At 71.4% G+C, this 57671-nt stretch carries 48 protein-coding genes and 1 tRNA gene (1 of these 49 running past the window's edge); 28 read left to right on the plus strand and 21 right to left on the minus strand.

Annotated features, from left to right (window positions below):
- The first annotated feature begins 154 nt into the window (after positions 1 to 154).
- From ACIA6T_RS02000 to glpK, 6 genes are all read left to right on the plus strand, one after another.
- Positions 155 to 448: a hypothetical protein gene (locus ACIA6T_RS02000; RefSeq protein ID WP_384715898.1), complete on the plus strand. Its 294-nt coding sequence runs from the start codon at positions 155 to 157 to the stop codon at positions 446 to 448.
- A gap of 458 nt (positions 449 to 906) precedes the next feature.
- Complete coding sequence (locus tag ACIA6T_RS02005; protein WP_399444603.1) at positions 907 to 1386, plus strand: hypothetical protein; 480 nt, start codon at positions 907 to 909, stop codon at positions 1384 to 1386.
- Positions 1387 to 1565: 179 nt separating this feature from the next.
- Positions 1566 to 2084 (plus strand): SMI1/KNR4 family protein, encoded by a 519-nt coding sequence (locus tag ACIA6T_RS02010; RefSeq protein ID WP_399444604.1) that lies wholly within the window; start codon positions 1566 to 1568, stop codon positions 2082 to 2084.
- 107 nt (positions 2085 to 2191) lie between these two features.
- Positions 2192 to 2644, plus strand: coding sequence for a hypothetical protein (locus ACIA6T_RS02015; RefSeq protein WP_399444605.1), 453 nt, complete (start codon positions 2192 to 2194; stop codon positions 2642 to 2644).
- 189 nt (positions 2645 to 2833) lie between these two features.
- On the plus strand, positions 2834 to 3676 hold the full coding sequence (locus tag ACIA6T_RS02020) for an MIP/aquaporin family protein (RefSeq protein ID WP_399444606.1): 843 nt from the start codon (positions 2834 to 2836) through the stop codon (positions 3674 to 3676).
- Between the two features lie 50 nt (positions 3677 to 3726).
- Complete coding sequence (glpK, locus tag ACIA6T_RS02025) at positions 3727 to 5250, plus strand: glycerol kinase GlpK (protein WP_399444607.1); 1524 nt, start codon at positions 3727 to 3729, stop codon at positions 5248 to 5250.
- A gap of 64 nt (positions 5251 to 5314) precedes the next feature.
- Here glpK and ACIA6T_RS02030 read toward each other — a convergent pair whose 3' ends face one another.
- Positions 5315 to 5506 (minus strand): hypothetical protein, encoded by a 192-nt coding sequence (locus tag ACIA6T_RS02030; protein WP_399444608.1) that lies wholly within the window; start codon positions 5504 to 5506, stop codon positions 5315 to 5317.
- Positions 5507 to 5688: 182 nt separating this feature from the next.
- Here ACIA6T_RS02030 and ACIA6T_RS02035 point away from each other — a divergent pair, with 182 nt between their 5' ends.
- Positions 5689 to 6822, plus strand: coding sequence for a glutathione-independent formaldehyde dehydrogenase (locus ACIA6T_RS02035; protein ID WP_399444609.1), 1134 nt, complete (start codon positions 5689 to 5691; stop codon positions 6820 to 6822).
- A 285-nt stretch (positions 6823 to 7107) separates the two neighbouring features.
- Here ACIA6T_RS02035 and ACIA6T_RS02040 read toward each other — a convergent pair whose 3' ends face one another.
- Complete coding sequence (locus tag ACIA6T_RS02040) at positions 7108 to 7830, minus strand: uracil-DNA glycosylase (RefSeq protein ID WP_399444610.1); 723 nt, start codon at positions 7828 to 7830, stop codon at positions 7108 to 7110.
- A 74-nt stretch (positions 7831 to 7904) separates the two neighbouring features.
- Here ACIA6T_RS02040 and ACIA6T_RS02045 point away from each other — a divergent pair, with 74 nt between their 5' ends.
- A complete protein-coding gene (locus tag ACIA6T_RS02045; RefSeq protein WP_399444612.1) occupies positions 7905 to 8510 on the plus strand; it encodes an RNA-binding S4 domain-containing protein in 606 nt (201 codons plus the stop codon).
- Positions 8511 to 8653: 143 nt separating this feature from the next.
- On the opposite strand, the gene ACIA6T_RS02050 is transcribed toward ACIA6T_RS02045, so the two are convergent.
- Positions 8654 to 9340, minus strand: a complete 687-nt coding sequence (locus ACIA6T_RS02050; RefSeq protein WP_399444613.1) for a class I SAM-dependent methyltransferase — start codon at positions 9338 to 9340, stop codon at positions 8654 to 8656.
- Positions 9341 to 9487: 147 nt separating this feature from the next.
- On the opposite strand from ACIA6T_RS02050, the gene ACIA6T_RS02055 reads away from it, so the two are divergent.
- Entirely contained in the window at positions 9488 to 9751 is a 264-nt protein-coding gene (locus tag ACIA6T_RS02055; RefSeq protein ID WP_399444614.1) for a DUF6343 family protein, read from the plus strand.
- 9 nt (positions 9752 to 9760) lie between these two features.
- Here ACIA6T_RS02055 and ACIA6T_RS02060 read toward each other — a convergent pair whose 3' ends face one another.
- From ACIA6T_RS02060 to rpsA, 4 genes are all read right to left on the minus strand, one after another.
- Positions 9761 to 10141, minus strand: a complete 381-nt coding sequence (locus ACIA6T_RS02060; RefSeq protein ID WP_399444615.1) for a tetratricopeptide repeat protein — start codon at positions 10139 to 10141, stop codon at positions 9761 to 9763.
- A 50-nt stretch (positions 10142 to 10191) separates the two neighbouring features.
- Complete coding sequence (gene coaE / locus ACIA6T_RS02065; RefSeq protein WP_399444616.1) at positions 10192 to 10803, minus strand: dephospho-CoA kinase; 612 nt, start codon at positions 10801 to 10803, stop codon at positions 10192 to 10194.
- Between the two features lie 18 nt (positions 10804 to 10821).
- Positions 10822 to 11760, minus strand: coding sequence for a PAC2 family protein (locus ACIA6T_RS02070; RefSeq protein ID WP_385057454.1), 939 nt, complete (start codon positions 11758 to 11760; stop codon positions 10822 to 10824).
- 377 nt (positions 11761 to 12137) lie between these two features.
- Entirely contained in the window at positions 12138 to 13631 is a 1494-nt protein-coding gene (gene rpsA, locus ACIA6T_RS02075; protein ID WP_073936493.1) for a 30S ribosomal protein S1, read from the minus strand.
- A 219-nt stretch (positions 13632 to 13850) separates the two neighbouring features.
- Here rpsA and ACIA6T_RS02080 point away from each other — a divergent pair, with 219 nt between their 5' ends.
- On the plus strand, positions 13851 to 14813 hold the full coding sequence (locus tag ACIA6T_RS02080) for a class I SAM-dependent methyltransferase (protein ID WP_399444617.1): 963 nt from the start codon (positions 13851 to 13853) through the stop codon (positions 14811 to 14813).
- A gap of 4 nt (positions 14814 to 14817) precedes the next feature.
- On the plus strand, positions 14818 to 17550 hold the full coding sequence (locus ACIA6T_RS02085) for an ATP-dependent RNA helicase (RefSeq protein ID WP_399444618.1): 2733 nt from the start codon (positions 14818 to 14820) through the stop codon (positions 17548 to 17550).
- Positions 17551 to 17569: 19 nt separating this feature from the next.
- Here ACIA6T_RS02085 and ACIA6T_RS02090 read toward each other — a convergent pair whose 3' ends face one another.
- Positions 17570 to 19339: a lytic murein transglycosylase gene (locus ACIA6T_RS02090; RefSeq protein ID WP_399444619.1), complete on the minus strand. Its 1770-nt coding sequence runs from the start codon at positions 19337 to 19339 to the stop codon at positions 17570 to 17572.
- A 286-nt stretch (positions 19340 to 19625) separates the two neighbouring features.
- Here ACIA6T_RS02090 and ACIA6T_RS02095 point away from each other — a divergent pair, with 286 nt between their 5' ends.
- Positions 19626 to 20480 carry a DUF4184 family protein gene (locus tag ACIA6T_RS02095; protein WP_399444620.1) on the plus strand — a complete coding sequence of 285 codons (855 nt, stop codon included), beginning with the start codon at positions 19626 to 19628 and terminating at the stop codon, positions 20478 to 20480.
- On the opposite strand, the gene ACIA6T_RS02100 is transcribed toward ACIA6T_RS02095, so the two are convergent.
- Complete coding sequence (locus ACIA6T_RS02100) at positions 20404 to 20832, minus strand: hypothetical protein (protein ID WP_399444621.1); 429 nt, start codon at positions 20830 to 20832, stop codon at positions 20404 to 20406. The two genes, ACIA6T_RS02095 and ACIA6T_RS02100, sit on opposite strands and share 77 nt — an antisense overlap.
- 380 nt (positions 20833 to 21212) lie before the next feature.
- Complete coding sequence (gene polA / locus ACIA6T_RS02105) at positions 21213 to 23939, minus strand: DNA polymerase I (RefSeq protein WP_399444623.1); 2727 nt, start codon at positions 23937 to 23939, stop codon at positions 21213 to 21215.
- Between the two features lie 286 nt (positions 23940 to 24225).
- Between polA and ACIA6T_RS02110 the strand changes: the two genes are divergently transcribed.
- From ACIA6T_RS02110 to ACIA6T_RS02150, 9 genes are all read left to right on the plus strand, one after another.
- Positions 24226 to 26505, plus strand: a complete 2280-nt coding sequence (locus tag ACIA6T_RS02110) for an FdhF/YdeP family oxidoreductase (RefSeq protein ID WP_399444624.1) — start codon at positions 24226 to 24228, stop codon at positions 26503 to 26505.
- Positions 26506 to 26556: 51 nt separating this feature from the next.
- Positions 26557 to 27039 carry a PaaI family thioesterase gene (locus ACIA6T_RS02115; RefSeq protein WP_399444625.1) on the plus strand — a complete coding sequence of 161 codons (483 nt, stop codon included), beginning with the start codon at positions 26557 to 26559 and terminating at the stop codon, positions 27037 to 27039.
- Positions 27040 to 27115: 76 nt separating this feature from the next.
- Positions 27116 to 27538, plus strand: a complete 423-nt coding sequence (locus tag ACIA6T_RS02120; protein ID WP_399444626.1) for a hypothetical protein — start codon at positions 27116 to 27118, stop codon at positions 27536 to 27538.
- Positions 27535 to 28137, plus strand: a complete 603-nt coding sequence (locus ACIA6T_RS02125; RefSeq protein ID WP_399444628.1) for a Tat pathway signal sequence domain protein — start codon at positions 27535 to 27537, stop codon at positions 28135 to 28137. The genes ACIA6T_RS02120 and ACIA6T_RS02125 overlap by 4 nt, the downstream gene beginning before the upstream one ends.
- 288 nt (positions 28138 to 28425) lie before the next feature.
- Positions 28426 to 29661: a branched-chain amino acid ABC transporter substrate-binding protein gene (locus ACIA6T_RS02130; RefSeq protein ID WP_399444629.1), complete on the plus strand. Its 1236-nt coding sequence runs from the start codon at positions 28426 to 28428 to the stop codon at positions 29659 to 29661.
- A 110-nt stretch (positions 29662 to 29771) separates the two neighbouring features.
- Complete coding sequence (locus tag ACIA6T_RS02135) at positions 29772 to 30704, plus strand: branched-chain amino acid ABC transporter permease (protein WP_399444630.1); 933 nt, start codon at positions 29772 to 29774, stop codon at positions 30702 to 30704.
- A 5-nt stretch (positions 30705 to 30709) separates the two neighbouring features.
- Positions 30710 to 32533, plus strand: a complete 1824-nt coding sequence (locus ACIA6T_RS02140; protein ID WP_399444631.1) for a branched-chain amino acid ABC transporter permease — start codon at positions 30710 to 30712, stop codon at positions 32531 to 32533.
- 5 nt (positions 32534 to 32538) lie between these two features.
- Positions 32539 to 33468 (plus strand): ABC transporter ATP-binding protein, encoded by a 930-nt coding sequence (locus ACIA6T_RS02145; RefSeq protein ID WP_399444632.1) that lies wholly within the window; start codon positions 32539 to 32541, stop codon positions 33466 to 33468.
- Positions 33465 to 34181, plus strand: a complete 717-nt coding sequence (locus ACIA6T_RS02150; protein WP_399444633.1) for an ABC transporter ATP-binding protein — start codon at positions 33465 to 33467, stop codon at positions 34179 to 34181. Before ACIA6T_RS02145 ends, ACIA6T_RS02150 begins: the two co-directional genes overlap by 4 nt.
- 70 nt (positions 34182 to 34251) lie before the next feature.
- Here the strand turns inward: ACIA6T_RS02150 and ACIA6T_RS02155 are convergent, their stop codons facing one another.
- Complete coding sequence (locus ACIA6T_RS02155) at positions 34252 to 34908, minus strand: ANTAR domain-containing response regulator (RefSeq protein WP_399444634.1); 657 nt, start codon at positions 34906 to 34908, stop codon at positions 34252 to 34254.
- A 105-nt stretch (positions 34909 to 35013) separates the two neighbouring features.
- Between ACIA6T_RS02155 and ACIA6T_RS02160 the strand changes: the two genes are divergently transcribed.
- A tRNA-Leu gene (locus ACIA6T_RS02160) sits at positions 35014 to 35086 on the plus strand.
- 103 nt (positions 35087 to 35189) lie between these two features.
- Here ACIA6T_RS02160 and pyk read toward each other — a convergent pair.
- Together pyk and ACIA6T_RS02170 are read right to left on the minus strand one after the other, a co-directional pair.
- The gene (pyk, locus tag ACIA6T_RS02165) at positions 35190 to 36626 is read right to left on the minus strand and encodes a pyruvate kinase (RefSeq protein WP_399444635.1); all 1437 of its coding nucleotides are present in this window, start codon (positions 36624 to 36626) and stop codon (positions 35190 to 35192) included.
- A 163-nt stretch (positions 36627 to 36789) separates the two neighbouring features.
- Positions 36790 to 37482, minus strand: a complete 693-nt coding sequence (locus ACIA6T_RS02170; RefSeq protein ID WP_399444636.1) for an SIMPL domain-containing protein — start codon at positions 37480 to 37482, stop codon at positions 36790 to 36792.
- A 153-nt stretch (positions 37483 to 37635) separates the two neighbouring features.
- On the opposite strand from ACIA6T_RS02170, the gene ACIA6T_RS02175 reads away from it, so the two are divergent.
- Positions 37636 to 39450, plus strand: a complete 1815-nt coding sequence (locus ACIA6T_RS02175) for a bifunctional metallophosphatase/5'-nucleotidase (RefSeq protein WP_399444637.1) — start codon at positions 37636 to 37638, stop codon at positions 39448 to 39450.
- A 26-nt stretch (positions 39451 to 39476) separates the two neighbouring features.
- Here ACIA6T_RS02175 and ACIA6T_RS02180 read toward each other — a convergent pair whose 3' ends face one another.
- From ACIA6T_RS02180 to ACIA6T_RS02195, 4 genes are all read right to left on the minus strand, one after another.
- The gene (locus ACIA6T_RS02180; protein WP_399444638.1) at positions 39477 to 40868 is read right to left on the minus strand and encodes a lysine N(6)-hydroxylase/L-ornithine N(5)-oxygenase family protein; all 1392 of its coding nucleotides are present in this window, start codon (positions 40866 to 40868) and stop codon (positions 39477 to 39479) included.
- Positions 40869 to 41015: 147 nt separating this feature from the next.
- Entirely contained in the window at positions 41016 to 43634 is a 2619-nt protein-coding gene (gene pepN, locus ACIA6T_RS02185; protein WP_399444639.1) for an aminopeptidase N, read from the minus strand.
- 48 nt (positions 43635 to 43682) lie between these two features.
- Positions 43683 to 44225, minus strand: a complete 543-nt coding sequence (locus tag ACIA6T_RS02190; RefSeq protein WP_399444640.1) for a two-component system response regulator — start codon at positions 44223 to 44225, stop codon at positions 43683 to 43685.
- Between the two features lie 111 nt (positions 44226 to 44336).
- Entirely contained in the window at positions 44337 to 44714 is a 378-nt protein-coding gene (locus ACIA6T_RS02195) for a chorismate mutase (protein ID WP_399444641.1), read from the minus strand.
- Positions 44715 to 44795: 81 nt separating this feature from the next.
- On the opposite strand from ACIA6T_RS02195, the gene ACIA6T_RS02200 reads away from it, so the two are divergent.
- Complete coding sequence (locus tag ACIA6T_RS02200; protein ID WP_399444642.1) at positions 44796 to 45695, plus strand: hypothetical protein; 900 nt, start codon at positions 44796 to 44798, stop codon at positions 45693 to 45695.
- Between the two features lie 86 nt (positions 45696 to 45781).
- Here the strand turns inward: ACIA6T_RS02200 and ACIA6T_RS02205 are convergent, their stop codons facing one another.
- The gene (locus ACIA6T_RS02205; RefSeq protein ID WP_399444643.1) at positions 45782 to 46507 is read right to left on the minus strand and encodes a vWA domain-containing protein; all 726 of its coding nucleotides are present in this window, start codon (positions 46505 to 46507) and stop codon (positions 45782 to 45784) included.
- 145 nt (positions 46508 to 46652) lie between these two features.
- On the opposite strand from ACIA6T_RS02205, the gene ACIA6T_RS02210 reads away from it, so the two are divergent.
- The gene (locus tag ACIA6T_RS02210) at positions 46653 to 47579 is read left to right on the plus strand and encodes a rhomboid family intramembrane serine protease (protein WP_399444644.1); all 927 of its coding nucleotides are present in this window, start codon (positions 46653 to 46655) and stop codon (positions 47577 to 47579) included.
- Positions 47576 to 48493: a chitosanase gene (locus ACIA6T_RS02215; protein WP_399444645.1), complete on the plus strand. Its 918-nt coding sequence runs from the start codon at positions 47576 to 47578 to the stop codon at positions 48491 to 48493. Before ACIA6T_RS02210 ends, ACIA6T_RS02215 begins: the two co-directional genes overlap by 4 nt.
- A 121-nt stretch (positions 48494 to 48614) precedes the next feature.
- Here the strand turns inward: ACIA6T_RS02215 and ACIA6T_RS02220 are convergent, their stop codons facing one another.
- From ACIA6T_RS02220 to ACIA6T_RS02230, 3 genes are all read right to left on the minus strand, one after another.
- A complete protein-coding gene (locus tag ACIA6T_RS02220) occupies positions 48615 to 50078 on the minus strand; it encodes a glutamate synthase subunit beta (RefSeq protein ID WP_385056869.1) in 1464 nt (487 codons plus the stop codon).
- On the minus strand, positions 50071 to 54672 hold the full coding sequence (gene gltB, locus ACIA6T_RS02225; protein WP_399444811.1) for a glutamate synthase large subunit: 4602 nt from the start codon (positions 54670 to 54672) through the stop codon (positions 50071 to 50073). The genes ACIA6T_RS02220 and gltB overlap by 8 nt, the downstream gene beginning before the upstream one ends.
- A 372-nt stretch (positions 54673 to 55044) precedes the next feature.
- Positions 55045 to 55776: a VIT1/CCC1 transporter family protein gene (locus ACIA6T_RS02230; protein WP_399444646.1), complete on the minus strand. Its 732-nt coding sequence runs from the start codon at positions 55774 to 55776 to the stop codon at positions 55045 to 55047.
- 671 nt (positions 55777 to 56447) lie between these two features.
- Here ACIA6T_RS02230 and ACIA6T_RS02235 point away from each other — a divergent pair.
- On the plus strand, positions 56448 to 57461 hold the full coding sequence (locus ACIA6T_RS02235; protein WP_399444647.1) for an ADP-ribosylglycohydrolase family protein: 1014 nt from the start codon (positions 56448 to 56450) through the stop codon (positions 57459 to 57461).
- Positions 57458 to 57671: the 5' end (the start) of an ADP-ribosylglycohydrolase family protein gene (locus tag ACIA6T_RS02240; protein WP_399444648.1), read on the plus strand. Its footprint extends 1196 nt past the window's final position; 214 of the gene's 1410 nt are visible here — the first part of the coding sequence; the start codon lies at positions 57458 to 57460; the stop codon falls past the right edge of the window. Before ACIA6T_RS02235 ends, ACIA6T_RS02240 begins: the two co-directional genes overlap by 4 nt.

The raw sequence follows: 57671 nt of genomic DNA on the forward strand, positions 1-57671 counted from the left end.
GCCCCCCGCCGAGCCCCTCCTATATATTAACCACCGCGCCCCTGGGCGCGGCCCCCCCCCCCGCGGCCCCCGCGCGCCCCCCCCCCCCCCCCCCCCCCCCCCCCCCCCCCCCCCCCCCCCCCCGCGTCAGTAACTCCTGCAGGATGGAACGCACGTGATAGCTGAGAACCAGAAGCCGGGCCTGTGGCTGCGAGGTCTGCTGACCGCCGGACTGTACGCCGTCGCGGTCGGCATGCTGGCCCTGAGCCTGCCCGCCGTGGGCGTCGAGAACACGCCGACGTCGGACCCCGACACAGCGGCCGGCGCCTTCTTCTGCCTCGTCCTGTCCACACTGTTCCTCGCCGCCACGGCCGGGGTGTCGTTCAGATGGAAGTCCGCACGACTGCTGTGCCTCGTCCATCTGGCCCTCGTCGTGATCGTCTGGACCCAGGTCCCGAGCCCGTTCTGAGACCAGGAGGGGCATGGACGTGGCAACGCTCCCGGAGATACGAAGCCTCCTGGGAGAGCCTCGGTTCAACTGGTCGGATCCCGCACCATGGATCGCACCGGAGCAGGAACCCGGCAGGGGAGGGACGTGGCGTCGCGCTCCCGCGATCGCGCGCCCGGGGGCCCGTTCTCCGAACGCCCCTCGGAGGTGACGGCCTCGCTGCCGGAACTGCCGGTGTCCGTCGGCTCGCCGGTGCCGGCCGTGTACGACAAGGCGGTACCGGACACCCCCGGTCGGCACGGTCCGTGCCCTGCGGCACTGGCTGGTCCGACGGTTCCCTCTGGTACGAGGTACGTTCATGCGTGACGTGACACGGGCCATCGGACAGGCGGGCAGCACCACGGTGGGTAGCGATGTGTACCGGTAGGAAAGAAGGACGGCTGCGGATCCGCCGGGCTTCCCGCCTCGCGGCAGCGGCCGTGGCCGTGCTCGCACTGGCGGGATGCGGTCATCGGACCGGGTCGGCGGACACCGCCGGGGCCCCGGAATCCCGGTCCGGGGAGATCGGTGAGCCCGGCATCCGGCAGGACGAGGACCTGGTGCGGAAGTACTTCCCCGAGCTGGGGGACTTCGATTCCGTGGAGTGGGCAGGGGAGACCCTCGGCAAGGGCAGGTCATCGGTACCGGGTCCCTCGGACTTCCGGGTGTCCGGGGTCGTCCGGCTCGCGGACGCCGATGTGGCGAGGCTGAGCAAGGACCACGCCTGGCGGAACGAGCCCGGTACACCGGTGGTGCTCGGCACCGTCCGTCCACGTCTACCGGCAGGCGTCCAGTGGCAGACGAGTGAGGACTTCGTGACCGCCGTGACGCAAGGGCGCTACTCCGCCACGTTCTACGCCGACTTCGAGCGGAAGTTGATCGTCTTCGACGCGGTCAGCCCGGAGAAGAACGCGGTGTAGAGCCGCAGGGGCCCTTCGGCCATGGACCGAGTCGGAGGAAGAGCTCGGCATGCGATTACCCGCGGACTTCCGTGAGGTCACCGAGGGGCGGCTCCAGCGGTCCCCCTCGGGGCGGAGGGGGACCGCTCCCGTTTCCGACCGGACCGGCTTCGAAAGGTTGTTGTATGTGGGTGCGGCGTGTGATCGAGCTGACCGGCTGGGAGCCGCTGGGGATCTCCGTCGACTGGGCGGCGGTGGAGGAGGAGCTGCGGGTTCCGCTTCCGGCGGACTACAAAGAGCTCTTCGAGGCCTTCGGTGGCGGGACGTTCTCCGATTCCGTCTCCTTCCTCGCGCGTGACGGGGGTGTCGCCTTCGACTTCCTCACGCTGTGGCGACTGTCCCTTTCGGACGAGCAAGAGGGAAAGTACGGCGATGTCTCCGCCGTGGACCCGTACCCGATCTACGCCCCGGGAGGCAGGGGTCTGATCGAATGGGGCGCCACGGAATGGGCCGACCAGTACTGCTGGCTGATCGACGCCCAACGCCCCGGCGAGTGTCCCGTCCTCGCGCGAGCCGACGGCGGCGAGTGGCGTCGGTACGACATGTCTACGTCGGAATTCCTCTACCGAGTCCTCGCGGACACCGATTTCCGGCCTTTCGGAATCGCACAGTACGAGCTCGGCACGACGTTCGAGCCCGGCCCCGGGGACAACGCCTGACAGCGGGATGAGACCGGGGCCGGAGGCGGCGTCCGACAGCGGGGCGGACCGTGTCGGATGTGCGCCATACGGTTGACCGGGGCGATCACCGGGACGAAGGAGTCGTCGTGAGGCCCACTCTGGCCGCCGCCCAGGTGCGCGGCGGTCTGACGCAGTACCTCACGACGACGTACGCACTGACCGACGGGGAGACCCGGCTCGCCCTCGAACGGTTCCTCGGGCATCCGGAGACGGGGATCTTCCGCGGGCCGTACCTGCGGATCAGGACGCCGTTCCACAAGGCCGGTGACGGGTGGCAGCGGGAGCTGGAGTGGCGGCCGGGCTTCCCGCCGTACCGGCACCAGGCCAAGGCGTGGGAGCGGCTGAGCACGCTGCACGGGCCCGCCCGGCCCACGGTGATCACCACCGGGACCGGGTCCGGGAAGACCGAGTCGTTACTGGTGCCGGTCCTCGACCACTGCCGGCGGGAGAAGGCGCGCGGGACCCGTTCCCGTGACGCCCTGGCCATCTCCTGGCACGGCACCCCGAGCCGGTTCCTGGAGCCGCTGCTCGACGGCTGACGCCCGGCGCGTTGCTCCATTGGAAGGAAACTCCCTGCTCAGGGCGCCCTCTCACGGCGATACGCATACGCTGCCGGAAAGGGAGGGGAAGGCCTGTGCCATTCCTGCCGAGGAGAGTCGATGGCTGAACGCATCAAGGTGGAAAGCAGCCCACGCCGTCGAGGTTATCGAGAAGGTCTCGGCGGCGAAATGCTCGCCGAATTCCTGGGGACGTTCGTCCTGCTCCTGCTGGGCGCCGGATCGGTGGCCGTCGCCGTCGCCGGTCTGCCCGGATCGGGACGGCAATTCGTGGAATTCGGGCCGGCCAACTGGCTCATCATCTCGTGGGGCTGGGGCCTCGCCGTGGTGTTCGGTGTCTACGTGGCCGGCGGTGTCAGCGGTGCCCACATCAACCCCGCGGTGACGCTGGCCTTCGCCGTGCGCGGGGACTTCCCCTGGCGGAAGGTCCTGCCGTACTGGCTGGCGCAGGTGGTGGGCGCCTTCGCCGCCGCCGCGCTCGTCTACGCGTGCTACCGGTGGGCCATCGACGCGGCCGACGCCAAGGCCGGAGTCCCGCGGGACGAGTCGCTGGCGACCTACTCCATCTTCGCGACGTTCCCCGCCGAGTACTTCGGGAACTCCTGGTGGGGCCCACTGCTCGACCAGATCGTGGGAACGGCGATTCTGCTGCTGCTCATCTGCGCCGTCATCGACACCCGCAACACGGCTCCGATGGCGAATCTCCACCCGTTCATCATCGGTCTGGTGGTCGTCGCGATCGGCCTGACATTCGGCACCAACGCCGGGTACGCGATCAATCCCGCGCGTGATTTCGGACCCCGGCTGTTCACCTTCTTCGCGGGCTGGGGCGACATCGCCCTGCCCGGCACATTCGGATGGTTCAGCGGCTACTGGTGGATCCCCATCGTCGGCCCGCTGATCGGCGGGATCGTCGGTGTCGGCGTGTACGACCTGCTCATCAAACCCGTGATCACCGCCAGGGCGAGGGCGCTCGAGGAGCAGGAGCAAGGACCGGCCACCGAGGAACCGTAGGCCCCGGACCCCGCCGTCAGGACCACGTCGTCAACCAGGAGGTGTCAGCGATGCCCGAATTCGTCGGCGCGGTGGACCAGGGGACCACCAGCACCCGCTTCATGATCTTCGATCACGCGGGGAACGAGGTGGCCAGGCACCAGCTCGAACACCAGCAGATCCTGCCCCGGTCCGGCTGGGTCGAGCACGACCCGGTGGAGATCTGGGAACGCACCAACACGGTGATCCAGAACGCCCTGCGCGACGGCGGCCTGACCGCCGCCGACCTGCGGGCCGTCGGCATCACCAACCAGCGCGAGACGACGGTGGTCTGGGACCCGCGCACCGGCCGCCCGTACTACAACGCCATCGTCTGGCAGGACACCCGCACCGACCGCATCGCCGCCGCTCTCGAGCGTGACGGCCACGGCGACACCATCCGCCACAAGGCCGGTCTGCCGCCGGCCACCTACTTCTCCGGCGGCAAGATCAAGTGGCTGCTGGAGAACGTGGACGGACTGCGCGAGGCCGCCGAGGCGGGCCACGCCCTGTTCGGCAACACCGACGCCTGGGTCCTGTGGAACCTCACCGGCGGGCCCAACGGCGGTGTGCACGCCACGGACGTGACCAACGCCAGCCGCACCATGCTGATGAACCTCGAGACCCTGGACTGGGACGAGGAGCTGCTGGACCTCTTCGGCGTCCCGCGCCCGATGCTGCCGGACATCCACTCCTCGTCCGACCCCGAGGCGTTCGGCCAGGCCCGCACCTCCCGGCCGCTGGGCGCCGCCGTCCCGATCACCGGTGTGCTCGGCGACCAGCACGCGGCGACCGTGGGCCAGGTCTGCTTCTCCCCCGGCGAGGCCAAGAACACCTACGGCACCGGCAACTTCCTCGTACTCAACACGGGTACGGAGCTGGTGCGTTCGCACAGCGGGCTGCTGACGACGGTGGCGTACCGGTTCGCGGGGAGCCCCGCGGTCTACGCCCTGGAGGGCTCCATCGCCGTCACCGGCGCGGCCGTGCAGTGGCTGCGCGACCAGTTGAAGATCATCGGGAGCGCCCCGGACAGCGAGCAGCTGGCGCGTTCGGTGGAGGACAACGGCGGGATGTACTTCGTTCCGGCGTTCTCCGGTCTCTTCGCCCCCTACTGGCGCTCCGACGCACGCGGCGCCATGGTGGGGCTGGCCCGGTACAACACCGGCGGTCACATCGCGCGGGCCACACTGGAGGCCATCTGCTACCAGAGCCGCGACGTGGTCGAGGCCATGGAGCAGGACTCCGGTGTGCGCCTGGACGTGCTCAAGGTCGACGGCGGCGTCACCGCGAACGACCTGTGCATGCAGATCCAGGCCGATGTGCTGGGCGTGCCGGTCAGCCGTCCCGTGGTGGCCGAGACCACCGCGCTGGGCGCCGCCTACGCCGCCGGGCTCGCCGTGGGCTTCTGGCGCGACACCGACGAGCTGCGCACCCACTGGCAGGAGTCGAAGCGCTGGACCCCGCAGTGGAGCGAGGAACGGCGCCAGGAGGGCTACCGGGACTGGAAGCGGGCGGTGGAGCGGACCCTGGACTGGGTCAAGGTCAGCGACGACTGACACCGGCCGGGTGCCGTACCGGCCGGTGGGTGCCGTACCGGCCGGTGGGTGCCGGGCGCCGCGGTCAGCGGTCGGCGATGTCCTCGCGGAGGCCGTCGGAGAACTCCCACCACGACAGCGGAAGCCAGTCGCCGTTCACGAACCCGTCGACAGTGGCCCCACGACCACGGACCGTCACCGTCGTGCCCGGGGGGTAGGTGGTGCCGGACAGCCCGGGCACCGCGATGAGCAGGGTCCCCAGCCGCTGCGCTGCCATGGTGGCCTCTTTCCGTTCTCGGTTACGGCATGCGTCGTCCGCGGATCGTCGGACGATATACGTCCGGATATTACCGGCTTGCCCCATCGGCCAGACCGGAGAACCATGAGAAATCGGTCACCCGAAACCATCGGGAGAGGAGCGCCACCGGACCCGTACGCCATCGAGTGGAGGCCACAGCCATGAAAGCCGTCGTGTACAAGGGACCGTTCGAGGTCGCCGTCGAAGAAGTCGACAACCCTGCCATCCAGCATCCGAACGACGTGATCGTCAAGGTCACCTCGACCGCGATCTGCGGTTCCGACCTGCACATGTACGAGGGTCGTACCAACGCCGAGCCCGGCATCACCTTCGGTCACGAGAACATGGGCATCATCACGGAGGTCGGCCCGGGGGTCACCTCTCTCAAGGAGGGCGACCGTGTGGTCATGCCCTTCAACGTCGCCTGCGGATTCTGCCGGAACTGCGCCGAGGGATTCACCGGATACTGTCTGACCGTCAATCCCGGTTTCCCCGGCGGTGCTTACGGCTATGTCGCGATGGGACCGTGGAAGGGCGGCCAGGCGGAATACCTGCGCGTTCCCTACGCCGACTTCAACTGCCTGAAACTGCCGCCGGGAAAGGAGCACGAGAACGACTTCGTGCTGCTCGCCGACATCTTCCCCACCGGCTACCACGGCTGCGAACTCGCCCAGGTCCGCCCCGGCGAGAGCGTCACCGTGTACGGCGCCGGACCGGTCGGTCTCATGGCCGCCTACTCGGCACTGTTGCGCGGCGCGAAGAAGGTCTTCGTCGTGGACCGGGTCCCCGAGCGGCTGCAGAAGGCCGAGGAGATCGGCGCGGTCCCGATCAACTTCGCCGAGGGCGACCCGGTGGAGCAGATCCACGAGCAGACCGAGGGCATGGGCACCGACAAGGGCGTCGACGCGGTCGGCTACCAGGCCACGGCGGGCGGCACGGACCGCGAGGAACCGGCGACCGTCCTGAACTCGCTCATCCGCACGGTGCGCGCCACCGGAATGCTCGGCATTCCCGGGCTCTACGTCCCGTCCGACCCCGGAGCCCCGGACGAGCAGTCCAAGCAGGGCATGCTCCTCGTCGCGGTCGGCAAGCTCTTCGAGAAGGGCCTGCGGCTGGGCACGGGGCAGTGCAACGTGAAGCGCTACAACCGGCAACTGCGCGACATGATCATCGAGGGCAGGGCGAAGCCCAGCTTCGTCGTCTCCCACGAGCTGCCCCTGGACCAGGCGCCGTCGGCCTATGACAAGTTCGACAAGCGCATCGAGGGCTACACGAAGGTGGTGCTGCGCCCGTAGCCCGGCGCCTCGTCGGGAGCAACGCGGGGGCGGTCCGGGCGGCGGGCCGGAACGCGGTCGGCGTGCCGGTGCCGGAGGGCGAGGAGGAGCTGGACCGGCTCCGCCTCGCCCCGAGTGGCGCGGGCGCGGGATCGGCGACCGGTTCGTCGCCCTGGCCGAGGAGCGCGGGGCCGGGCGTACCGGTCCGTCGCCGCCACCAGCGCGTCGTCGCCGGCCGTGGTCGTACGGGTTCGGTCTCCGGGTACCGGCTCGTCGGAGCACCGTACCGGCGTCGGCCGGAACCGCTCATCCCCTTCCCGGCGTACCCAGTCCCGCCGCCCCGGCCGCCGTGCGCAGCACGTCCCGGAGCATCTCGGGGGTGAGGCGGCCGGTGAAGGTGTTGCGCTGGCTGACGTGGAAACAGCCGAAGAGGCCGAGACCGGGCCCGTCGGGGGCGTCCAGGGTGACGCGGGCACCGTGCGCGAAGGCGGGCCGGGGCCGGGGCACGGTCCAGCCGGCCTCGGCGAACGCGGGCAGCGCGGCCTGCCAGCCGAAGGCCCCCAGCACGAGCGCGGCCCGTACCGTCGGCCGCAGCAGGCGCAGCTCCCGCACCAGCCAGGGCCGGCAGGTGTCCCGCTCCTCGGGGGTGGGCTTGTTGGCCGGCGGGGCGCAGTGCACGGGCGAGGTGACGCGCACGCCGTACAGCTCCAGGCCGTCCCCGGCGTGGGTGGAGCCCGGCTGCGAGGCGAGCCCCACGTCGTACAACGCCTGGTACAGCACGTCCCCGGAACGGTCCCCGGTGAACATCCGCCCGGTGCGGTTGCCGCCGTGGGCGGCGGGTGCCAGACCGACGATCAGCAGCCGGGCGTCCGCCGGCCCGAATCCGGGCACCGGCCTCCCCCAGTACGTCCAGTCCGCGAACGCGGCCCGCTTGGTCCGGGCGACCTCCTCCCGCCAGTCGACCAGCCGGGGGCAGGCACGGCAGCCGGCGATGCGCTGGTCGAGCCGGTCGAGGCCATGGGGGTCCATGGCTCCACCGTAGGTGTTCGGGGCGGGCGAAAACCCCGCACCACCGGCCGGGACCAAGGGTTAAGGTCGGGACCATGGCTTCTGAGAGTGCCGAGGACCCCAAGGTCGCCGCCGCCGTGGCCGCCGCCGAGGCGGCCGGCCCGCCGAGTGGCGAGTCCGTACGGATCGACAGCTGGATCTGGTCGGTACGGCTGGTCAAGACGCGGTCCCTCGGCGCCGCCGCCTGCAAGGGCGGGCACGTCCGGGTGAACGGCGAGCGCGTGAAGCCCTCCCACTCCCTCCGTGTCGGTGACGAGGTGCGGCTGCGGGCCGAGACCCGGGAGCGGGTCGTCGTCGTCAAGCGGCTGATCCGCAAGCGGGTCGGCGCCCCGGTGGCCGTCCAGTGCTACATCGACAACTCCCCGCCGCCCCCGCCCCGCGAGGCCGTCGCCCCCGCCGGCATCCGCGACCGCGGCACCGGCCGCCCCACCAAGCGCGACCGCCGAGAGATGGAACGGCTGCGCGGCCTGGGCGGCCCCACCCCGTTCGGTGGACACGCGGGACCGGGCGGGCCGGGCAGCGGCGGTGACCCGGGCGCCGCGCCCGGCGGAACCGGCAGGCGCGGTCGACCCATCGGACACGAGACGACCGGTGGGCGCAAGGCCCGCGGCAAGGGGACCGGGGGTACGGCCCGCCCGTGAACGCGGGGCCGGGCGGGCCGGGCAGCGGCGGTGACCCGGGCGCCGCTGCCCGGCGGAACCGGCAGGCGCGGTCGACCCGCCGGACGCGAGACGGCCGGTGGGCGCAAGGCCCGCGGCAAGGGGCCGTGAACCGGGGCGCGTGATCAGGTGTCGGACATCGGCACCGCCCTCACCCACATCCTGTCCTCCGTCAGGTAGCGGTCCACCTTCAGGCCCGTCTCCGCCAGTGCCTCCTCGAACTGCTCCCTCGTCAGGGGGCGGGCGCGGAACGTCTGGGTCCAGGTCGCGTCCGGGAACACGTACTCCGCGTGGACCGAGTCGACGCCGTCGCCCACCGGCTCCGCCGACACGATCCGCACGGTGAAGCCGGCCGGGTCGGCCCGCTCGCGCGGCACATCGGTGTGGTAGTCCTCGCCCTCCCGCTGGATCAGCACGCAGCCGCCCTTCGCCAGATGCCGCACGCAGGTGCGCAGCAGGCCCCGCCGCACCTCCACGTCCCCCGCGTGCACCAGGAACGACGCGAGCAGCACCACGTCGAACGTCTCACCGAGGTCGAGCCGCTCTATGGGTCCGCATATCGTCCGCGCCCCGCGCACCCGCTCCAGCATCTCCGCGGACTCGTCCACCGCCGTGACCTCGAAGCCGCGCTCCAGCAGCGCGTGGGTCATCCGCCCGACGCCGCTGCCCAGCTCCAGGATCCGCGCCCCCGCCGGCACCGCGGCGGCGATGACGTCCGGCTCGTCCCCGACAGGCAGCCGCGCGTACAGCTCCACCGCACAGCCGTCCGGGGTGATCGCCCCGGGGCCCGTCCCCTCATAGCCCTCACGCATTCTCAGTTCCATGCCCGTGAAACGGCCGGCGTCCGCACACCCGTTCCCCTTCCTCGCCGGTTCACCCGGCCGAGTGACACGTGGTCCTGGAGACGGTTCGGGGAACCCGGAACACACGGAAGCGGCGCGGACGGGGTGGTGATCGGGATGCGTACGGGCAGTGAGCCGGCGACCGCGCGCAGTGCTCTGCGGATGCGGTTCTGGCTGAGCGTGTGGGGCGTGGTCTGGACGGTGTCCGGGACCGTGGCGTTCGCGCTCGCGGGGCATCCGGGCTGGGCCCTCGTCTGCGGGCTGCTGTGGCTGGTCGTCACGGTCGACCTGGTCGTCGTCCTGCGGCACATCCGCCAGGGCCCGCATTACCAGCCGGGGCGCGATGTGCCCCCGTACCAGCCGCCGAGGAGCCGCCCGTAGCGCCGGCCGTCACTCGTCGAAGCGGGCCGCCTCCAGGTACTCCGGGTTCGGGTCCAGCGCGGCCGCCAGCCGGAAGTGTCGCTTGGCCGGGTGCGGGCGGCCCTGCCGCTGGTAGGTGCGGGCGAGCGCGAAGTGGGCGAAGGCGTTGTCCGGCTCGCGCTCCAGCACGAGGGAGAACTCCAGCTCGGCGGGGCGCAGCTGGGCCGCCGCGAAGAAGGCACGGGCACGCAGCAGCCGCGCGGCGGTGTTCTCCGGGTGGACGTCTATGACACCGTCGAGCAGCTTCACCGCGCCCCTCGGGTCCCGGGAGGCGAGCAGGTGCTCGGCGGCACGGAAGTCGATGACATGCGTTTCCGGCGTACGTCCGGTCGAACCGCTGGTCTCGGGCACGGCGGAGTCCTTCCCTCGCTGAACGGGTTCAACGCCCCGCCCGGCACCCGCTATTCCGGGTGGGAGGTCCGCGCCCGGTGGACGAGGTCGGCCCACACCTCCTTGACGCGCCGGTGCAGCTCGTCGAGGGGGACGTCGTTGTCGATGACGATGTCGGCGATCTCCCGGCGCTGCTCGCGGGTCGCCTGGGCGGCCATCCGCGCGCGTGCGTCCTCCGCCGTCATGCCGCGCCGGCCGACGAGCCGGTCGAGCTGGGTCTCCGGGCTCGCGTCGACGACGATCACGAGGTCGTAGAGGGGGGCCAGGCCGTTCTCCGCGAGGAGGGGGACGTCGTGGATCACGACGGCGTCCTCGGCGGCGGCCTCCTCCAGCTCGCGGGAACGGGCGCCCACCAGGGGGTGGACGATCGAGTTGAGGACGGCCAGCCTCTCCGGGTCGGCGAAGACGATGGAACCCAGCCTGGGCCGGTCGAGCCTGCCGTCCTCGGTGAGGACCTCCGCGCCGAAGGCGTCCACGACCGCCGCGAGACCGGGCGTCCCCGGTTCGACGACCTCACGCGCGATCCGGTCCGCGTCGATCAGCACGGCCCCGCACTCGACGAGCAGCCGCGACACCTCACTCTTGCCGGCACCGATCCCGCCGGTCAGGCCCACTTTCAGCATGGGGGACAGCCTAGGGCGTCAGCCGTCGCCCTCGCGCTCCGCCAGGAAGCGTTCGAACTCGCGGCCGATCTCGTCCGCCGACGGGATGTCCACCGGCTCGGCGAGCATGTTGCCCCGGCTCTCCGCGCCCGCCGCCGCGTCGTACTGGTGCTCCAGACCCTGGACGAGGGCGGTGAGTTCGTCGTCGCCCTCCTGGATCTGGCGGTCGATCTCCGTCTGGGTGCGGTGGGCGTCGGTGCGCAGCGCGTGCGCGACGCCGGGCAGGACCAGTCCCGTCGCGGCCGTGATGGCCTCCAGGGCGGTCAGTGCCGCGTCCGGGTAGGGGGAGCGGGCGATGTAGTGCGGCACGTGCGCGGCGACGCCCAGGACGTCGTGCCCGGCCTGCATGAGCCGGTACTCGACGAGCGCCTCGGCGCTGCCCGGCACCTGTGCCTCGTCGAAGACGCTGCCGGCCACCGGGACGAGGTCGGCGCGGTTGCCGTGCGGGGTGAGGCCGACGGGCCGGGTGTGCGGGACGCCCATGGGGATGCCGTGGAAGTTCACCGACAGGCGCACGCCGAGCCGCTCCACGATCTGCTGGACGGCGGCGGCGAAGCGCTCCCACTCCACGTCCGGTTCGGGCCCGGAGAGCAGCAGGAAGGGCGCTCCCGTGGCGTCCTGGACGAGGCGCACCTCGATGGCGGGCACCTCGTAGTCGCTCCACCGGTCGCGGGTGAAGGTCAGCAGCGGGCGGCGGGCGCGGTAGTCGACGAGCCGGTCGTGGTCGAACCGGGCGACGACCTGGTGGGGCAGCGAGTCGAGCAGCCGGTCGACGATCTGGTCCCCGGTCTCCCCCGCGTCGATGTATCCGTCGAAGTGGTAGAGCATGACAAGTCCGGCCGACTCCTGGGCCAGCGCCATGTCGACGACACCGAGCCCCTTCGGCTCCCACGCGTACAAACCCTGCGGATCAAGCACAGTGACCGCTCCTCCTCATGTCCGTACACCACAACATGGCACGCACCACTGACATTCCCCGACGAGAACAACTCCCCGGAGAGCGCGGGGAACTTCTCCTGGGGGCCCGGGCGACTCCCTGGGGGGCGCGGGCGCGGGGACCTTCTCATCAGGACCGCGGGCAGCGCCCCGAAAGGGGCGCGGGGAACTGCGCGACAAGCCCCCACCGGCCGGCAGCCGACCCGCAACTCTTCAGGGGCGCGGGGCCGTATCGATATGCGGCTCCGCCGCGTGGGCGCGAACCCCCCCACCGGGCCGCAGCCCGGAACACAGCACTGAGGGGCCGCACCTCGAAAGGTGCGGCCCCTCAGTCAACGGCTAGGCGTCAGTGGAGAGCGTCAGCTCTGCCCACCCGCCAGCTTCTCCCGCAGCGCGGCAAGCGCCTCGTCCGAAGCCAGCGCACCGGACTGGTCGCCACCCTCGGAGGAGTACGAACCGCCACCGGACGCGACCGGAGCGGCGGCCTCGCCACCCTCGGCAGCGGCCTTCTCGTCCGCCTCGCGGGACTTGATGACCTGCGCCTGGTGCTGCTCGAAGCGCTGCTGCGCCTCGGCGTACTGGGTCTCCCACGCCTCGCGCTGGGTCTCGTAGCCCTCGAGCCAGTCGTTGGTCTCGGGGTCGAAGCCCTCGGGGTAGATGTAGTTGCCCTGGTCGTCGTAGGACGCGGCCATGCCGTACAGGGTCGGGTCGAACTCGACCGCCGACGGGTCGGCACCGAAGGCCTCGTTGGCCTGCTTCAGCGAGAGGCTGATGCGACGGCGCTCGAGGTCGATGTCGATGACCTTGACGAAGATCTCGTCGTTGACCTGGACGACCTGCTCCGGGATCTCCACGTGGCGCTCGGCCAGCTCGGAGATGTGGACCAGACCCTCGATGCCCTCGTCCACGCGGACGAACGCACCGAACGGAACCAGCTTCGTGACCTTGCCGGGCACGACCTGGCCGATCTGGTGGGTGCGGGCGAACTGCTGCCACGGGTCTTCCTGGGTCGCCTTCAGCGACAGGGAGACGCGCTCGCGGTCCATGTCGACGTCGAGGACCTCGACCGTGACCTCCTGGCCGACCTCGACGACCTCGGAGGGGTGGTCGATGTGCTTCCAGGACAGCTCGGAGACGTGGACCAGACCGTCGACGCCACCCAGGTCCACGAAGGCACCGAAGTTGACGATCGAGGAGACGACGCCGGAACGGACCTGCCCCTTCTGGAGGGTGGTGAGGAACGTCTGGCGGACCTCGGACTGGGTCTGCTCCAGCCAGGCACGGCGGGACAGGACCACGTTGTTGCGGTTCTTGTCCAGCTCGATGATCTTGGCCTCGAGCTCCTTGCCCACGTAGGGCTGGAGGTCGCGGACACGACGCATCTCGACGAGGGAGGCCGGCAGGAAGCCACGGAGGCCGATGTCGAGGATGAGACCACCCTTGACGACCTCGATGACGGTACCGGTGACGATGCCGTCCTCTTCCTTGATCTTCTCGATGGTGCCCCAGGCACGCTCGTACTGGGCGCGCTTCTTCGAGAGGATCAGGCGGCCTTCCTTGTCCTCCTTCTGGAGGACGAGGGCCTCGATCTCGTCACCGACGGCGACGACCTCGTTGGGGTCGACGTCGTGCTTGATCGAGAGCTCGCGGCTCGGGATGACACCTTCGGTCTTGTAACCGATGTCGAGCAGGACCTCGTCCCGGTCGACCTTCACGATGACGCCGTCGACGATGTCGCCGTCGTTGAAGTACTTGATCGTCTCGTCGATCGCGGCGAGGAACGCTTCCTCGTTACCGATGTCGTTGACCGCAACCTGCGGGGTGGTGGCGGTGGTCTCGGTGCTGCTCGTCATGTGGGAAAGGGCTCCGGTACGGACATTGAAGTCGTAGGTACTGCTACGCCGGAGCCCGTTTCGCTCTGCAGAAGCCGGACAGCCAAGGAAGCGCATCACCGTCCACCGGTGATGACACCTCGAGAACCGAGGGGACATACAACAGATGCGAGCGCAGCCTGCTACGTCTGAGGTGCGCAGGCTCGCAGCGCAACTTGTAGCATACGGGGGCTGCCGGGCATGGTCAATGCGCGAAGCCGCCCACCCGGGGCGGATCGCCTCATAACCGGCACAACTACGGTCTCCCGAGGCCACGGAGGGGCGACGAGACCCCTGCGGCGACACGCCGGGGACCGGCCGGCTGGACGGAAGAGTACGACGAGGGAGCCGATCATCCAAGAGCCCGAAGCGCCCGAACCGGAGGCGACCCGGCGGCAGGCCGGTGTCACGGAGAGCTCACGCGCCAACCGGGGCTGGTGGGACCGCAACGCGGACGAGTACCAGATCGAGCACGGCACGTTCCTCGGCGACGACCGCTTCGTGTGGGGACCCGAGGGGCTGGACGAGGTGGAGGCGGAGCTGCTCGGCCCGCCGGAGGAACTGAAGGGGCGGGACGTCCTGGAACTGGGCGCCGGCGCGGCGCAGTGCTCGCGCTGGCTGGCCGGGCAGGGGGCGAGGCCGGTGGCACTGGACATCTCGCACCGGCAGTTGCAGCACGCGCTGCGGATCGGCGGGCCGGTCCCGCTGGTGTGCGCGGACGCGGGGGCGCTGCCGTTCGCGGACGGCTCCTTCGACCTGGTCTGCTCGGCGTACGGGGCGCTGCCCTTCGTGGCCGATCCGCGGCTGGTGCTGCGCGAGGTGCGGCGGGTGCTGCGGCCCGGCGGCCGGCTGGTCTTCTCGGTCACGCACCCGATCCGCTGGGCGTTCCCGGACGAGCCGGGCCCTGAGGGGCTGAGCGTGTCCGCGTCGTACTTCGACCGCACGCCCTACGTCGAGCAGGACGAGGGGGGCCGCGCGGTGTACGTGGAGCACCACAGGACGCTCGGGGACCGCGTCCGTGACGTCGTCACCTCGGGGTTCCGGCTGGTGGACCTGGTGGAGCCGGAGTGGCCGGCCTGGAACACCTCCGAGTGGGGCGGCTGGTCGCCGCTGCGCGGGAACCTGATCCCGGGGACGGCGATCTTCGTGTGCGTACGGGACTGAGTGCGTGATCCGTTACGACGCCCTGGACGCCCTTCCGGTGCGCGAGGCCCTGCCGGGGCTGACCGACGCGCTCGACGCGCACGGCACCGCCGTACTGGTGGCGCCGCCCGGCACCGGCAAGACGACACTGGTGCCGTTGGCGCTGGCGGGGCTGCTCGGGGACGGGCCCGCGCGGCGGGTGGTGGTCGCCGAGCCGCGGCGGATCGCGGCCCGCGCGGCGGCACGGCGGATGGCGTGGCTGCTGGGCGAGCGGGTCGGCGAGTCGGTCGGTTTCACCGTGCGCGGGGAGCGGACGGTGGGGCGGCACACGCGCGTGGAGGTCGTGACGACCGGTGTGCTCCTCCAGCGCCTCCAGCGCGACCAGGAGCTGTCCGGGGTGGACGTGGTGGTGCTCGACGAGTGCCACGAGCGGCATCTGGACGCGGACACGGCGGCGGCGTTCCTGTGGGACGTGCGCGAGGCGCTGCGCCCGGAGCTGCGGCTGGTGGCCGCGTCGGCGACGACGGACGCGGAGGGCTGGGCGCGGCTGCTGGGGGACGCGCCGGTGGTCCGGGCGCGCGGTGCCGCGTTCCCGGTGGACGTGGTGTGGGCGCCGCCCGCGCGTGCGGTACGGCCGCCGCACGGGATGCGGGTCGATCCGGCGCTGCTGACGCACGTGGCGTCGGTGGTGCGGCGGGCGCTGGCGGAACGGGACGGGGACGTGCTGGCGTTCCTGCCGGGGGTCGGCGAGATCGCCAGGGTGGCCGGGCGGCTCGGGGGGCTCGGGGACGTCGACGTGCTCCAGGTGCACGGGCGGGCGCCGGCCGCCGTGCAGGACGCGGTGCTGTCCGTCGGGGAGCGGCGCCGGGTGGTGCTGGCGACCTCGGTCGCCGAGTCGTCGCTGACGGTTCCCGGGGTGCGGGTGGTCGTGGACTCCGGGCTGGCGCGCGAACCGCGCGTGGACCACGCGCGGGGGCTCAGCGCGCTGGCGACGGTACGGGCCTCCCGCGCGGCGGGGCTCCAGCGGGCGGGGCGGGCCGGACGTGAGGCGCCGGGGACGGTGTACCGGTGCTGGGCGGAGGCGGAGGACGCGCGGCTGCCGCGGTTCCCCTCCCCCGAGATCAAGGTGGCCGACCTGACGGCGTTCGCGCTCCAGGCGGCCTGCTGGGGCGATCCGGACGCCTCGGGGCTGGCACTGCTGGATCCCCCGCCGGCCGGGGCGATGGCGGCGGCCCGCTCCGTCCTGACGGCGATCGGCGCGGTGGGTCCCGACGGGCGGGCCGGCGAGCGCGGGACACGGCTGGCCCGCCTGGGCCTGCACCCGCGCCTGGGCCGCGCCCTGCTGGACGCGGCACCGGCGGTGGGCCCGGCCCTCGCGGCCGAGGTGGTCGCCCTGATCAGCGAGGAGCCGCCGAGGGAGTACGGCGACGACCTCACCGCCGCACTGCGGACCGCCCGGCGCGGCGGCGACGCGTACACCGCGCGGTGGCGCAAGGAGGCCGACCGCCTCCGCGGTCTCGTCTCCGAGCCCACGCGGCCCTCCCCGCCGACACCGGCGGACCGGTCCGGCACCCATGCCGCCCCCGTCCAGCCCCCGGGGCAGGCGGCAGGGGGCGACACCCGGGGCATCGGCACACCGGACACGCCCGCACCGGGTCCCCCACGGCCGACGGCCGGCAGGGACGGCGCCGGGGTCGTCGGCGGCGCGGGCACGTCCGCCTCGGGCACCCCGCGGGGGCCGGGCGGTGGGGACGGAGCCGGTTTCCGGCCTGTCGTCGGGGGCGGGGAGGACCTGCGGGTCGGGTTCGTCGTCGCGTTGGCTTTTCCCGAGCGGGTGGCCCGTGCGGAGGGCGGCTCGTATCTGATGGTGGGTGGGACGCGGGCCGAGGTGGGGGCGGGGTCGCGGCTGCGGGGGGCCGAGTGGGTCGCCGTCGCCGTCGCCGACCGGCCCGTGGGGCGGGGGCACGCGCGCGTGCAGCTCGGGGGCGTCGTCGACGAGGGGGTCGCGCGGGTCGCGGCGGGGGCGTTGCTGGAGCACCGGGAGGAAGTGGGCTGGGGCGACGGGGACGTCGTCGCGCGGCGGGTCGAGCGGCTCGGGGCGGTGGAGGTGGCCGTACGGGCGTACGCCGACGCCGGCCCCTCGCTCGTACGGGACGCGCTGCTGGACGGGCTGCGGCGGGAGGGGTTCGGGCTGCTGCGGTGGCCGGCCGGGGCCGCCGTACTGCGGCAGCGGCTGGCGTTCCTGCGCGGCCGGCTCGGCGCGCCGTGGCCCGATGTCTCCGACGAGGCGCTGCACGCGCGCGTGGCGGAGTGGCTGGAGCCGGAACTGAGCCGGGCCCGGCGACGGGCCGACCTCGGGCGGATCGACGCCGGGCAGGCGCTCGCGCGGCTGCTGCCCTGGGCCTCCGGCGAGGCCGTACGGCTCGACGAGCTCGCCCCCGAGCGGATCACCGTGCCCAGTGGGTCCGGAATCCGGATCGACTACTCCGACCCGGAGCAGCCGGTGCTCGCGGTCAAGCTCCAGGAGATGTTCGGGCTCCAGGAGTCGCCCCGGGTGGCCGGGGTGCCGCTGCTGGTGCACCTGCTGTCCCCGGCCGGGCGGCCCGCCGCCGTGACCGCCGACCTCGCCTCGTTCTGGCGGGACGGCTACAAGGGCGTACGGGCCGAACTGCGCGGGCGCTATCCCAGGCACCCCTGGCCGGAGGATCCGGCCACCGCCGAGCCGACCCGGCACACCAACGCGCGGCTCAGGCGGTGATCCGGTCGTTCCGGTTCCGTCAGACGGCGGGGCTCGCCGACGGGCTGGTGGACGGGGCCGGGGTCTCCGTCCCGGCCGGGGGCTCCGTCTGGGCCGGCGGCGCCGCCACGGTCAGGTCGATCGTGACGGTCGCTCCGCCCGCGGTGGTGACGAGGAGCCGGAACGTGCCCTCGGTGTCGTCCGCGTAGAGCCGAGGCAGCTTCAGCAGGCCGTCCGCGTCCGTCGTCAGACCGCCCAGGGTGCGTACGGCCCTGCCGTCGGCGTCCTTGAAGTAGGGGCCCTTGTCGTTCTCGGCCGTGTCCTCGGCCGACTTGACGATCGTCGCGGTGGCGGCGACCTTGTCGGCGGCCACGCCCTCGTACGTGGCCTTCAGCTCGACCGCCTCCGCGAACTCGCCGCCCGGCGTGCAGGTCAGCTCCTTCGTACCGGTGCGGACGAGGGTGTCGGCGGCGCGCTCGGTGACGGTCGCCCGGTAGGTGACGCCCTCGACCGTACGGCCGACCACCGTGGCCCGGACGCTGACGGAGCCGGTCTTCTCCCCCGCCTGGAGCGTGGGGGCCACGGCGACGCCCGAGCTGTCGGTGACGACGGTGGCCACGCTCTCGCCGCCGGTGAAGGTGGTGTCGGTGTCACCGACGATGGTGAACCGGATCCGCACCTTGGCCACGGCCTTGCCGGCGTCCGTCTCCGCGCGGGCGCTCATCCGCTCGGTGAACGCGTCGCCCGCCATCGCGGTGAACTGCACGTCACCGGCGGCCTCCAGGTGGTCCACCGTGTCGGTGGGGGTGGGCGGGGTGGTGGTGGGCGGGGTGGTGGTGGGCGGGGTGGTGGTGGGCGGCGGCGTGCTCGGGCTGCCGGAGTCGGCCGGCTTCTCCGGCTTCGGGCTGGGCTTCAGCGACGGCGACGTGCTCGGCGACGTGCTCGGCACCGTCGGGGAAGGACGCACCGTGCTGGTGCTGTCGCTGCGGTCCGTGGGCAGCGTGCCGGTGCCGTCGGGGATCTCGTGCGTGCCCCTGCGGTAGTACTCCAGCCACGACATGACGGTGTTCAGGTACTCCGTCGACTGGTTGTAGCTGAGGATCGCCCGGTCGAGGTCCCGCTGGTCGGACAGGTCCCAGTCGAAGCGGCACAGGTAATGGCCGGCGGCGAGGGCCGCGTCGTAGATGTTGTTGGGGTCCTCACGGCCGTCGCCGTTGCCGTCGCGGCCCGCCCACTCCCAGGTGGAGGGGATGAACTGCATGGGGCCGACGGCCTGGTCGTAGGAGCTGTTGCCGTCGTAGGCACCGTTGTCGGTGTCCTTGATGAGGGCGAAGCCGTTGCCGTCGAGCTGGGGGCCGAGGATGGGCGAGAGGGTGGTGCCGTCGGCGTCGACGCGTCCGCCGCGGGCCTGACCGGACTCCACCTTGCCGATGGCGGCGAGGAGTTGCCAGGGCAGGTTGCAGCCGGGCTTCTTCTCGCGCAGCGTCGCCTCGGCCCGCTTGTAGGCGTCGAGGACGGTCGCGGGTATGCCGGCCTCGGTCACGCCGGACGTGTCCGTCCCGGTGCTCGCGGACGGGGCGGGGTTGGGGCTGTTGAGCGGCGGCAGGTCCGTGTAGTAGGGCGAGTTGCCGGTCGCGCCGGCGGCAGCGGCCTCCTCGGGTGAGGGCGTGGCGTCCGAGGTGGTCTGCCCTCCCTGACCCTCCGTCGTCGCACCGGGGGCCTGGGACGCGGCCAGGGCCGCCACCGCCGCCGCGGCGACGGCGGTGGTCGTCACTCCCTTGCGCAGCCTCCTGCCGAATTGCGCCGCCATAGAGTGAGCCCCTCCCGTGAACGCCGTGACGTCCGTCAGCCTGTGTTGTGTTCGCCCTGTTGTGACGATCTACCCGCCCCACTGGTTGCCCTCCTGCGGGCATCCGGCACGACGGCCCTCGCGACCCTACGACAACTTCCTTTGCCCGGACACCCGTTCATGCCCGATATTCACCGGTTCACCACGTTCCCGCAGGGCGGGGGCCGGTGCGGGGCGTCGCGCATACTGGGGCCTGCCGATCAGGTGGGCCCGCGGGCCCGGTCAACCACTGTCACGAGGAGCCGCGTTGCCGTTCACGCTGAGCCATGCGGCGGCGGTGCTGCCCGCCGTGCGCACGGACGGGAGCGGGCGGGGCCCCCTGGTTCCCGCCGTACTGGTCGCGGGCAGCTTCGCACCCGACATGACCTATTACGCGGCGAGTGTCCTGTCCGGGGCGATGGAGTTCGGTGACGTCACCCATGCGTTCCGGGGTGTGTTCACGGTCGACGTGCTCATCGCCTGGGCGCTGGTGGGGCTGTGGCTGCTGGTGCGCGAACCGCTGGTGGCGCTGTTGCCGCGGGCCCGGCAGGGTCGGGCGGCGGCGCTGCTGCGCTGCGGGGCGCCGCGTGCGCGGACGCGGCCGTCGCTGGTGGCGCGCTGGTACCTCTCGGCCGTGGTGGGGGCGTTGACGCATGTGGTCTGGGACGCGTTCACGCATCTCGACCGGTGGGGGATGCGGGTGTTTCCCGTGCTGGGCGAGAAGGTGGCGGGGTCGCCGCTGTACTGGTACCTGCAGTACGGCGGTTCGGCGGTGGCCGCGGTCGTCATCGCGCTGTTCGTGGTGCGGGCGCTGCGGCGGACGGCCCCGGAGAGCGAGCCGGTGGGGGTGCCCGCGCTGTCCGCCGGGGACCGGTGGTGGGCCGTCGCGCTGCTCGGCGGGTGCGCGGCGGCGGCCGCGGTGCAGCGGGCCTCGCGGTGGTGGGCCCACTGGGGCTCGGCCGCGAAGCCCTGGGAACTGATTCCGACGGTGTGCTTCGGGGCGGGCGCGGGGCTGGTCCTCGCACTGCCGCTGTACGCGGTGGCCGTCAGGGTGTGGCGTCCGGCCACGGGGGTCCCTGCGGGCGCCGGTGCGCGGCGGCCGGACCGTACGGGCGCACGCTGAGGGTGTCGCTCGCCGCGACGAACACGGTGACGGTGCGGACCGGGCGGGGGCGGGGCAGCAGGGTGAGCACGAGGGTGAGGTAGGCGCGGGCCAGCTCGGCCCACAGCCGCCACGGCGGCTGCTCGACCGTGAGGGCCCCGGCGGTGGGGGTGCGGGCGGTTCGCCGACGGCCGTCGGCGATACGGCGGCCGAGGTCCGCCGTGGCGCTGCGCAGCGCGGTCGCGAGGGTGGCGGGGACGCGGGCGGTACTTGCGGAGGCCGCGAAGACCGGGGCCGGCGGGGACAGTGTGCGTCCGCCGGGGCGCGGGGGTGCGTTGCCTGCCGCTGTGCGGTGAAGCATGCGTATACCCATGCATGGCATGGTGTCCGGCCCTGCGGGCGGGGGCTTTCCCGCGGGGGCCACGCGAGTGAAGGTTTCCGGTCCGGGGGCTGTGCCCCGGACCCCCTCCGGCCCTGAACGGGCCTCGTCCTCAAACGCCGGACGGGCTGGAGTTCGGCCCTGGACGGGCCTCGTCCTCAAACGCCGGACAGGCTGGAAGCACAGGCCTCGTCCCCAAACTCCCCCGGACGGGCTGGAAGCGCAGGCCTCGTCCCCAAACTCCCCCAGGCAGGCTGGAAGCGCAGGCCTCGGCCTCGGACTCTCCCAGAGGGGGACCCCCGCCCCCGGACGGGCTGGATCAGCCCCTCCGGCGTTCGAGGAGCGGGGGTACGGGGGCTGAGCCCCCGGAAGGGCTAGTGCGCCGCCGACTCCCAGTCCGGGCCCGCGCCCACCGAGACGCCCAGGGGGACCCTGAGCTCGACCGCGGACGCCATTTCGCGGCGGACCAGGTCCTCCACCGCGGTGCGCTCGCCGGGGGCCAGTTCCAGGACGATTTCGTCGTGGACCTGGAGGAGCGTGCGGGAGCGCAGGTCCGCCTCGCGCAGGGCGCGGTCCACGTTCAGCATGGCGATCTTGACGATGTCCGCCGCCGTGCCCTGGATCGGCGCGTTCAGCGCCATGCGCTCCGCCGCCTCGCGGCGCTGGCGGTTGTCGCTGTTGAGGTCCGGCAGGTAGCGGCGGCGGCCGAAGAGCGTCGCCGTGTAGCCGGTCGCCCTCGCCTCGTCGACGACCCGGCGCAGATAGTCCCGTACGCCGCCGAAGCGCTCGAAGTACGCGTCCATCAGGGCGCGCGCCTCCGCCGCCTCGATGTTCAGCTGCTGGGAGAGGCCGAAGGCCGACAGCCCGTACGCCAGCCCGTACGACATCGCCTTGATCTTGCGGCGCATCTCCGCGTCCACCGCGGACCGCTCGACGGAGAACACCTGCGCCGCCGCCGTGGTGTGCAGGTCCTCGCCCGAGGTGAACGCCTCGATCAGGCCGGCGTCCTCGGAGAGGTGGGCCATCACGCGCAGTTCGATCTGGCTGTAGTCGGCCGTGAGGAGCGACTCGAAGCCCTCGCCGACGACGAAGCCGCGGCGGATCGCGCGGCCCTCGTCCGTGCGGACCGGGATGTTCTGGAGGTTGGGGTCCGTCGAGGAGAGCCGGCCCGTCGCGGCGACGGTCTGGTTGAACGTGGTGTGGATACGGCCGTCCGCGGCGATCGTCTTGATCAGGCCCTCGACGGTGACGCGCAGCTTCGCCTGCTCACGGTGGCGGAGCATGATCACCGGCAGTTCGTTGTCGGTCTGCGTGGCGAGCCAGGCCAGGGCGTCGGCGTCCGTGGTGTAGCCGGTCTTCGTCCGCTTCGTCTTCGGCAGGGCCAGCTCGCCGAAGAGGACCTCCTGGAGCTGCTTGGGCGAGCCCAGGTTGAACTCGTGCCCCGCCGCCGCGTGTGCCTCCTTCACCGCCTGCTGCACGGCGCCCGCGAACATCTGCTCCATCGCCTGGAGGTGCTCCCGGTCGGCCGCGATGCCGTGCCGTTCCATGCGGGCGAGCAGCGCGGACGTGGGCAGCTCCATGTCGCGGAGCAGGTCCGCCGCGCCCACTTCCTCGAGGCGGCCCTCGAAGGCCCCGCCCAGGTCGAGGATGGCGCGGGCCTGCACCATCAGCGCCTCGGCCTGGGCGCTGTCGTCCGCGCCGAAGGCGAGCTGACCGTCGGGCGCGGCGGCGGGCGCCAGCTCGCGGTGCAGGTACTCCAGGGACAGCGCGTCCAGGTCGAAGGAGCGGCGGCCCGGCTTCACCAGGTACGCGGCGAGCGCGGTGTCCATGGTGACGCCCTCGATGGTCCAGCCGTGCTCGGCGAAGACCCGCATCGCGCCCTTGGCGTTGTGGAACACCTTGGGGCGGGCCGCGTCGGCGAGCCAGGCCGCGAGCGCCCGCTCGTCGGCCTCGTCCAGCTCGGACGGGTCGAACCAGGCGGCCGGTCCGGCGGCCGTGGCCAGCGCGACCTCGGCGACCGAGCCGGTACCGAGGGCCCAGGTGTCGACCGTGGCGACGCCGAGCGGGCCGGTGCCGTGCTCGGTGAGCCAGGCGGTCAGCTCGCCGGTGCCCAGCACCGTGCCGTCCAGCTCCACGCCCTCCGCGACGACCGGGGTGGTCTCGGCCTCCTCCGCGCCCGGGTCGACGGCGAACAGCCGCTCGCGCAGCGACGGGTTCCTGATCTCCAGGGTGTCCAGGATCATCACCACGGCCTTGCGGTCGTAGGCGGTCCGCGCCAGGTCGAGGACGCCCTTGGGCAGCTCGACGGCGCGCTCCAGCTCGGTGAGGCGGCGGTTGAGCTTGACCGCCTCCAGGTGGTCGCGCAGGTTCTGCCCGGCCTTGCCCTTGACCTCCTCGACGCGCTCGACCAGCTCGGCGAAGGAACCGAACTGGTTGATCCACTTCGCGGCCGTCTTCTCGCCGACGCCGGGGATGCCGGGCAGGTTGTCCGACGGGTCGCCGCGCAGCGCCGCGAAGTCGGGGTACTGGGCGGGGGTCAGGCCGTACTTCTCGACGACCTTCTCCGGGGTGAACCGGGTCAGCTCGGAGACGCCCTTCGTCGGGTACAGCACCGTGGTGTGCTCGGAGACGAGCTGGAAGGAGTCGCGGTCGCCGGTGACGATCAGCACCTCGAAGCCCTCGGCCTCGGCCTGGGTGGCGAGGGTGGCGATGATGTCGTCCGCCTCGAAGCCCTCGACGGCGAAGCGGTCGGCGTGCATCGCGTCGAGGAGCTCGCCGATGAGTTCGACCTGGCCCTTGAACTCGTCCGGGGTCTTGGAGCGGTTCGCCTTGTACTCGGTGAACTCCTCCGAGCGCCAGGTCTTGCGGGAGACGTCGAAGGCCACGGCGAAGTGGGTGGGGGCCTCGTCACGGAGGGTGTTGGCCAGCATCGACGCGAAGCCGTAGATCGCGTTGGTCGGCTGGCCCGTCGCGGTGGTGAAGTTTTCCGCGGGCAGCGCGAAGTACGCGCGGTACGCGAGGGAGTGCCCGTCCATGAGCATCAGGCGGGGGCGGGGGCCGGTGGGGGGCTGGTCGGTCTTCTTCGATGCTGTGTCTGCCACGTGTCCGATCCTGCCACGTGGCACTGACAGTGGGGGGCGGGTGTGGGTCGTGGGGTCGATTCGCCCCCTCCGCCCCTTCCCTCCCCCAATCTCGACTTCGCTCGAGCGGGAGGTGCCCCCATCGTCCCCGGGGCTGCGCCCCGGACCCCTTAGGCCCTGCGGGCCTCGTCCTCCACCGTCGGACGGACTGGAAGCGCGGGCCTCGTCCTCCGCCTTCGGACGGGCTGGAAGGGCGTGGCAGGATCGGGGGTCCACCTCATACGTGTATGTGGAACAGGAGTGCGCGATGGCAGCGAAGCCTCCCAAGGGGGATCCGGTTCAGGACGCGCCGCAGGTCGGCGGGCCGAAGCATGCTGCCGCGGGGCTGCCGGCGGTCGGGCACACCCTGCGGATGGCCCAGCGGCAGATGGGTGTGAAGCGGACGGCGCTGACGCTGCTCAGCGTGAATCAGAAGGACGGCTTCGACTGCCCGGGGTGCGCCTGGCCGGAGCCGGAGCACCGGCACCGCGCGGAGTTCTGCGAGAACGGGGCGAAGGCGGTGGCCGAGGAGGCCACCCTGCGCCGGGTCACCCCGGAGTTCTTCGCCGCGCACTCCGTCGCCGACCTGTCCGGCCGCAGCGGTTACTGGCTGGGGCAGCAGGGGCGGCTGACGCACCCCATGTACCTGCCCGAGGGCGGTGAGCACTACGAGCCGGTCACCTGGGAGCGGGCCTTCGACATCGTCGCCGAGGAGATCGCCGCCCTCTCCTCCCCGGACGAGGCCGTCTTCTACACCTCCGGGCGCACCAGCAACGAGGCCGCCTTCCTCTACCAGCTCTTCGCCCGCCGGCTCGGCACCAACAACCTGCCGGACTGCTCCAACATGTGCCACGAGTCGTCCGGCTCGGCCCTGTCGGAGACGATCGGCGTCGGCAAGGGCAGCGTCCTGCTGGAGGACCTCCACAAGGCCGACCTGATCATCGTCGCCGGCCAGAACCCCGGCACCAACCATCCGCGCATGCTGTCCGCCCTGGAGAGGGCCAAGGCGAACGGCGCGCGGATCGTCAGCGTCAACCCGCTGCCCGAGGCGGGCCTGGAGCGCTTCAAGAACCCGCAGACCGCCAAGGGGCTCACCACCGGCGCCGCCCTGACCGACCTGTTCCTGCAGATCCGCATCGGCGGCGACCAGGCCCTGTTCCGCCTCCTCAACAAGCTGATCCTGGAGACGCCCGGCGCGGTCGACGAGGAGTTCGTGCGCGCGCACACGCACGGCTACGAGGAGTTCGCCGAGGCCGCGCGCGCCGCCGACTGGGACGGGACGCTCACCGCGACCGGTCTCACGCGCGGGGACATCGAGCGGTGTCTGCGGATGGTCCTCGAGTCGAAGCGCGTCATCGTCTGCTGGGCGATGGGGCTCACCCAGCACAAGCACTCGGTGCCGATCATCCGCGAGGTCGTCAACTTCCTCCTGCTGCGCGGCAACATCGGCCGTCCGGGTGCGGGAGTCTGCCCGGTGCGCGGTCACTCGAACGTGCAGGGCGACCGCACCATGGGCATCTTCGAGCGGCCCGCGCCCGCGTTCCTGGACGCCCTGGAGAAGGAGTTCGGCTTCGCGCCCCCGCGCGAGCACGGTTTCGACGTCGTACGGGCCATCCGGGCGCTGCGCGACGGCAGGGCGAAGGTCTTCTTCGCCATGGGCGGCAACTTCGTCTCCGCCTCCCCCGACACGGAGGTCACCGAGGCCGCGATGCGCCGGGCGCGGCTGACGGTGCACGTGTCGACCAAGCTGAACCGCTCGCACACCGTCACGGGCGCGCGTGCCCTGATCCTGCCGACGCTCGGCCGCACCGAGCGCGATGTCCAGGGCGGGGGCGAGCAGTTCGTGACGGTCGAGGACTCCATGGGCATGGTGCACGCCTCGCGCGGGCGCCTGGAACCGGCGAGCGGGCGGCTGCTGTCGGAGCCGGCCATCGTGTGCCGGCTGGCCCGCCGCGTGCTCGGCGAGGACGACACGGTGCCGTGGGAGGAGTTCGAGAAGGACTACGCGACGATCCGCGACCGCATCGCACGGGTGATCCCCGGTTTCGAGGACTTCAACGCGCGCGTGGCGCGTCCCGGGGGGTTCGCGCTGCCGCACGCCCCGCGCGACGAGCGCCGCTTCCCCACCGCCACCGGCAAGGCCAACTTCACCGCCGCGCCGGTGGAGTTCCCCGAGCCGCCCAAGGGCCGGCTGCTGCTGCAGACGCTGCGCTCGCACGACCAGTACAACACCACGATCTACGGTCTCGACGACCGCTACCGGGGTATCAGGAACGGCCGTCGGGTGGTCCTGGTCAATCCGGAGGACGCGCGGGAGCTGCGGCTGGCGGACGGCGCCTACGTCGATCTGGTCGGCGAGTGGAAGGACGGTGTGGAGCGCAGGGCGCCCGGGTTCCGCGTCGTGCACTATCCGACGGCGCGGGGGTGCGCGGCGGCGTACTACCCGGAGACCAACGTCCTGGTGCCGCTGGACGCCACCGCGGACACCAGCAACACCCCGGCCAGCAAGTCCGTCGTGGTGCGTCTGGAACAATCGGCGACCGACTGAGCGTTCGCTCAGCAGACAGCCGTACCGACGCACGACGAAGGAGCCGGGCCCATGGGAGAGCAGCAGAAGGTGACGTTCCCGCAGGAGGTCGTCGACGAGTACGCCGCGCTCGGTGTGGACCTGCCGGCGCTGTTCTCGGCGGGTCACCTGGGCACGCGCATGGGCGTGCAGATCCTGGAGGCGTCGGCGGAGCGGGTCGTCGGGACGATGCCGGTGGAGGGCAACACCCAGCCGTACGGGCTGCTGCACGGCGGCGCGTCCGCCGTACTGGCGGAGACGCTGGGGTCGGTGGGGTCGATGCTGCACGGCGGCAGCTCCAGGATCGCCGTCGGGGTCGACCTCAACTGCACGCACCACCGCGGCGTCCGCTCCGGCCTGGTCACCGGCGTCGCCACTCCGGTGCACCGGGGGCGGTCCACGGCGACGTACGAGATCGTCATCACCGACGAGGCGGACAAGCGGGTGTGCACCGCGCGCCTGACCTGCCTGCTGCGGGACGTCCGGCCCGGCGAGGGGGAACAGGCGGCGGGCTGACGGCCGTCGGGGATGCGGGGGGCATCCGCTCCGCATCCCCGTTGCCGCGGGGCGGTGACCGCCCTACGGTGCGGGCATGGGACGGGGAGGCACCTCTCGGGCGTTGGTCGCGTGCTTCGCGGCCGCGCTCCTGGCGGGCTCGACGGTGACCGGCTGCGGTGCGACGGGTTCCGGCCCCGCGGGCCGGGCGTCCCCGGCCGGGGCGGACGGCGGGCGCGCGACGCCGCCGTCACCGCGAGTGACGTCCGACGAGGACCTGTGCGCGAAGCTCGTCGGTCACTGGGCGCGCCAGGTGCTGAACGGCCGTACCTACGGCGACTACCAGTCCATGGGGCTGTCCGGCGGACAGTACGACATCCTGCGCGAGGTGGTCGATTCCGCCCGGGCCGCCGAACGCCGGGGGACGGCGGATCCCGGCCAGTCGATCGACCGTGAGGCGCGCGAGGGGTGCGCCGAGCGGTACCGCGCCGGCGGGCCGGGCAAGGGGCCCTGGCGGTGAGCGGGGTCGGTCCGGTGGAGCCGGGCGAGGGCACTCACGCCCGGACCGTCCTCCCCGCGCCCCGTCCTCGACGCGGGCTCGTGGCACGGCACTTCGAGCGGCACCGCAGGGCCGCGCTGGGCACGCTCCTCGCCACCGCCGTGCTCACGGGCGGCGGCTACCTCTACGTCACCCGGCCCCGGCCGGAGCCGCCGCCCCCACCGCCGTACCCGAGCCAGGTGACCGCCGTCGAGTACCTGGACCCGCGGGCGGCGGGCGGCGCCACCGACCCGCGGAGTTTCTCCTTCGACGTGGAGGTGACCGTGGAATCCGATCATCCGGTTACCGTCATCCGGATATCGCAGCCGTACGCGGGACTCTCCGTGTCATCCAGCCCACGCACACCTTTTCAGACAAAAGCAGGATCCCCCCACAAGATCATGATCACCGCACGGGTGACGGAATGCGGAAAAGTGCCACGGAATGCCGGTCTCCCTTTCCTGGACGTAACTTTGCGTAATGCGCGCGCAATCCAGAAGCACAGCTTCATCCTCGGGTCACGGTACGCACAGGACCTCTCCCGCGCCCTGCAAGTAGCCTGCAGCAACGACTTCGGGTAATCACCAAAACGCCTGATACACCTGAACGGACCCGGCCGGGTCCTGCGGTTTCTCACCATCCGGACAGGGCAAAACGGCGAGAATTCCACCGTTCCCCCCACTCGGTACCGCTCTGCAATACGTCGTGTCATAACAAGAGCGTCACAGCCTTGGCCAGAGTCTCCTCCGCATTCCCCACCCCCGCTTAGAGTCACGGCCAGTCACCGCGCCGCCCGATTCACACGTCGGCCCAGCGCTCGACTCGGCCGTTTCCACCGGGAAGCGGCTGTCAGGGGAAAGGACTGGATCGTGCGTCAACGTTCGCTCATCGCCATCACCGCCGCCCTGGCGGCGGGTGCACTCACCCTCACCGCCTGCGGCTCACGCGACGACGACGGCGGCGGCAGCTCGGACTCCGGCAACGGTGGCACCACCGTGGTCATCGGCGTCGACGCGCCGATGACCGGCGACCTGTCCGCGCTGGGCCTCGGCATCAAGAACTCCGTGGACCTCGCGGCCAAGACCGCCAACAAGGAGAAATACGTCGAGGGCGTCACCTTCAAGATCGAAGCCCTCGACGACCAGGGCCAGGTCTCCGTCGGCCAGCAGAACGCCACCAAGCTCGTCGCCAACGACGACGTCCTCGGCGTCGTCGGCCCGCTGAACTCCTCCGTCGGCGAGGCCATGCAGAAGGTCTTCGACCAGGCCAAGCTGGTCGAGGTCTCCCCCGCCAACACCAACCCCGCCCTCACCCAGGGCGTGGACTGGCAGACCAAGCAGGTCCGGCCGTACAAGTCGTACTTCCGCACCGCGACCACGGACGCCATCCAGGGCCCGTTCGCCGCGCAGTACGTCTACAACGACGCCAAGAAGAAGAAGGTCTTCGTCATCGACGACAAGAAGACCTACGGCGCCGGCCTCGCCGGCACCTTCACCGAGGAGTTCAAGAAGCTCGGCGGCAAGGTCGTCGGCACGGAGCACATCAACCCCGACAGCAAGGACTTCAACGCCGTCGCCACCAAGGTCAAGAACTCCGGCGCCGACGTCGTCTACTACGGCGGCGAGTACCCGCAGGCCGGCCCGCTGAGCAAGCAGATCAAGGAAGCCGGCGCCAAGATCCCGCTGGTCGGCGGCGACGGCATCTACAGCGCCGACTTCATCAAGCTGTCCGGCAGCGCGGGCACGGGCGACCTCGCCACCTCCGTCGGCGCGCCCGTCGAGACGCTCCCCTCCGCCAAGGAGTTCGTCGCCAACTACAAGGACGCCGGATACAAGGAGGCCTTCGAGGCGTACGGCGGCTACTCCTACGACTCCGCCTGGGCGATCATCGAGGCCGTCAAGAAGGTCGTCGAGGACAACGGCGGGAAGCTCCCCGACGACGCCCGCTCCAAGGTCGTCGACGCCATGCAGAACGTCTCCTTCGACGGAGTGACCGGCAAGGTCTCCTTCGACGAGTTCGGTGACGCCACCAACAAGCAGCTCACCGTGTACACCGTCAAGGACGGCGCCTGGGCCACGGTGAGGTCCGGCACCTTCACCGGCTGACCCCCGCCCGCACCACTCCACGAGCCGCGCGGGGCGCTGTACAGGCGCCCCGCGCGGACTCGCATCCGGCCCCATCCGTCGAACATTCCGAAAGTCTCGGAGGACATGCGGTGAACGAACTGCCGCAGCAGCTGGTCAACGGCCTGCTACTGGGATCCATGTACGGCCTGGTCGCCATCGGCTACACAATGGTCTATGGCATCGTCCAGCTCATCAACTTCGCCCACGGCGAGATCTTCATGGTCGGCGCCTTCGGCGCGCTGACGGTGCACCTGTATCTCCTGCCCGACGGCACCTCCATCTGGGTCGCGCTGCCCCTGATGCTGCTCGGCGCCGTGATCGTCTCGGTCCTGGTCGCCATCGGAGCGGAACGGTTCGCCTACCGCCCCCTGCGCGGCGCGCCCCGCCTGGCCCCGCTCATCACCGCCATCGGACTCTCCCTCGCGCTCCAGCAGGCCGTCTGGGCCTTCTACCCCGAGGCGAAGTCCAAGCTGCCCTTCCCGCAGATCGAAGGCGGCCCCTTCACCATCGGCGGCGCCACCATCCAGACCGGCGACATCTTCCTTCTCGTCGCCGCCCCCATCAGCATGGCCATCCTCGCCTACTTCGTGATGCGCACCCGCACCGGGCGCGGCATGCAGGCCACCGCGCAGGACCCGGACACCGCGAAGCTGATGGGCGTCAACACCGACCGCATCATCGTGATCGCCTTCGCCCTCGGCGCCGTCTTCGCCGCCGTCGGAGGCGTCGCCAGCGGCCTCAAGTACGGCCAGATCGACTTCAAGATGGGCTTCATCCTCGGTCTCAAGGCCTTCACCGCGGCAGTCCTCGGCGGCATCGGCAACATCTACGGCGCCATGATCGGCGGTGTGGTCCTCGGCGTCGCCGAAACCCTGGCCACCGCCTACATCGCCGACATCCCGGGGCTGGACAAGTTCGGCAGCCAGTCCTGGGCCGACGTCTGGGCCTTCATCCTCCTCATCCTCGTACTCCTGTTCAGGCCGCAGGGCCTGCTCGGCGAGCGCGTCGCGGACAGGGCGTGACACCGATGACCACACAGACCACCGCTTCGACCACCGCGGCCACCCCCACCGCGAACGCCTCCACCGGCCTCATCGGCATGCCCCCGCACATCGGCCGGGCCCTCGCCACCGGCGGCAGCGTCCTCACCGTCGTCTCCACCTTCCTCGCGTGGACCTGGACCGCCGAGTTCCCCGGTGACCTCACCTTCTACGGCTACCCGGGCGGACTCCAGGTCCTCGTCCTCATCGGCGGCGCGCTCACCACCCTGTTCGGACTCGCCTCCTACGGCGTCAAGGGACTGGGCTGGCTCACCCCGGCCGGCGCCGACGCGGCCGTCAAGTACGCCGCACTCGGCACCTTCGTCACCGCCTGGTACACGATCCTCGCGATCAGCTTCCAGCTCGGCGGCCTCGTCAACCTCGAACCCGGCGGCTACGTCGTCGCCGTCGCCACGCTGACCGCCCTCCTCGGCGCCCTCGCCCTCCCCTTCGAGCGGCCCGAGCCCGACCCCTTCGACCCGGACGACACCGGCTGGGAGCAGTTCAAGCACAGGACCGGCCACAACATGGCCGTCCTCCGGGCGGCGTTCGCCTCCGGCAGCCCGCGCCCCGTGCGCACCCTGCCGTCCTACGCCGAGATCCTGATCATCGTCGCGGTCCTGGCACTCGCCCTGGTCGTCTTCACCTACGGCATCGGCACCGAGTACGACGAGCTCTTCGTCGGCTTCCTCATCACCGCCGGCTTCGGGTTCGCCGCCCTCAACCGCGCCGGCCTGATCGCCCACGCCTCGCAGATCACCGCACGGCACACGAACATCACCGTCTGCGGCGCCTTCATCGCGGCGGCCTGCTTCCCCTTCACCCAGACCGACGACCAGTACGCCACCCTCGGCGTCTACATCCTCATCTTCGCCACGGTCGCCCTCGGTCTGAACATCGTCGTCGGACTCGCCGGCCTGCTCGACCTCGGATACGTCGCCTTCCTCGGCGTCGGCGCCTACGCGGCCGCACTCGTCTCCGGGTCCCCCAGCTCGCCGTTCGACGTCCACTTCCCCTTCTGGGCCGCCGTGCTCGTCGGTGCCGTCGCCTCCCTCGTCTTCGGCGTCCTCATCGGCGCCCCGACACTGCGACTGCGCGGCGACTACCTCGCCATCGTCACCCTCGGCTTCGGTGAGATCTTCCGTATCGCCGCCAACAACACCGACGGCACCTCCGGACCGGACCTCACCAACGGCTCCAACGGCATCGCGTCCATCCCGGACCTGAAGATCCTCGGCTTCGACCTCGGCGTCCAGCACGACATCGCCGGCTTCACCATCGGCCGGTTCGCCAACTACTTCTTCCTGATGCTGCTCATCACGGCCGTCGTCGTCCTCGTCTTCCGGCGCAGCGGCGACTCCCGCATCGGCCGCGCCTGGGTCGCCATCCGCGAGGACGAGACCGCGGCGCTCGCCATGGGCATCAACGGCTTCCGGGTCAAGCTCATCGCCTTCGCCGTCGGCGCCACCCTCGCCGGCCTCGCCGGAACCGTCCAGGCACACGTCACCTACACCGTGACCCCCGAGCAGTACCTGTTCGCCGGCACCACCCCGCCCAACTCCGCCTTCCTGCTCGCCGCGGTCGTCCTCGGCGGCATGGGCACCATCGCCGGACCCCTCATCGGAGCCGCGCTGCTCTTCCTGATCCCCAACAAGCTCCAGTTCCTCGGCGACTACCAGCTCCTCGCCTTCGGTCTCGCACTCGTCCTGCTGATGCGCTTCCGCCCCGAGGGCCTCATCCCCAACCGCCGCCGCCAGCTGGAGTTCCACGAGGACGACGCGCCCGCAGTCCTGAGCAAGACAGGGGCCTGACCACCATGACCACCGACACCACCACCAAGGACACCGCCCCGGGCACACCCGCCCCCGGTGAGACCGTCCTCGACGCACGCGGCGTCACCATGCGCTTCGGCGGACTCACCGCCGTCCGCGACGTCGACCTCACCGTCCGCAGCGGCGAGATCGTCGGCCTCATCGGCCCCAACGGCGCCGGCAAGACCACCTTCTTCAACTGCCTGACCGGCCTCTACATCCCCACCGAGGGCGAGGTCCGCTACAAGGACAAGGTCCTGCCGCCCAAGTCCTTCAAGGTCACCGCCGCCGGCATCGCCCGGACGTTCCAGAACATCCGGCTCTTCGCCAACATGACCGTCCTGGAGAACGTCCTCGTCGGCCGCCACACGCGGACCAAGGAGGGCTTCTGGTCGGCCGTCCTGCGCGGACCCGGCTTCCACAGGGCGGAGGCGGCCTCCCGCGAACGGGCCATGGAACTCCTGGAGTTCGTCGGCCTCGCCGCGAAGGCCGACCACCTCTCGCGCAACCTCCCCTACGGCGAACAGCGCAAGCTCGAGATCGCCCGCGCCCTCGCCAGCGAACCCGGCCTGCTGCTCCTCGACGAGCCCACCGCCGGTATGAACCCCCAGGAGACCCGGGCGGCCGAGGAGCTCATCTTCGCCATCCGCGACCAGGGCATCGCCGTCCTCGTGATCGAGCACGACATGCGGTTCATCTTCAACCTCTGTGACCGCGTCGCCGTCCTCGTCCAGGGCCAGAAGCTCGTCGAGGGCGATCCGGCCACCGTCCAGGGCGACGAGCGCGTCATCGCCGCCTACATCGGTGAACCCATGGAGAACGACCCCGGCACCGCCGAAGCCGCCGAAGTCGAGGCCGCCGAAGCCGCGGCCGAGACGGAGACCGAGGCCGAAGCCGCCACGGACGCCGCGCCCGGCAAGGAGAACGACCGATGACCGCACTCCTCGAAGTCGAGGACCTCACCGTCGCCTACGGCAAGATCCAGGCCGTCAAGGGCATCTCCTTCAGCGTCGACGCCGGCGAAGTGGTCACGCTCATCGGCACCAACGGCGCCGGCAAGACCACCACCCTGCGCACGCTCTCCGGGCTCCTCAAGCCCGTCGGCGGCCAGATCAGGTTCAACGGCAAGTCGCTCAAGAAGGTCCCCGCCCACAAGATCGTCTCCCTCGGGCTCGCCCACTCCCCCGAGGGGCGGCACATCTTCCCCCGCATGACGATCGAGGACAACCTCCGCCTCGGCGCCTTCCTCCGCAGCGACAAGGCCGGCATCGAGAAGGACATCCAGCGCGCCTACGACCTCTTCCCCATCCTCGGGGAACGCCGCAAGCAGGCCGCCGGAACCCTCTCCGGCGGAGAGCAGCAGATGCTCGCCATGGGCAGGGCGCTGATGTCCCAGCCCCAGCTCCTCATGCTCGACGAGCCCTCCATGGGCCTCTCGCCGATCATGATGCAGAAGATCATGGCGACCATCTCCGAGCTGAAGTCCCAGGGCACCACCATCCTGCTCGTCGAGCAGAACGCCCAGGCCGCCCTCTCCCTGGCCGACCACGGTCACGTCATGGAAACCGGCAACATCGTCCTCTCCGGCACCGGTCAGGACCTCCTCCACGACGAGTCGGTCCGCAAGGCCTACCTCGGCGAGGACTGAGGCACACGACGAGAGGCCCGCGCCCCCTGCCGAGCGGGGAGCACGGGCCTCTTGCCGTACACGGGCGGTGCTAGCCCTTCGACGCCTTCTTCTCCTCGGCGTCGTCGATGACCGCCTGCGCCACCTGCTGCATCGACATCCGCCGGTCCATCGACGTCTTCTGGATCCACCGGAACGCCGCCGGCTCGGTCAGCCCGTACTGCGTCTGCAGCACCGACTTCGCCCGGTCCACCAGCTTCCGCGTCTCCAGCCGCAGGCTCAGGTCGGCGACCTCGCGCTCCAGCTCCTTCAGCTCCGTGAACCGCGACACCGCCATCTCGATCGCGGGCACCACGTCGCTCTTGCTGAACGGCTTCACCAGGTACGCCATCGCGCCCGCGTCCCGCGCCCGCTCCACCAGGTCACGCTGCGAGAACGCGGTCAGCATCAGCACCGGGGCGATGCTCTCCTCGGCGATCTTCTCCGCCGCGGAGATGCCGTCCAGCTTCGGCATCTTCACATCGAGGATCACCAGGTCGGGCCGGTGCTCGCGCGCCAGCTCCACGGCCTGCTCACCGTCACCGGCCTCCCCGACGACGGAGTACCCCTCCTCCTCCAGCATCTCTTTGAGATCGAGCCGGATCAGCGCCTCGTCCTCGGCGATCACGACACGGGTCGTCATCGGAGGCACGTGCGACTTGTCGTCGTCGGGCACGTCTGTGGGCTGGGGCGACTCGGGGGCGCTCACGTGGGCTCCTTGATGCGGGGCAGGCCGGTACTGCTGACAAGAGCGTACCCAGCTGCGATAAGGTGGGGGCACGGCGGGTGACCGTCGACCTTTGTTTTACAGGGCGCCCCGGTAGCCCAGCGGTAGAGGCAATGGTCTCAAACACCATCCAGCGTCGGTTCGAATCCGACCCGGGGTACTTTTCCTTGATATCCAAGGTCACCATTTGAGAGCGGATGTCCGCCTTTCCGGTGAACATCCGCCTTTTCCGCCCGTCCCGCTTGCGCGCCCCGGCCGCCCGGCTACCTGGGGCTGTCGTCCTCGCCGATGTGGTGGACGCGGACCATGTTCGTCGAGCCGGAGACCCCGGGCGGGGAGCCCGCCGTGATCACCACCGTGTCGCCCTTCTCGCAGCGGGCGTACTTCAGGAGCAGCTCGTCGACCTGGGCGACCATCGCGTCCGTCGTGTCCACGTGGGGGCCGAGGAAGGTCTCGACGCCCCAGGTGAGGCTGAGCTGGGAGCGGGTGGCCGGGTCGGGGGTGAAGGCGAGGAGGGGGATGGGGCTGCGGTAGCGGGAGAGACGGCGGGCGGTGTCACCGGACTGGGTGAAGGCGACCAGGAAGCGGGCGCCGAGGAAGTCGCCCATCTCCGCCGCCGCGCGGGCGACCGCGCCGCCCTGGGTGCGGGGCTTGTTGCGCTCGGTGAGGGGCGGGAGGCCCTTGGCGAGGATGTCCTCCTCGGCGGCTTCCACGATGCGGGCCATGGTGCGCACGGTCTCGACGGCGTGTTTGCCGACGCTGGTCTCGCCGGAGAGCATGACGGCGTCGGTGCCGTCGATGACGGCGTTGGCGACGTCGGAGGCCTCCGCGCGGGTGGGACGGGCGTTGTCGATCATCGAGTCGAGCATCTGGGTGGCGACGATGACCGGCTTGGCGTTGCGCCTGGCGAGCTTGATCGCGCGCTTCTGGACGATCGGCACCTGTTCGAGGGGCATCTCGACGCCGAGGTCGCCGCGGGCGACCATGATGCCGTCGAAGGCGGCGACGATGTCGTCGATGTTCTCGACGGCCTGCGGCTTCTCGACCTTGGCGATGACGGGGAGGCGGCGGCCCTCCTCGTCCATGATCCGGTGGACGTCCTTGATGTCGCGTCCGCTGCGGACGAAGGACAGGGCGATCACGTCGAAGCCGGTGCGCAGCGCCCAGCGCAGGTCGTCCTCGTCCTTCTTGGAGAGCGCGGGGACGGAGACGGCGACGCCGGGGAGGTTGAGGCCCTTGTGGTCGGAGACCATGCCGCCCTCGACGACGGTGGTGCGGACGTGGGGGCCGTCGACGGCGGTGACTTCGAGGGTGACCCTGCCGTCGTCGACGAGGATGCGCTCGCCGGTGGTGACGTCGTCGGCGAGGCCGGCGTAGGTGGTGCCGCAGATGTCGCGGTCGCCTTCGGTGCCCTCTTCGACGGTGATGGTGAAGGTGTCCCCGCGTTCAAGGAGTACGGGACCTTCGACGAAGCGGCCGAGGCGGATTTTCGGGCCTTGAAGGTCGGCGAGGAGGCCGACGCTGCGGCCGGTCTCGTCGGCGGCTTTCCGCACCCGTCGGTAGCGCTCCTCGTGCTCGGCGTGCTCGCCGTGGCTGAGGTTGAATCGGGCGACGTCCATTCCGGCATCGACCAGGGCTTTGATCCGGTCGTAGCTGTCGGTGGCAGGGCCCAGGGTGCAGACGATCTTCGCTCGGCGCATGTTTCGAGCCTAGGGCTTACCGGCCGGTAGCGACCTGGTGGCGTGTGACGACCCAACGGCCAGTGAATGAAGGGTTGTTGACAAGTGTTGAATTGTGCACCGGGTCGCTCCGATGAGCATGCGCGCCCTCGGTTCTCGCATACCGGTTCTACGCATGCCGGTTCTACGCATGCCGGTTCTCCAGCCGGGGCGGCTGGAGCGTGAAGCGGGCGCCGACCTCGGCGTGGACGTGCTGCCGCTGGGGTTCGAGGTCGAGGGGCGGGGGCGAAGTGTCCTCGGTGGCCGCGGCGAACGCCATGGAGCGGGCCCGGGGGAAGGGTTCGGGTCCCGCCGCGGTGTCGGTGAGTTCGATGAGGGCGGCGAGGGTGGTGCCGAGCGCCTCGGCGTATTCGCGGGCGCGCCGGACGGCGTCGTGCACCGCCAGCCGCCGCGCCTCGCGGTGGGCGGGGGAACCCGGGCGGAGGCTCCACCAGGGGCCGTCGACACGGGTGAGGTCGAGGTCGGCCAGACGGGTGACGAGTGCGCCGAGGGCGGCGAAGTCGCCCAGGTCGGCGGTGAGCCGGACGGTGCCGTGGTGGGCGCGGACGCGTTCGCCCCGGCCGTGGGGGCTGAGTTCCGGGGCGACGGTGAGGGCGCCGGTCTCGAGGTGCTCGACGGCGTCGCCGTAGGACCTGAGCAGGTCGAGGGCTTCCGTGGTGCGGCGGGTGAGGTCGTCGAGGGTGGTGCGCCGGTCACGGCCGCGCGCGGTGCGGGTGACGGCGATGCGGGCGAGGTCGGGGGCGGTTTCGAGGTGGGCCTCGCCGCGGACGGCGAGATGGGGGGCGCCGGGTGTGCCGTACGGGTGAGGGGTGGTCATACGTCCCACTGTGTCACCGGTCGTACGGGTGCGGGGAGGGCGCGGGACACCGGATCGCAACCTGGGGGATCTGTTCCGCGTGGGCGTGCTCAGGTCAGAATCATCGGGCGAATCTACGCGCGTTGTTCCGTTGTTGTCCGAGGAGAGCCCGACATGCCGTTGAACCGCCGGAAGTTCTTGAAGAGGTCCGCCGTGACGGGGGCGGGGGTGGCGCTGGCGGGTACGGCGGCGGTCCCCGCGGCCGAGGCCGCCGGGGCCGCCGGGGCGGGACGGGGGAGGAAGCCGGCGAAGCGGTACGCGCTGACCGTGATGGGCACGACCGACCTGCACGGTCACGTCTTCAACTGGGACTACTTCAAGGACGCCGAGTACACGGACGCGGCCGGCAACGCGCAGGGCCTGGCGCGGGTGTCGACGCTGGTGGACCAGGTGCGCGAGGAGAAGGGCCGGCGCAACACGCTGCTGCTGGACGCGGGCGACACCATCCAGGGCACCCCGCTGACGTACTACTTCGCGAAGGTCGACCCGATCACCGCCGAGGGCGGTCCGGTGCACCCGATGGCACAGGCGATGAACGCCATCGGGTACGACGCGGTGGCGCTCGGCAACCACGAGTTCAACTACGGCATCGAGACGCTGCGGAAGTTCGAGGAGCAGTGCGACTTCCCGCTGCTGGGCGCCAACGCGCTGGACGCGAAGACGCTGAAGCCGGCCTTCCCGCCGTACTTCGTCAAGAAGTTCCACGTGAAGGGCGCTCCCCCGGTGAAGGTGGCGGTCCTCGGGCTGACCAACCCCGGTATCGCGATCTGGGACAAGGCGTACGTACAGGGCAGGTTGACGTTCCCGGGTCTTGAGGAGCAGGCGGCGAAGTGGGTGCCGAAGCTGCGGTCGATGGGCGCGGACGTGGTGGTGGTGTCGGCGCACTCGGGTTCCTCGGGCACGTCGTCGTACGGTGACCAGCTGCCGTACGTGGAGAACGCGGCGGCGAACGTGGCGCGGCGGGTGCCGGGGATCGACGCGATCCTGGTGGGGCACGCGCACCAGGAGATCGCGGAGCTGCGGGTCGCCAACGAGGAGACCGGCAGGGAGGTCGTGCTGTCGGAGCCGCTGTGCTACGCGGAGCGGCTGACGCTGTTCGACTTCGAGCTGGCCTTCGAGCGGGGCCGGTGGCGGGTGGAGTCGGTGAAGGCGTCGCTGCGGGACGCGGCGACGGTGGAGGACGACCCGAGGATCACCCGGCTGCTGCGCGACGAGCACGCGCGGGTCGTGGAGTACGTCAATCAGGTGGTGGGGTCGGCGACCGAGACGCTGACGACGGTGGAGGCGCGCTACAAGGACGCGCCGATCATCGACCTGATCAGCAAGGTGCAGGAGGACGTGGTCAGGGCGGCCCTCGCGGGCACCGAGTACGCGTCGCTGCCGGTGCTGTCGCAGGCGTCGCCGTTCTCGCGGACCTCCGAGATCCCGGCGGGCGAGGTGACGATCCGGGACCTGTCGAGCCTGTACGTGTACGACAACACGCTGGTGGCGAAGCTGATGACGGGCGCGCAGGTGCGGGCGTACCTGGAGTACTCGGCGGAGTACTTCGCGCAGACGGCGGCGGGTGCGCCGGTGGACGTGGCGAAGCTGACGAACGCGGGCGGCCGTCCGGACTACAACTACGACTACGTGTCGGGGCTCGTCTACGACATCGACATCGCGCAGCCGGCGGGTTCGCGCGTCGGGAACGTCACGTTCGGCGGCGCCCCGCTGGACGACGCGGCGCGGTTCGTGTTCGCGGTGAACAACTACCGGGCCAACGGCGGCGGCGCGTTCCCGCACGTGGCGTCGGCGAAGGAACTGTGGGCGGAGTCGACGGAGATCCGGACCCGGATCGCGGAGTGGGTGACGGCGAAGGGTGTGCTGGACCCGAAGGACTTCGCGTCCGTCGACTGGAGGCTGACGCGGGACGGTACGCCGGTGTTCTGATCTCCGTTCCTCCGTACGGGTGATGGTCAGGTCCCGTCCGCCAGTGGGGTGAGCCGTACGGCTCGCCGGGCGGGCGGGACCTGCGGCGTTCCGGGGTGGAGGCCGAAGGTGGTGAAGGCGGTGCGGGCGGGCTGGGGGTAGGCCTGGCGGCCGGTGAGGTGGTTGAGGATCGTGGCGCTGCGCCAGGCGGCGAGCCCGAGGTCGGGGGCGCCCACGCCGTGGGTGTGGAGTTCGGCGTTCTGGACGTAGACGCTGCCGGTGACGGCGGGGTCCAGGTCTAGGCGGAAGTGCGCGTCGACGCGGGGCCGGCCGGCGTGGTCGCGGCGCAGGTGGGGGTCGAGGGGCGCGAGGAGGTGGTCGAGGGGGCGCGGGCGGTGGCCGGTGGCGAGGACGACGGCGTCGGTGGTGAGACGGGTGCGGGTGTGCTGCACGGCGTGTTCGAGGTGGAGCTCGATGCGGGCGGGGCCGAGGCGCCCGGCGGCGCGGACGTGGACGGCGGGGGTGAGGACGGTGTCGGGCCAGCCGCCGTGGAGGGTGCGCCGGTAGAGCTCGTCGTGGATGGCGGCGACGGTGCCGGCGTCGATGGCCTTGTGGAGCTGCCACTGGGCGGGGACGAGCCGGTCGCGGACGGGTTCGGGCAGGGCGTGGAAGTAGCGGGTGTGGTCGGGGGTGAAGTGCTCCAGGCCGAGTTTGGAGTACTCCATGGGGGCGAACGCGCCGGTGCGGCCGATCCAGTGGAGCCGTTCCCGTCCGACGGGCCGGTGGCGCAGCAGGTCGAGGAAGACCTCCGCGCCCGACTGCCCGGTGCCGACGACGGTGATGTGGCCGGCGGCGAGGAGGGTGTCGCGGTGGGTGAGGTAGTCGTCGGAGTGGATCACGGGGACGCCGGGAGCGTCGGCGAGGGGCCGCAGCGGCTCGGGCACCCGGGGCTCGGTGCCGACGCCGAGGACGAGGTGGCGGGCGTGGACCCGGCCGGTGGAGGCGGCCTGTCCGTCCGGGCAGAGCCGGGTGAGGTCGACCTCGAACAGGGCGCGTTCGGGGCTCCAGCGGACGGTGTCGACGTGGTGGCCGAAGTGGAGCACGGGGAGGCGGTCGGCGACCCAGCGGCAGTAGGCGTCGTACTCGGTGCGGCGGATGTGGAAGTGCTCGGCGAAGTAGAACGGGTAGAGGCGCTCGCGGGCCCTGAGGTGGTTGAGGAAGGTCCAGGGGCTGGTGGGGTCGGCGAGGGTGACGAGGTCGGCGAGGAAGGGCACCTGGACGGTGGCGTCGTCGAGGAGCAGGCCGGGGTGCCAGGTGAAGCGGGGGCTGCGGTCGTAGAAGGCGGTGCTCAGTCCGGGGAGGGAGTGGGCCAGGGCGGCGAGGGAGAGGTTGAAGGGGCCGATGCCGACGCCGACGAGGTCGCGGGGCGGGGTGCTCATGGACTGTCCTCCGGGGCGCGGTGCGCGGGAGGGTCCAGCTTGGACGGGAGTGGGCGGCGGCGCCCGGAAAGCCCGGTGAACACCCCTCGAAGGGGGTAAGTCCGCCTTCGAGGGGTGTTCTCGGGCGCCGGGTCGCTTCCGCCGGACCTACTTCCGCTGTACGCGCAGGGCGCGGGCCAGGTCGTCGAGCTGGTCGACGAGCTTGCGGCGCAGGGCGGGGATCGGGTCGGCCTTGCGCAGGCACTTCTCGCCGAGCTTCAGGGTCCCGGCGTCGACCGCGTGGGCGGGGAAGGCCCAGCGTCCGGCGGCCTCGGCGATGGCGGGGCCCCGGCGGGCGGCGACGGCCACGGCGTCCTTGAAGTAGCGGGACACGTAGGGCCGTACGAGATCGGCCTGTTCGGGCTGCCAGAAGCCCTGGGCGGTGGCGGTGAACAGGTAGTTGGACAGGTCGTCGGAGCCGAACATGGCGTCCCAGGCGCGGGCCTTGGCGTCCTCGTCGGGCAGGGCGGCGCGGCAGCGGGCGGCGCCCTCCTGGCCGGTGGCGCTGGGGTCGCGGGCGAGTTCGGCGGCGATGGCGGCCTCGTCGGTGGCGCCGAGCACGGCGAGCCGGGCGAGGACCCGCCAGCGCAGCTCGGGGTCGAGTTCGGGACCGCCGGGGACGGTGCCGTCGGCGAGCCAGGCGGCGATGGTGTCGGGGTGGGCGGCGGTGTCGATGCGGTGCCGCACGGCGATCAGACGCAGACCGGGGTGGTCGCCGTCCTCGGTGCGCCGGATGAGGTCGCGGCACAGCTCGGTGAGGGTGGCCAGCGCGGCCGGCCGCTCGTCGGGGGTGAGGTAGCGGCCGGCGATGTGGACGGAGGCGAAGGCGAGGACGCCCTGGACGAGGGCGAGGTCGGTCTCGTGCGGGAGGTGGGCGCGGGCGATGTCCAGGAAGTCGCCGGCGGGCAGCTCACCGTCGCGGACGGCGTCCCTGAGCGCGTTCCACACCACCGCGCGGGTGAGGGGGTCGGGCAGGCCGGACAGCCGGGCGCGCAGGGTGTCCAGGGACTCGGCGTCGAAGCGGATCTTGGCGTAGGTGAGGTCGCCGTCGTTGAGGACGACGAGGGCGGGGCGGGTGCCGCCGGTGGCGATGGCGATGCTCTCGTGGGCGGGGATGTCCGCCTCGAAGCGGTCGCGCAGGATGAGCCGGCGGGCGTCGTGCAGGTCGTGGTCGTAGACGCCGATGGTGATGCGGTGCGGGCGCGAGCCGCGGGCCTGGACGGGAGTGCCGGCGTGCTCCGCCCCGGGGCGGTCCTTGTCGGGGCCGGGCGCCGGCCGGGTCACGGGGCCCCCCTTGTTCTCGATGCCCAGCCGCCAGTAGACGTTGTCGCCGTTGCCCGGTTCGGGGACGAGGGTGTCGACGCCGGTGGTGCGCAGCCAGGCGTCGGCCCAGGCGTGGACGTCGCGTTCGGTGGCGGAGGCGAGGGACTCGATGAAGTCGGCGAGCGTGGCGTTGGCGAACCTGTGCCGGGCGAAGTGGGTGTTGATGCCGGCGAGGAAGTCCTTCTCGCCGAGCCAGGCGACGAGCTGGCGCAGGGCGGAGGCGCCCTTGGCGTAGGAGATGCCGTCGAAGTTGAGCAGGGCGGAGGCGGTGTCCTCGACGTCCTCGGGGGCCACGGGATGGGTGGAGGGCCGCTGGTCGGCGTCGTAGCCCCAGGGCTTGCGGTTGACGCCGAAGTCGGTCCACGTGTCCGTGCCCCACTTTCTGGGGGGAGTCCCCCCAGACCCCCCAAGGGTCGCCTCGGTGAGGGTCTGGTAGCCCATGTACTCGGCGAACGACTCGTTCAGCCAGATGTCGTCCCACCACCTGAGGGTGACGAGGTCGCCGAACCACATGTGGGCCATCTCGTGGGCGATCACCATGGCGCGGGTCTGGCGTTCGGTGTCGGTGACGGCGGAGCGGTAGACGAACTCGTCGCGGAAGGTGACCAGTCCGGGGTTCTCCATGGCGCCCGCGTTGAACTCGGGGACGAAGGCCTGGTCGTAGGAGTCGAAGGGGTAGGGCTCCTCGAACTTCTCGTGGTAGCGGTCGAAGCAGGCGCGGGTGATGTCGAGGAGTTCGTCGGCGTCCGCGTCGAGGTACGGGGCCAGCGAGCGGCGGCAGTGGATGCCGAAGGGCAGACCGCGGTGCTCGGTGCGCACGGAGTGCCAGGGGCCGGCGGCGACGGCGACGAGGTAGGTGGAGATCAGCGGGGTGGGGGCGGCCCGCCACACACCCTCGCCGGTGTGCTCGGTGACGCCGTTGGCGAGGACGGTCCAGTGCCGCGGGGCGGTGACGGTCAGCTCGAAGACGGCCTTGAGGTCGGGCTGGTCGAAGGCGGCGAAGACGCGCTGCACGTCGTCGAGGAAGAGCTGGGTGTAGACGTAGGTCTCGCCGTCGGTGGGGTCGGTGAAGCGGTGCATGCCCTCGCCGGTGCGGGAGTAGCGCATGCTCGCGTCGACGCGCAGCTCGTGCTCGCCGGCGGTGAGGTTCTTCAGCGGCAGCCGGTTGCCGTCGAGGGCGCCGGTGTCCAGGGGCTGTCCGTCGAGGGTGACGGAGCGCAGCTCGGCGGGCTTGAGCTCGACGAAGGTGTCCGCGTCCGCACGGGCGCTGAACCTGATCAGGGTGCGGGAGTCGAACGTCTCGTCACCGGTGGTCAGATCGAGCTCGATCGTGTAGCGGTGGACGTCGAGGAGCTGTGCTCGGTTCTGCGCTTCGTCGCGCGTCAGTACGGACATGCGGGCCATGCTGCCTGATGCGGTCGCCGAACCACAGGGGCGGATCGGGTACGCACCCTATGTCCGGTCTCGTTCGAGCTCCCCGGTGTGCGCCCCGGCGGGCCCCGAGGGCGGCGTGTGCGCGTGCGGGTGGGGCAGGGCGGGATGTCCGGGAGCGGGGTTGCGTTCCTCCAGCCGGGCGCGCAGGGCGCGGACCTCGCGTTCCAGGGCGAGCCGGCGCTGGTGCGCGTCGTAGAGATGACGGATCTTGGTACGCAACGCCCACGGGTCGACCGGTTTCGTGACGAGATCGGCTACGCCGAGGGCGTACGCGGCGGCGCCGAGCTGCGGGTCGCGGGTGAAGCCGGTGAGCAGGACGACGGGAATGAGCTGGGTCTGTTCCAGGCGCCGCATGTAGCGCACGACGTCGAGTCCGCCGATGCCCGGCGGCCGGACGTCCAGGAGCAGCAGGCCGACGTTTCCGCGCAGCAGCTGTTTGAGGGCCTCGTCGCCACTGGTGGCCCGGCCCAGCAGGTGGCCCAGCGGGGCCAGGGCGCTCTCCAGGGCGTACAGGGTGTCCTCGTGGTCGTCGACGATGAGGATGCGGGCGTTCTGCGGCATGCGGCGCGTCCCTCCTCGCAAGGGACCGGATGGCTGTCCGGGGGCCGGCGGGTGGTGCTCGCCGGCCGACAAGGAGTGCACAGGGCAGCATGCTCCGCGCGGGCGGCTCTGTCACTCCCCGGGGGAGGACGTCGTGACGCGGTTCGCTGAGGGCGTGGCGCCGCCCGCGGTGTCCTCGGCGATGCGCTCGTGGTGGCGGATCACCTCGGCGATGATGAAGTTCAGGAACTTCTCCGCGAAGGCCGGGTCGAGTTTGGCGTTCTCGGCGAGGGCGCGCAGCCGGGTGATCTGGCGGGCCTCCCGGCCCGGGTCGGCGGGCGGCAGCTGGTGCTCGGCCTTGAGGCGGCCGACCTGCTGGGTGCACTTGAAGCGTTCGGCGAGCATGTGGACGACGGCCGCGTCGATGTTGTCGATGCTGTCGCGCAGCCGGGCGAGCTCCTCGCGGACGGCGAGGTCGGCGTCACCGGTGGTGGTGTTGCTGGTGGTCATGGTGGGCCACATTACGGGGCGGGCACCCACCGGGGCGGGCCCGTACAGTGGAACCGGGTTCAGGGCGTCCGGGGGTGAGACGTGGCGAACGGCGGACCGGTCGAGCACGGTTATCCGCATCTGGAGACGGTGCGGGCGGCCGTCACCGCGCTGTACCGGCGGCTGTCGTACGACACGGTCCGCACGTTCTCGGTGAGCGTGGCGCCGGCCGACGTGGCGTTCTGCGACACGGACGATCTCCATCTGGGGGCGCACCGGGTGGCCCGCGAGCTGGTGCGGCACTACCGGCTGCCGGACGCGCGGCTGATCGTCGGGTTCCGTGAGATGACGCATGCGGCGAACGTGGAACTGGCGGCCGGGCCGGAGTACTTCGTCGAGCTGAACGACCGGTTCCGGACGCATCGGCGGGACATCGGGGCGGCCCTGGCGCACGAGGTGGCGCATGTGTACCTGCACCGGCTGGACCTGTCGTTCCCGGGGACGCGGGAGAACGAGATCCTGACGGACACGGTGGCGACGTACCTGGGGGCGGGGTGGCTGCTGCTGGACGCCTTCCGGGAGGACGGGGCGTCGTCGCAGAAGCTGGGGTACCTCACTCCGGAGGAGTTCGGGTACGTGCTGGCGAAGCGGGCGGTGGTGTTCGGGGAGGATCCGTCGGTGTGGTTCACCAGCGCGCAGGCCTATACGGCGTACAAGGAGGGGATGGCGCTGGCGCGCCGGGACTCGGAGCAGCCTCCGCTCGTTTCCGCCGGGTGGGTCGGCAGGCGGCGGTACGCGCGGGACCGGCGGTATGCGCAGGGGCACCCCGTTCCGGCGGGGGCGCGGGGGGATGTGCCGTACCGCTTCACGGCGGGTGGTCAGGAGGTGTTGCGGGTGTCGTTTCCCTGTCCCACGTGTCATCAGCGGATTCGGGTGCCGGTGCGGGGGCGTGTGCGGGCGCGGTGCGGGCTGTGCCGGACGGTGTTGGAGTGTGACACCTAGCGTTGTCGGGTGCGGGTGCGTTGCGGCTTGTCGCGCCCACGCGGCGGAGCCGCATATCGATACAGTCCCGCGCCCCTGGAGGGGCGCTACACCTGCCCCACGATTCCCTGTGACCGCGCTGCCGCCAGCCAATTCGGGAATTCGCCCACCATACGGTCGTACAGGTCCGCGTCCGTGACCTCGTCCGGGTTCTCGCCCGCGTGGAAGAAGCCCGCGTTGTCGATCACCCGCTTCGTCGGGACCGCCAGGTCGTCCAGTCTGCGCAGGTAGTCGAACTGTTTGCTGTCCGGGTCGCCGAAGCCGATGAACTGCCAGAACAAGGGGAGGCGGGCGGCCTTGCAGAGGTACTTCTCCGCGGCGAGTTTGTTGACGGGGCCGCCGTCCGTCTGGAAGATCACCAGGGCGGGAACCGTGGAGCCGCTGTCCAGGTAGTGGTCGATGACCGCGTCCATCGCCAGGTGGTAGCTGGTCCTGCCCATGTGGCCGAGACCGGACACGATCCGTTCGATCCGGCCCCGGTGGTCGGCGAGGGCGATGTCGGTGACGGCGTCGACGTCGGTGGAGAAGAAGACGACCGGCACGGTGCCGTCGTCGTCGAGGTGGGCCGACAGGCCCAGCACCCGGTCGGCGAGCGCCTGCACACTGCCGTCCCGGTAGTACGACTTCATCGAGCCGGAGTAGTCGACCACCAGGTAGACCGCGGCGCGCAGCCCGTCCAGACCGTGCTTGGCGAGGGACACCCCGGCGGTCTTGTAGAGGCTGACCAGCGCGGGCGCCGTCTCCTCGATCCTGCTGAGACCGATCGCGGCCATACGACTCCCCCTCGTCACGGAACTGGCCCCGAGGGTACGGCACGTCACCACCCCACCATTCGCCCATTCCACCGGCGTTCGATATTTTGTTCGCCGCCGTCCCCACCGGCTCACTTCCGTCCCGTCCCTCCCGAGGAGCCGGCCCGTGGATTCCGAGTCCACCGTCACCACCTGCTACCGCCACCCCAAGGTGGAGTGCTACGTCCGCTGCACCCGCTGCGAGCGGTACATCTGCCCGGACTGCATGCGTGAGGCGGCCGTGGGCCACCAGTGCCCCGAGTGCGTGAAGGAGGGCGCGCGGTCGGTACGGCAGGCCCGGACCCTGGTGGGCGGCCGGGTCTCGGCGGTGCCCGTCGTGACGTACGTACTGATCGTCCTCAACGTGCTGGTGTACCTGGCGGAGCTGGCGCGGCCCGAGGTCGTGGACCGGTTCGCGATGGTGGGCGCGGGGCTGGTCGGGCCGGACGGCGAGCACTACCTGTGGGTCGACCCGTACCCCGGGGGCTTCAGTCCGGAGGGTCTGGTGGACGGGGAGTGGTACCGGCTGCTGACCGGCGCGTTCCTGCACCTGCCGCCCACCGAGGGCACGTTCGGGATCGCCCACATCGTGATGAACATGCTGGCGCTGTGGAACCTGGGCCGGCTGGTCGAGCCGATGCTGGGCCGGGTGCACTACCTCGCGCTGTACCTGCTGTCGGCGCTGGGCGGTTCGGTACTGGTGCTGCTGATCGCGCCCGAGGACGCCGTGGTCGGCGCGTCCGGCGCGATCTTCGGGGTGGGGGCCGCGTACTACGTGATGGCCCGGCGCGTCGGGGCCGACATGAGCCAGGTCAACCGGTTCATGGCGGGGCTGCTGCTGTGGCTGGTGGTCTCCGCGCTCGTCACGTCCTGGGAGGGGCACCTCGGCGGGCTGCTGGCGGGCGGCACGGTGGCGCTGGCGTTCGCGTACGCTCCCAGGGACGGGCGGCGGACGGTGGTGCAGGTGGGCACGTGCCTGGCGCTGGTGGTGGTGCTGGGGGTGGCCGCGGTGGTCAAGGTGTCCGAACTGACGGGTGGAGGTATCCCCCAGTGAGACGTGCCGGTGCGCTGTTCCTCGCGGCCGTTCCCGTGATCGCCACGGGGGTGTACTTCGTCCTGCCGACGAACGCGGCCGACGCCCCGGTGGCGCCGCCCGCGGCCACCGCCCAGTCGTCCCGTGAGGACGCCAAGGACCGGGCCGAGGAGAAGCGGGACGCCAAGGAGCGGGCCGAGGACGACGCGGTCGTCGCCGGCCTGCCGGCGGGGCTGGCCGCCCCCGCGAAGAAGGAGCTGGCCCAGCGGCTGGTGGCGAGCGCCGAGCACTCGACCACCGACTGGCGCACCACGTACGGCGCCATCGAGGACGAGGGCGACGGCTGCGGCTACACGGCGGGCATCATCGGTTTCTGCACCGGCACCCACGACCTGCTCATGCTGGTCGAGAGCTACACCGAGGACCACCCGGACAACGGGCTGGCGTCCTATCTGCCCGCCCTGCGCGAGGTCGACGGCTCGGACTCCCACGAGGGTCTGGACCCCGGCTTCACGGCCGCCTGGGAGGCGGAGGCGGAGGTGCCCGCCTTCCGGGAGGCGCAGGAGGCGGAGCGCGACCGCCTCTACTTCGAGCCGGCGGTCCGGCTCGCCAAGCTGGACGGCCTCGGTACGCTGGGCCAGTTCGTCTACTACGACGCGATGGTCTTCCACGGCCCCGACACCGACGCGGACGGCTTCTACGCCCTGCGCGAGCGCACGCTGAAGCAGGCGGAGACACCCGCCGCGGGCGGTTCCGAGCAGAAGTACCTGAACGCCTTCCTCGACATCCGCCGCGAGGCCATGCTCACCCGGTACCCGGACCGCGACACCTCCCGCGTCGACACGGCCCAGCGCCGGTTCCTGGAGGCCGGGAACCTGGGTCTGGAGACCCCGCTGGTGTGGGAGATGTACGGGGACCACTACAGGCTTCCCTGAACATGCGAAGGCGCCTGCCCAGTCGTCCGGTCGGGGACTGAGGGCAGGCGCCTTCTGTGTTCCGTACGCCGTTGTACGGGACGTGTGTGAGGGACCGTCAGGTCACCTTGTGCACCGCTCGTCAGACCATCAGCGAGCGGTCCGTCGGGCGGATCGGGGCCGGCAGCTCGCTCGCCCCGGTGAGGAAGCGGTCGCAGCCGCGGGCGGCCGAGCGGCCCTCCGCGATCGCCCACACGATGAGCGACTGGCCGCGGCCGGCGTCACCGGCGACGAACACACCGGGCACGTTGGTCTGGAAGTCGGCGTCGCGGGCGATGTTACCGCGTTCGTCGAGGTCCAGGCCGAACTGCTCGACCAGGCCGTTGTCCCGGTCGGTACCGGTGAAGCCCATGGCGAGGGTGACGAGCTGGGCCGGGATCTTGCGCTCGGTGCCCGGCTTCGAGGTGAGCTTGCCGTCGACGAACTCGACCTCGCTCATGTGCAGCCACTGGACGTTGCCGTCCTCGTCGCCCTCGAAGTGGGTGGTGGAGACGGAGTAGATCCGCTCACCGCCCTCCTCGTGGGCGGACGTGACCTTGTACAGCATGGGGAAGGTCGGCCACGGCTGGGAGACCGGGTTCCGCTCCTCGTTCGGGCGGGGCATGATCTCCAGCTGGGTGACGGAGGCCGCGCCCTGGCGGTGGGCGGTGCCCACGCAGTCGGCGCCGGTGTCACCGCCGCCGATCACCACGACGTGCTTGCCCTCGGCCGAGATCGGCGGGGCGACGTAGTCGCCCTCCTGCACCTTGTTGGCCAGCGGCAGGTACTCCATGGCCTGGTGGATGCCCTTGAGCTCGCGGCCCGGCACCGGCAGGTCGCGCGCGGTCGTCGCGCCGACGGCGAGGACCACGGCGTCGTACCGCTTGCGCAGCGCGGTGGCCGGCATGTCGCGGCCGATCTCCACGCCCGTACGGAACTTGGTGCCCTCCGCGCGCATCTGCTCGATACGGCGGTTGATGTGCCGCTTCTCCATCTTGAACTCGGGGATGCCGTAGCGCAGCAGGCCGCCGATGCGGTCGGCGCGCTCGTACACCGCGACCGTGTGGCCGGCCCGGGTGAGCTGCTGGGCGGCGGCCAGGCCCGCGGGGCCGGAGCCGACGACCGCGACGGTCTTGCCGGAGAGGCGCTCGGGGACCTGCGGGGCGACGTCACCGGTCTCCCACGCCTTGTCGATGATCGAGACCTCGACGTTCTTGATGGTGACCGGCGGCTGGTTGATGCCGAGCACGCACGCCGACTCGCACGGAGCCGGGCACAGGCGGCCGGTGAACTCCGGGAAGTTGTTGGTGGCGTGCAGCCGCTCGGAGGCGGCGCCCCAGTCCTCGCGGTAGGCGTAGTCGTTCCACTCGGGGATGAGGTTCCCCAGCGGACAGCCGTTGTGGCAGAACGGGATGCCGCAGTCCATGCACCGGCTGGCCTGCTTGCTGATGATCGGCAGCAGGGAGCCGGGGACGTAGACCTCGTTCCAGTCCTTCCTGCGCTCCTCGACCGGACGGGACCTGGCGACCTCGCGGCCGTGGTTCAGAAAGCCCTTCGGGTCAGCCATTGATCGCCGCCTCCATCATCTTCTCGGTGATCTCGGTCTCGGAGAGACCTGCTCGCTCGGCGGCGTCCTTGGCGGCGAGCACTGCCTTGTACGTGCTGGGGATGATCTTGCTGAAGCGCTGCACGGCGGTGTCCCACTCGGCGAGCAGCTTCTCGGCGACGGTGGAGCCCGTCTCCTCCTGGTGGCGGCGGACCACGTCGTGCAGCCACTGCTTGTCGGCGTCGTCCAGGGCGCCCACGGCGTCCAGGTTGCCGGCGTTGACGTTGCTCCGGTCGAGGTCGATGACGTAGGCGACGCCGCCGGACATGCCGGCCGCGAAGTTGCGCCCCGTCTCGCCGAGGACGACCGCGTGACCGCCGGTCATGTACTCGCAGCCGTGGTCGCCCACGCCCTCGGAGACGACCGTCGCGCCGGAGTTGCGGACGCAGAACCGCTCGCCGGTCCGGCCGCGCAGGAACAGCTCGCCGCCGGTCGCGCCGTACGCGATCGTGTTGCCCGCGATGGTCGAGTACTCGGCGAGGTGGTCGGCCGCGCGGTCCGGGCGGACCACGATCCGGCCGCCGGACAGGCCCTTGCCGACGTAGTCGTTGGCGTCGCCCTCCAGGCGCAGCGTGACACCGCGCGGGAGGAAGGCGCCGAAGGACTGCCCCGCGGAGCCGGTGAAGGTGATGTCGATGGTGTCGTCGGGCAGGCCCGCACCGCCGAACTTCTTCGTCACCTCGTGGCCGAGCATGGTGCCGACCGTGCGGTTGATGTTGCGGATGGCGACCTGGGCGCGCACCGGCTGGGCGTCCTCGGCGCCGGACGCGGCGAGCGCGTCGGCGGCGAGCCTGATCAGCTCGTTGTCGAGCGCCTTCTCCAGACCGTGGTCCTGGGCGACGACCTGGTGGCGGACGGCGCCCTCGGGCAGCTCGGGCACGTGGAACAGCGGGGCCAGCTCCAGGCCCTGCGCCTTCCAGTGGTTCACCGCGCGGGTCACGTCGAGGATCTCGGCGTGGCCGACGGCCTCCTCGATGGAGCGGAAGCCCAGCTCGGCGAGGAGCTCGCGGACCTCCTCGGCGATGAACCGGAAGAAGTTCACGACGTACTCGGCCTTGCCGGAGAACCGGTCCCGCAGGACGGGGTTCTGGGTGGCGATGCCGACCGGGCAGGTGTCCAGGTGGCAGACGCGCATCATCACGCAGCCGGAGACGACCAGCGGGGCGGTGGCGAAGCCGAACTCCTCGGCGCCGAGGAGCGCGGCGATGACCACGTCACGGCCGGTCTTGAGCTGACCGTCGGTCTGCACGACGATCCGGTCGCGCAGGCCGTTGAGCAGCAGGGTCTGCTGGGTCTCGGCGAGGCCGAGCTCCCAGGGACCGCCGGCGTGCTTCAGCGACGTCAGCGGGGAGGCACCGGTGCCTCCGTCGTGACCGGAGATCAGGACGACGTCCGCGTGCGCCTTGGAGACACCCGCGGCGACGGTGCCGACGCCGACCTCGGAGACCAGCTTGACGTGAATGCGCGCCTGGGGGTTGGCGTTCTTCAGGTCGTGGATGAGCTGGGCGAGGTCCTCGATGGAGTAGATGTCGTGGTGCGGCGGCGGGGAGATGAGCCCCACGCCCGGCGTCGAGTGCCGGGTCTTCGCGACCCACGGGTAGACCTTGTGGCCGGGCAGCTGGCCGCCCTCACCGGGCTTGGCGCCCTGGGCCATCTTGATCTGGATGTCGTCGGAGTTGACCAGGTACTCGGAGGTCACACCGAAGCGGCCGGAGGCGACCTGCTTGATGGACGACCGGCGGGCCGGGTCGTACAGCCGCTCCGGGTCCTCGCCGCCCTCACCGGTGTTGGACTTGCCGCCCAGCTGGTTCATGGCGATGGCGAGCGTCTCGTGCGCCTCGCGGGAGATGGAGCCGTACGACATGGCGCCGGTGGAGAACCGCTTGACGATCTCGGAGACCGGCTCGACCTCGTCGACCGGGATCGGCTGCCGGCCGGAGGTGAAGCCGAACAGACCGCGGAGCGTCATCAGGCGCTCGGACTGCTCGTTCACCCGCTCGGTGTACTTCTTGAAGATGTCGTAGCGGCCGGAGCGCGTGGAGTGCTGGAGGCGGAAGACCGTCTCCGGGTCGAACAGGTGCGGCTCGCCCTCGCGGCGCCACTGGTACTCGCCGCCGATCTCCAGCGCGCGGTGCGCGGGAGCGATGCCGGAGGCGGGGTAGGCCTTGGCGTGGCGGGCGGCGACCTCCTTGGCGACGACGTCGATGCCGACGCCGCCGATCTTGGTGGCGGTGCCGTTGAAGTACTTCTCCACGAAGGCGTCCTCGAGACCGACGGCCTCGAAGACCTGGGCGCCGCGGTAGGAGGCGACCGTGGAGATGCCCATCTTGGACATGACCTTCAGGACGCCCTTGCCGAGGGCGTAGATCAGGTTGCGGATGGCCTTCTCGGCCTCGATGCCCGGCAGGAAGGTGCCCGCGCGGACCAGGTCCTCGACGGACTCCATCGCCAGGTACGGGTTGACGGCGGCGGCGCCGTAGCCGATGAGCAGGGCGACGTGGTGGACCTCGCGGACGTCACCGGCCTCGACCAGCAGACCCACCTGGGTGCGCTGCTTGGTGCGGATGAGGTGGTGGTGGACGGCCGCGGTGAGCAGCAGCGACGGGATCGGCGCGTGCTCGGCGTCGGAGTGCCGGTCGGACAGGACGATCAGCCGGGCGCCGTTCTCTATGGCGGCGTCGGCCTCGGCGCAGATGTCCTCGATGCGTTCGGCGAGCGCGTCACCGCCGCCGGACACCCGGTACAGGCCGGAGAGGGTCGCGGCCTTGAAGCCGGGCATGTCGCCGTCGGCGTTGATGTGGATGAGCTTGGCCAGCTCGTCGTTGTCGATCACCGGGAAGGGCAGGACGACACTGCGGCAGGAGGCCGCGGTCGGCTCCAGCAGGTTGCCCGACGGGCCCAGCGGGGAGCGCAGGGAGGTGACCAGTTCCTCGCGGATCGCGTCCAGCGGCGGGTTGGTGACCTGCGCGAAGAGCTGGGTGAAGTAGTCGAAGAGCAGGCGCGGGCGCTCGCTCAGCGCGGCGATCGGCGAGTCGGTGCCCATCGAGCCGATCGGCTCGGCGCCGGCCTTGGCCATCGGCGCGATCAGGACCCGCAGCTCCTCCTCGGTGTAGCCGAAGGTCTGCTGGCGGCGGGTGACCGAGGCGTGGGTGTGCACGATGTGCTCGCGCTCGGGCAGGTCGGGCAGCTCGATCTCGCCGGCCTCGAGCCACTCCGCGTAGGGGTGCTCGGCGGCGAGCCCGTCCTTGATCTCGTCGTCCTCGATGATGCGGTGCTCGACGGTGTCCACCAGGAACATCCGGCCGGGCTGCAGGCGGCCCTTGCGGACGACCTTCGCCGGGTCGATGTCGAGGACGCCGACCTCGGAGCCGAGGACGACGAGGCCGTCGTCGGTGACCCAGTAGCGGCCGGGGCGCAGACCGTTGCGGTCGAGTACGGCGCCGACCTGGGTGCCGTCGGTGAAGGTGACGCAGGCGGGGCCGTCCCAGGGCTCCATCATCGTGGAGTGGTACTGGTAGAAGGCGCGCCGGGCCGGGTCCATGGAGTCGTGGTTCTCCCACGCCTCCGGGATCATCATCAGCACGGAGTGCGGCAGCGAACGCCCGCCCAGGTGCAGCAGTTCGAGGACCTCGTCGAAGGAGGCGGAGTCCGAGGCGTCGGGCGTACAGACCGGGAAGATCCGCTCGAGGTTCTTGTCCTCGGCGCCGAACAGGTCGGAGACGAGCTGGGACTCGCGGGCGCGCATCCAGTTGCGGTTGCCCTTGACGGTGTTGATCTCACCGTTGTGCGCGACGAAGCGGTACGGGTGCGCGAGCGGCCACGACGGGAAGGTGTTCGTGGAGAACCGGGAGTGCACCAGCGCGATCGCGGAGCCGAAGCGGCGGTCGGACAGGTCCGGGAAGAAGGGCTCGAGCTGGCCGGTGGTCAGCATGCCCTTGTAGACGATGGTCCGCGCGGACAGCGACGGGAAGTAGACGCCGACCTCGCGCTCGGCGCGCTTGCGCAGCACGAACGCCTTGCGGTCGAGGTCGAGGCCCTTGAGCTCACCGGCGCTGACGAAGATCTGCCGGAAGACCGGCATCGTCGAGCGGGCGGTGGCGCCGAGCAGTTCGGGCGCGACCGGCACCTCGCGCCAGCCGAGGACGGTCAGGTCCTCGGCGGCGGCGATCTCCTCGACGCGGGCGACGGCGGCGTCGGCGCCGTCCTCCGGCAGGAAGGCGATACCGACCGCGTAACCGCCGGCCTCGGGCAGCTCGAATCCGGCCACCTCGCGGAAGAAGGTGTCCGGGACCTGGGAGAGGATTCCGGCGCCGTCGCCGGAGTCCGGCTCGGAACCGGTGGCACCGCGGTGTTCGAGGTTGCGCAGGACCGTGAGGGCCTGATCCACCAGGGTGTGGGACGCCTCGCCGGTGAGGGTTGCGACGAAGCCGACGCCGCAGGCGTCGTGCTCGTTGCGGGGGTCGTACATACCCTGCGCAGCAGGGCGAGCATCCATGAACGACCAGTTCAGGCGGTCGTTCATGGAATGCTGGGACGGCTGGCGCGGCGTACGCATCGGCTCTCCCGTCGTCGTCATGTGGCATGTGGCAAGTGCCGAGGGACGACGTTGGCCCTCTGCGTGGTGCAAAATTTCGTGCAGGTTACATGATGGAGCGGTTCTCGGAAACCGGGATAATCCGTTCCAGCATGCGGACACCACATGGGTCGCGGCGAGGTTCCGCGCCTGGCGGTGGAAGCCATGGGGGCCGGTCGGACAGATCGGTGTCCATCGCGGCCCTATGGCGGGAAAGGGCTCCTTCGCCCGACCCGCGGGGCACGCCGTCGGCCTCTTTGCCCACAGCGCTTACGGCTCATGCCCAGTGGTCATGCGGCCGAAACCAGCAATTTACGACTACTTATGCGGCCCAACGCATAAGTGCGAGTCGCACTATCCTACGGCCGTTCCGAACAGTGTGCCCAGGACGTACGTCACACCGGCCGCCGCGCCACCGAGGGCGAGCTGCCGCAGACCGCTGTACCACCAGGTCCGTGCCGTCACCTTGGCCACCACCGCGCCGCACAGGAAGAGCCCGAGCAGCGCCAGCAGCACGGCGGGCCACAGGCTGCTCGCGCCGAGCAGATACGGCAGTACGGGCAGCAGGGCGCCCAGTGCGAAGGAGCCGAAGCTGGACACGGCGGCGACGGTGGGCGAGGGCAGGTCGAAGGGGTCGATGCCGAGTTCCTCGCGGGCGTGGATCTCCAGCGCCTGCTCGGGGTCCCGGGAGAGCTGCCGGGCGACCTCACGGGCCAGCCCGGGCTCGACGCCACGGGACTCGTAGAGCGCGGCGAGCTCGGCCTCCTCGTCCTTGGGGTGCTTGCGCAGCTCACGCCGCTCGACGTCGAGCTCGGCCTCGACCAGCTCACGCTGGGAGGCGACGGAGGTGTACTCGCCGGCCGCCATGGAGAAGGCACCGGCGGCCAGACCGGCGAGACCGGTGAGCACGACGGTCTGCTGACTGACCGCCCCTCCGGCGACACCGGTCATCAGGGCGAGGTTGGAGACCAGTCCGTCCATCGCGCCGAAGACCGCGGGGCGCAGCCAGCCGCCGTTCACGTCCCGGTGCGTGTGGTTGTCGCGGTGCGCCTCGTGCAGCGTCGCCTCGGTCTCGATGATGGCCATGCCTGTGTCCCCCACAGCTCTTCTTTGGACAAGTTCTATTCTTCGACAACACTCAACGTACGCCTCCTCATTCCTTCCCGCCAGCAAGGAAAGGCTGGGCTAACCTGCGGTTTTGCGGGTTTTGCTCGTTTGCGTGGATGGGTGCGCAGATGTCGACCGGGTGACGCTGGGGCCGGTGAGGCTGCGCCGAGTACCGAGCCGGGGACAGATGCGCAAAGGGCTCCGCGCCTCTCGGGGCGCACCTGAGAGGAGAGCCGCGTATGGCATCGACCGCCCGCATCCCCTCTGTCCCGGCCGGCCCGGCCGGCCCGGCCGGCCCGGCCGGCCCGGCTGTTTCGGCCGGCCCGGTTGCGCCGACTGGCCCGGTTGCGTCGGCGGTTTTGGCCGGCCCGGCTGTTCCGGCTGGCCCGGCTGTTCCGGCTGTTCCGGCCGGCCCGGTTGCGCCGGCTGGCCCGGTTGCGTCGGCGGTTTTGGCCGGCCCGGCTGTTCCGGCTGGCCCGGCTGTTCCGGCTGTTTCGGCCGGCCCGGTTGCGCCGACTGGCCCGGTTGCGTCGGCGGTTTTGGCCGGCCCGGCTGTTCCGGCTGTTCCGGCTGTTCCGGCTGGCTCGGCTGTTCCGGCCGGCTCGGCTGTTCCGGCCGGCCCGGTTGCGTCGGCTGTTCCGGCCGGCCCGGTGCCCGGGGACGTCCTCGGGCGCCGTGAGCGGGCGCGCGGCGCGCTGCTCGGTCTGGCCGTCGGCGACGCGCTGGGCGCCCCGGCCGAGAACATGAAGCCCTCCGAGATCCGCGCGCGGTGGGGCCGCATCACGGGATACGTGACGGAGCACCCGGCGGGCACGGACGACACCGAGTACGCGATCTTCTCCGGCCTGCTGCTGGCCCGGCACGGCTCCGCGCTCACCCCGGCGCATGTCGAGGCGGCCTGGCACGAGTGGATCGCGGACCACGCGGAGGGCCCTTTCCGGGGCGCCGGCTTCAGCGAGCGCGGCACGCTGGAGAACCTGCGCCGGGGACTGGCGGCGCCGATCTCCGCCCAGCACCGGCACGCCTGGAGCGACGGGCTGGCGATGCGGGCGGCACCCCACGGGGTGTTCGCGGCCGGCCGTCCCGACGAGGCGGCCCGGCTGGCGGCGATCGACGGTTCGGTCAGCCACGACGGCGAGGGCATCTACGGCGGCCAGGCGGTCGCGGCGGGCGTCGCGGCGGCGATGGCCGGGGCGCCGGTGGTCGCGGTCGTGGCCTCGGCCCTGGCGGTGGTCCCGGACGACTCCTGGACCGCCCGCTCACTGCGCCGCGCCGTCACCGCGGCCCACCTGGGCGAACGCGCGGTCCGCGCGGCGGTGGTGATCGGCGGCTACCCGTGGACGGACCTGGCCCCCGAGGCGGTCGCCCTCGCCTTCGGCGCGTACGCGGCGGCCGACGGCGACTTCGAACAGGCGGTGCTGACGGCCGTCAACATGGGGCGCGACGCGGACACCACGGCGGCGGTGGCCGGCGCCCTGGCGGGCGCGACGCGGGGCGCCGCGGCGATCCCGCCGGCCTGGTCGTCCGCCATCACCCCGGCCCGCGGCACCTGCCTCCCGACCATGGCGGGCCACCACGTCCTGGACATCGCGGACCTGCTGACGCCGGAGGCACCCGACGACTTGGTCCTGGCACCGGCCGACAAGACGGAGGCGCCCACATGATCCCCCTCACCGAGGCAGACCCCACAGCCGCCACCGAGACCACCCCACACAACCCACCCGCGCCCGACGCCACCGAGACCACCCCACCCGCACCACCCGCACCACCCGCAGCCGCCGACGGCGAGAACGCCCCACAGGGGCCACCCGCACCCGACGACGAACGCCGCACGGGTGGTGCGGGTGGGAACATCCGGGCCGAAGGCGAAGCCG

The organism is Streptomyces sp. NPDC051740 (assembly GCF_044453165.1).
GTDB lineage: Bacteria > Actinomycetota > Actinomycetes > Streptomycetales > Streptomycetaceae > Streptomyces > Streptomyces atrovirens.

Excerpts from the sequence above, each read along its gene's own strand:
- ACIA6T_RS02020 (WP_399444606.1), top strand. The coding sequence starts at position 2,834 with ATGCTCGCCGAATTCCTGGGGACGTTCGTCCTGCTCCTGCTGGGCGCC.
- glpK (WP_399444607.1), top strand. The coding sequence starts at position 3,727 with ATGCCCGAATTCGTCGGCGCGGTGGACCAGGGGACCACCAGCACCCGC.
- ACIA6T_RS02030 (WP_399444608.1), bottom strand. The coding sequence starts at position 5,506 with ATGGCAGCGCAGCGGCTGGGGACCCTGCTCATCGCGGTGCCCGGGCTG.
- ACIA6T_RS02035 (WP_399444609.1), top strand. The coding sequence starts at position 5,689 with ATGAAAGCCGTCGTGTACAAGGGACCGTTCGAGGTCGCCGTCGAAGAA.
- ACIA6T_RS02040 (WP_399444610.1), bottom strand. The coding sequence starts at position 7,830 with ATGGACCCCCATGGCCTCGACCGGCTCGACCAGCGCATCGCCGGCTGC.
- ACIA6T_RS02045 (WP_399444612.1), top strand. The coding sequence starts at position 7,905 with ATGGCTTCTGAGAGTGCCGAGGACCCCAAGGTCGCCGCCGCCGTGGCC.
- ACIA6T_RS02050 (WP_399444613.1), bottom strand. The coding sequence starts at position 9,340 with ATGCGTGAGGGCTATGAGGGGACGGGCCCCGGGGCGATCACCCCGGAC.
- ACIA6T_RS02055 (WP_399444614.1), top strand. The coding sequence starts at position 9,488 with ATGCGTACGGGCAGTGAGCCGGCGACCGCGCGCAGTGCTCTGCGGATG.
- coaE (WP_399444616.1), bottom strand. The coding sequence starts at position 10,803 with ATGCTGAAAGTGGGCCTGACCGGCGGGATCGGTGCCGGCAAGAGTGAG.
- rpsA (WP_073936493.1), bottom strand. The coding sequence starts at position 13,631 with ATGACGAGCAGCACCGAGACCACCGCCACCACCCCGCAGGTTGCGGTC.
- ACIA6T_RS02080 (WP_399444617.1), top strand. The coding sequence starts at position 13,851 with ATGGTCAATGCGCGAAGCCGCCCACCCGGGGCGGATCGCCTCATAACC.
- ACIA6T_RS02090 (WP_399444619.1), bottom strand. The coding sequence starts at position 19,339 with ATGGCGGCGCAATTCGGCAGGAGGCTGCGCAAGGGAGTGACGACCACC.
- ACIA6T_RS02100 (WP_399444621.1), bottom strand. The coding sequence starts at position 20,832 with ATGGGTATACGCATGCTTCACCGCACAGCGGCAGGCAACGCACCCCCG.
- ACIA6T_RS02110 (WP_399444624.1), top strand. The coding sequence starts at position 24,226 with ATGGCAGCGAAGCCTCCCAAGGGGGATCCGGTTCAGGACGCGCCGCAG.
- ACIA6T_RS02115 (WP_399444625.1), top strand. The coding sequence starts at position 26,557 with ATGGGAGAGCAGCAGAAGGTGACGTTCCCGCAGGAGGTCGTCGACGAG.
- ACIA6T_RS02120 (WP_399444626.1), top strand. The coding sequence starts at position 27,116 with ATGGGACGGGGAGGCACCTCTCGGGCGTTGGTCGCGTGCTTCGCGGCC.
- ACIA6T_RS02140 (WP_399444631.1), top strand. The coding sequence starts at position 30,710 with ATGACCACACAGACCACCGCTTCGACCACCGCGGCCACCCCCACCGCG.
- ACIA6T_RS02145 (WP_399444632.1), top strand. The coding sequence starts at position 32,539 with ATGACCACCGACACCACCACCAAGGACACCGCCCCGGGCACACCCGCC.
- ACIA6T_RS02150 (WP_399444633.1), top strand. The coding sequence starts at position 33,465 with ATGACCGCACTCCTCGAAGTCGAGGACCTCACCGTCGCCTACGGCAAG.
- pyk (WP_399444635.1), bottom strand. The coding sequence starts at position 36,626 with ATGCGCCGAGCGAAGATCGTCTGCACCCTGGGCCCTGCCACCGACAGC.
- ACIA6T_RS02170 (WP_399444636.1), bottom strand. The coding sequence starts at position 37,482 with ATGACCACCCCTCACCCGTACGGCACACCCGGCGCCCCCCATCTCGCC.
- ACIA6T_RS02175 (WP_399444637.1), top strand. The coding sequence starts at position 37,636 with ATGCCGTTGAACCGCCGGAAGTTCTTGAAGAGGTCCGCCGTGACGGGG.
- ACIA6T_RS02180 (WP_399444638.1), bottom strand. The coding sequence starts at position 40,868 with ATGAGCACCCCGCCCCGCGACCTCGTCGGCGTCGGCATCGGCCCCTTC.
- pepN (WP_399444639.1), bottom strand. The coding sequence starts at position 43,634 with ATGGCCCGCATGTCCGTACTGACGCGCGACGAAGCGCAGAACCGAGCA.
- ACIA6T_RS02190 (WP_399444640.1), bottom strand. The coding sequence starts at position 44,225 with ATGCCGCAGAACGCCCGCATCCTCATCGTCGACGACCACGAGGACACC.
- ACIA6T_RS02195 (WP_399444641.1), bottom strand. The coding sequence starts at position 44,714 with ATGACCACCAGCAACACCACCACCGGTGACGCCGACCTCGCCGTCCGC.
- ACIA6T_RS02205 (WP_399444643.1), bottom strand. The coding sequence starts at position 46,507 with ATGGCCGCGATCGGTCTCAGCAGGATCGAGGAGACGGCGCCCGCGCTG.
- ACIA6T_RS02220 (WP_385056869.1), bottom strand. The coding sequence starts at position 50,078 with ATGGCTGACCCGAAGGGCTTTCTGAACCACGGCCGCGAGGTCGCCAGG.
- gltB (WP_399444811.1), bottom strand. The coding sequence starts at position 54,672 with ATGCGTACGCCGCGCCAGCCGTCCCAGCATTCCATGAACGACCGCCTG.
- ACIA6T_RS02230 (WP_399444646.1), bottom strand. The coding sequence starts at position 55,776 with ATGGCCATCATCGAGACCGAGGCGACGCTGCACGAGGCGCACCGCGAC.